The organism is Pseudomonas moraviensis (assembly GCF_900105805.1).
GTDB classification, from domain to species: Bacteria; Pseudomonadota; Gammaproteobacteria; order Pseudomonadales; family Pseudomonadaceae; genus Aquipseudomonas; species Aquipseudomonas moraviensis_A.
Genome location: NZ_LT629788.1, coordinates 1,418,169 through 1,475,839, shown reverse-complemented (window position 1 = coordinate 1,475,839; position 57,671 = coordinate 1,418,169). Strand labels below are relative to the sequence as shown.

Here is a 57,671-nt window from a genome sequence, read left to right as displayed (position 1 = left end):
CGCAAGGGGTTATGGCGATACGCAGTTCCTGTCCAAAGACACCCTGCGCAATGGGCAACCGGCGGCGCTGGCCAGTGACGTGATCGACTTCATGGACGCGTTGAAAATCAAACAGGCGGTGCTGGGTGGTTATGACTGGGGCGCGCGCTCGGCGGACATCGTCGCGGCATTGTGGCCTGAGCGCGTAAAGGCACTGGTGGCGGTCAGCGGCTATCTGATCGGCAACCAGGCCGCCGGCCAGAATCCATTGCCGCCCAAAGCCGAATTGCAGTGGTGGTACCAGTTCTACTTCGCCACCGAGCGCGGCCGCGCCGGCTATGCCAAGAACACCCACGACTTCGCCAAACTGATCTGGCAACTCGCCTCACCGCAGTGGAAGTTTGATGACGCGACTTTTGATCGCAGTGCCAAGGCGTTGCAGAATCCCGATCACGTCGAGATCACTGCGTTCAACTACCGCTGGCGTCTGGGCCTGGTACAGGGCGAAGAGAAATATGCCGCGCAGGAACAGAAACTTGCGACTGCACCGTCGATCAGCGTTCCGACGATTACTTTAGAGGGCGATGCCAACGGCGCACCGCACCCGGCACCGGAGGATTATGCCAAGCGCTTTACCGGGAAATATCAATTCCGGCTGATCGAGGGTGGGGTTGGGCATAATTTGCCGCAAGAGGCGCCGAAGGCGTTTGCGCAGGCTGTGATGGATGCGGATCGTCTCTGACAGACCCGACCTCAAAAGCCCCTCACCCTAGCCCTCTCCCGGAGGGAGAGGGAACTGATTGGGGGATGCTCAAGATTTACGCCGACCTGAAAGCGCTGTATTGAATCCATAATCGACATCCATCTTTCAGGACGATGTACAGCGCAAGATGACAGCCCCGCCCTCAAAAGCCCCTCACGCTAGCCCTCTCCCGGAGGGAGAGGGAACTGATTGGGGGATGCTCAAGATTTACGCCGACCTGAGAGCGCTGTATTGAATCCATAATCGACATCCATCTTTCAGGTCGATGTACAGCGCAAGATACCTCGGCTCCCTCTCCCTCTGGGAGAGGGCTGGGGTGAGGGTTTTTGGGGATTGCACCGGTCGATCTATTTAACCAGCCGCTTCTCCTTCGAAGGCCGATAACCAAGTACGAGCTGTAGCACTTGCTGAAATGGCTCGGTGAGACAAAACCGCAAGCCACCAGCACTTCCACCTGCGACAGTTCGGTGTGTTGCAGCAGGCGTCGTGCTTCGGTGATGCGCAGTTCCAGGTAATAGCGTTGCGGCGTGGTGCCCAGTTGTTCCTTGAACAAGCGCTCCAACTGACGCCGTGAGCGGCCGGCGTATACGGCCAGCTGTTCCAGTTCCAACGGTTCTTCGAGGTTGGCGTCCATCAGCTTGATCACTTCACGCAGCGGCGCGCTGACGCAGATGTTTTCATCGGGTTTGATGCGCCGGTAGCGCGACTCTTCGAAGGCGAGGATATCTTCAATGCCTTCGACCAACGCCTTGCCGTGCAAGCCCTTGATCCAGTCCAGCGCCATATGGAAGGCCCCGGACGGGCTCGACGCGGTGAGCCGATCACGATCGATCACGTAAGGCTCGCTGCTGACATGGGTGTTCTTGGCGATCTCAGTGAGTGCCGGGCGATGTTCCGGGTGAATCGCGCAGCGATAGCCGTCGAGCAAACCGGCGCGGCCGAGAAACCACGAGCCATTCCACAATCCGGCCAGGCTCACGCCCCGCTCCGCTGCGGCCTTGAGTAAACCGATGAATTCGTCGCTAGCGCGCAGTTCGGTGCGGTAGCCACCGCATATCACCAGCAGATCCAGCTCGTGAAGCGCAGCAGAATCCAGGCGCGCATCGGGGCGGATGACCAGGCCCAGATCGCTGATCACCTCGCCATCGCCAAGGCCGAAAGTGCGCGACGAGAAAAGCCCCGGGCGCAACAGGTTGGTGGTAACTACCGTGTCCAGCGCCTGGGTAAAGGCCGGAAGGGAAAAGTGTTCGAGCAACAGGAAACCGGTGCGGGTCACGCCGGTGGTATCGGTGTTCTGCTCATTCAGATAGCGAAGGTTCTTGCCCTTCATGCCACCGCTGAATTGACGTCGTTCAATCAAGGTCGGGTCCATCGGTCGTTGTTATGCGAGCGATAGTTGGCCGGTTCTGCGCAAGAGTCAATCATGGCTAGGGTTGAAGGACCATTACGCGGGTATGCAAGGCGCCGATCGCAATGCCGTCTATCGTTCCGAGAGTGACGTGCAATGGTCGCCCGGATGCTCTCGCTGCAGAAAGCCGCCGATTTCCGCTATAGCAAAACCAACGTCATACCCGGCACGAATCAATTCTGCGAACCTGAGCATCACTGAGGTCCCCGCATCCAGCGCCAACGCATTGACCATCAACTCACGTATGGGCGCGCACAGTTCGGCGTCGACACCGGTTGCGCACTCCTGCCCAGTGACATGGGTAATTCGTCTGCTCGCTGTGAAGCCGCTGGTGTATTCGTCAATGCCGAACAACTCTTCAAACAACATACCCAATGTACCTGCCGGTTGATGTTCCGGTCGGTTCCAGGATCTGAGCTCGAGCGACTCCCGTTTGGCCTTCTCCAAGTACCGCCTTATCTTTCCGGGAATCGTCGCTGCGGCTTTTACCCGATTGTAATATTGGTGGCTGGCCAGACTGGCAGCGTCTTTGACGACTTTCCACGCAACAAACCAGAGTTGAGTAACGCTGTAGGTGTGCAGGGCTGAGCGCAGGGTGCTTTTTATCTCGTCCCACTCTTGCTCGGCGAGTTCATGGCCGTACCGTTTGCAGTGGTCGCCAAAATATCTCATGACATCGGCAATGGCGTATTCCAGCCACAGATTGAAAATGCCGTCGACATCCGTATAGGTCCGTTCCGACAGAACTCGGATAACTTCGCCGCCGTCCACAGCAGTGGCGCCGGGCATCAGCACGTACGCCACCTGATCGCTCACTACCCACACGTCGTCCCCTTTCCAGTAATACGTTCCTGGCTTTGCCTTCGAGGGGTCCTCGAGAAGGACGCCCGCGTCCTTCAGAATCTTGAGAAAGTCGTCGAGATACCAAGGTGCCAGTCCTCGACAATCAGCCAGCGTAAAACCGGCCTGGGTCAGCCTTGGCGTGACCGCATTGTCCAGTGCTAGCAGTAACAGCGCCTGCGCGTCCGTGATCGCAGAATAATCCACAACCTGACAGGCTTGTTGGCGATGATATTCGGCAAGACGCGCCTCCAACTGTGCCGCTTTCGCTTTCTCAGCCTCCCTCGCCAAGGTATCCCGCTCATCCTGACAACGAGTGCAGAGCGTGGTCGAGCGTAATGCACTCTTCCAGACCTGGGAGCGGTTGCGGATTTCGACCCGTTCGTCGCATTCAGGACACGCCTGATTTTCATCGAACGCTCTGCAACGCTCACGTATGAAGGCCGCCATCGTGACGCCCTGAGGCAGTTGCAGCACCTCATTCAGTACATTCACTTTTTCAAGAAACTGCCCGGATTCATCCATCGCCCAGTAACGCTGGATCAACTCGATTTCTTTAGGGTCTTCGGTCAGTAGTTGTAGCCTGATTGTCATGCCAAGCGTCCTGTTGCATTCATGGTGAATTGATCTCGCCACCCGCCGATTTTGCGGATCGACTTCGTGCCTCAGCGTTGCGCAACACCGTTCGTGGTTCGATGCGCACGGCGCTCTTCCAACAACGTCCTGGGCAACACAAACCCTTCAAAACTGCGCTGGGTAATCGGGTTGTTGGCCTTCTGCGCGCCAATCCGATAACGCATCAACCCATCGGCGACTGAAAAAGTCAGGTCCACGCTGGTGTCGGTTCGGCCATTAAGGTGCCCGCGACTGAGCAACCGGAACAACGACCAACGCCCGCGATAGCTCAGGCTGGCGGTGTTGCCGGTGCTGTGCACCAGGGTCAGTTGGCTGCCATTGCTGTTGCCCAGGCTGTTGGGCCAGACCAGTCCGGTGCGTTGCGGCGCGCCGTGCTGGTAGGGGATCAACTGGCCGTCGACGCTGAGCATGCTGCTCAGGCGGGTGGCGCTCAGGGCCAGGGGTTCGATAGTGAGTTGTACGGCCAAGTGGCCGCGATGGTTGAAAAAGGTATCGCGGATACGCTCGGCTTTTTTCAGTTGTTCAAGCACGTCACTGCGCACAAGGTAGCCGCCGAGGCTGTCGGAATACAGGGCGTTGAGGTTGTCCTTGAGGAACACGTTCAGGTACTGATCGTGGAATTGCTGCAGTCGACCCTGTGGGCCGAAGAAGGCTTCGAAGTCTTCCAGCGAGGCGTCCTCGCCACTGGATTTGAACGGGTAGCGACCCGCCAGACGCTCGCGATAGAAGCTGTAGATTTCGCTGTCCCAGCGTTTTTCCAATTCGAGCAGGGCGGTGATGGTCAACATCTGAGAGCTCTGCGAAGCCAATTGGTTGACGTGTCGGTTCAGGGGCTCGGGCAGACCCGAAGCGATGCGTTGCAGGTTGCGAATCGGGTCAGGATCGGACCTGGAAAACCGGGTAAGCACCACCCCCAGCGCCGCCTTGCCGGGGCTCGGCTGGTCCTGCACACCTTTGACGTAGTCGTAGACGGCATTGATCGCCCGCAGGGTTTCTTCATAGTAGGACGGCTTATCCTGCTCGGCATTGAGCAGCCCGGACAGGCCCGCGAACGCGCGATGAATACCCAGCGCCTGAGTGCGCCCGGTCTCATCGCCAACGGGCAACGCCTCCTTGCCCGTGACCGGCGGGTAGATCAGGGTGTTGTCACGCACGGTTTCCAACAGGCGGCGCAGCGGCGCGGCCGGTCCGGTGACCTGCCCCAGCACCTCCAGGGTTTGGGCCAGATCGGTGAAGTCGGTCACAGCGAACTGGTTCAACGCGCGGCGCCAGCAGTCGACATAGTCGGCGCTGTACAAGGCCCGCAGTCGCTCAGTCAGCACCCGGCGGTCAGCCTCGGAATAATCCAGGCTGCGACGCTCGCCCAGTACCCATTGATCAATCAACGCCAGCTCGGTGACGTTCTGGCTGTTGGGTTCGAAATAATCACGAAAGCCCCGTGCGGTCAGCAGCGGCGGCAGTGCCAGGTTTTCGTCCAGTGCCGCGCCGCTGTCGCGTTCGTTCAGGGGGCGGTAGACCACGTCGAAGGCCGGGCCGATTTCATTGCGCAAATCCAGTTCGCCATGCAGGCGTTCCTGGGCCTGCTGGCGCAGGGCCATGTACACCCGCTGCGCCATCGGAAGTTTGCGCAGTTGCTGTTGGGTTTCTGCGATCAGTGCACGGTGTTCGGGCAGCTCGACATCGGCATAGGTCAGCGCGTAAGTCAGATGACGCATCAAAGCCGCCTGGCGTTGGCCCTGCCCCGGATAGGCCTGTTGCCATTGCTGGACCATCCATTGTGCAACGATCTCCGGACGGCGATTGTCGCGATCCTCAATCATGCGGTACACGCGCAGGGCGGCAAGTTGTCCGTCACTTCCCGGTTCGGCGCGGCGGATGACCTCAACGGCGCGTTCGGCAATCGCCGGCAGGAAACGCCGCGACAACAAACTCAGGTAGGCCTGATCGACCATCGGCCCGATGAGTTGCCCCTGGTACAAGCCCATGTCGGCCAATTTCGGCCAGGTGGCTCGATAGTCGCCATACACCGTGACCGCATCACGAATTTCATCCAGCGGCACCAGCAAGTTCAGCCCGGTCGGGTCAGCCTGGAGGTCGCTGGCCTTGGTGCTGAAGGCCTGGCTCTGGGCCAGGACTTGGTCGGCCTTGTCGCGGTTGATGCCGTAGTAGTACCACCAACCGCCCACCAGCAACGCGCTGGACATCCCGGCCAGTACTGAACCGCTGAGCAGCAGGCGGCGCTTGCGCCGTGCCACTTTGAAGTTGTCCCCGGCCAACCCCGCCTCCGGGTAGACCACCCGCTGTAACAGGTGCTGGGCAAAATACACCACCGAATGCCCCTGCGGCTTGGCCGAGCTGACCGGCGCGGGGAACCCGTAGGCCCGCGCAGAAGCCTCGACGAACAGGTTGGACACTATGCCGCGCTGGTACACCGACGACAGGTACACACCACGCACCAGGGCCGGCGTGGTGTAGCGATCACTGCCCAATACATCGCCGAGAAAGCGCAACAAAATCTCCCGTGAACCGCTGAGCTGACGCATCAGGCAGAACAGCCGCTCACGCACATCGGCTGGCCCGGGGTTACCCATGGCCAGCATAACCTTCATGTTCAGCGCATCGACGAAGCGGTCATAGGCGACCGTCAATTCACCCAGCCATGCATCAAAATCCTCGACGGACTCGAGACTGAAGGTAAATCCCTGTACCTCTTCCCGTGCCGATGCAGGGAGCTTGGCGAACAACTCTTCAAAGCCGTCGAGCAAATCGAACTTGCTCAGCACCACGTACAGCGGCAGGCGCGTGCCCAGCTCATGGCCCAGTTCGTTCAGGCGTGCACGCAGCAGATAGGCCAGGTTGCGGCGCTCGTTGGGCAGACGCTCGAACAGGCTGACCATGTCCACCAACAGCACCACGCCGTTGAGCGGACGGCGGCTGCGGCTGCGCGCCAGCCAGTCGATCAGATGGTGCCACAGGCGTTTCTCGGCGCCGGCAGGCAGCCCGATGGGTTGTTCGACTTGGGCAGCTACCACGGGTTCGGTGATCGCGTCAGTGTCCGCCGCCGCTTCTTCAGTGGGCGCAGCTGGAGCTGGCGTGGGCGGCGGTTGCCGCTCGGGCTGGCTGATGAACTCGCCGGGCGGGTCGATCAGTACCGCCTCATCGCCGATCCACCAGTCGATATCGAACGCCAGATCAGGATCTGCGGCCACTTGCGCTGCGCCACTGCGCGCGGTGCGGGTGAGGGCGAAACTCTGGCTGGAACGGCTGATAAAGCTGGACTTGCCGGCGTTCTCCTCCCCCAGTACCAGGTACCAGGGGATCTGGTGCAGGCTGCGGCCCTGATGGTTGTCCCGAACCCGCGCCAGGCTGTTTTCCAATGAGCGTTCCTGGGCTTGCAGGTACACCAGGCAAGGATCCTGCACCCGTTGTGCCTGTTGCTCCCGCTCCCGCTGCAACCGGCGTTGGCGACGGTGCACAAGCCCGGTCCACACCAACAGCGGCAGCGCCACCAGTACCACGCTGATTGCCAGGCGCAGCGACCAGGGCGCCAACGGCTGCTCGTCGCGCCAGGTCCAGGTCGGGCCCTGCCACCAGAGCCAGCCCAGCGCCACGACAATGATCAACATCCCGGCAGCAATAGTGATGAGTGCCCCATGGCGCTGGAGAGCGGAAAACCCACGCGCCAACGTGCCCAGCCTCTTGTTCATTAACTGTTCGCCCCTGAATTTTTCAAGATGAAATCATCTCCGCAGCATGTGCGAAAAATTATGTATGCCTTGGCGGATTTCATTCGTAAAGTTCCGGCGAACAGTAACAGCGCAAATAACTAACTTTCAATGCACGAAACGAAAGAAACAAAATTTTACATCTGATCGATGCAATTATCTTGACGAAGGATCTCCGCCAACCGAAATATCTAAAAATATTTACCTAGGCGCACTTTAATCAACTAAATCCAACTTCCTACAGAACTTTCTTACACAAAACCGCAACAACTTAAACCAACTAAAAAGGCTTGCGCCATGTCACTAAAAGATCGCTTCTCAGAAGAACTCCGCTATCTGCGCGAGTTGGGGCGCGAGTTCGCTGAAGACAATCCGCAGCTGGCGCCCTTCTTGGGTGAGCAGGCGTCGGATCCGGGGGCTGCGCAACTGCTGGAAGGGTTCGCGTTCCTGACCGCCAAGCTGGCCCTGAAGATCGAGGACGATCTGCCGCAGCTCACCCACCCGCTTCTGCAACAGGTCTACCCCAACTACCTGCGCCCGTTGCCCAGCCTGACGCTGGTACGGTTTGACCCGATGCTGCACGCCCTCAGCGGCCCGCAGGTGATCGCCAAAGGCACGCCGTTATTTTCGCAGCCGGTGGACGGTATCAGTTGCACCTTTCGCACCTGTACCGACGTAACCCTTTACCCCCTGCAGATCACCCACGCCAGCGTCTCCCATAGCGTGCAAAAGTCGATAGTGAGCATTCAGCTGAAGGCCCTGTCGGACCAGCCGTTGAGCGAGTTCATCGGCGATCGCCTGGACTTCCACCTCGGTGGCGGCGACATCAACGCGCTGACGCTCTACCAATGGCTGGCCCAATACCTGCACAAGATGGTGCTGTGCCTTGACGACAAACGCCTGGCCGTGCCCCCGGATGCGCTCGGCTTTGCCGGCTTCGAGCCCCACGACGCACTGCTGCCCGGCCTGGAGCAGCAGCTGGAGGGCTATCGCCTGCTCCAGGAGTACTTTTACTTCCCCCAGCGTTTTCACGGTTTCAGTATCAGCGGCCTGCGCCGCCTCTGGCCTCAGGCCACGGTAGGCCAGATTCGCCTGGAGCTGCATTTTTCCACCCCGCTGCCGGCCTCCGTCCACGTCAACCCCGACACGCTCTGCCTGTACTGCACCCCCGCCATCAACCTGTTCGAACACCCGGCCGAACCGATCCAGCTGAATGGCGAAGAACTGCACGAACCCGTGCAACCGCGCGGCCCGCACGCCCACGCCTATGAAATCTTCAGCATCGACGAGGTCAGCGCCCGACGTCGCAAACCGCAAACCCCGGCAGACAACTATCGCGTCGACTTTGCCCCGTATGAGTCGTTGCAGCATCAGGTGGAACCGGCCGGCGAGCGCACGGCGCGCTATTACAGCCACATCATTGAACCGGAGCTGCTCAAGGATCGCGCCAAACACAGCCTGCGCCTGATCCATGCCGATCAGCGCCCGTACCTGGGTGAGCGTGAAGTACTCAACATCCAACTGACCTGCAGCAATGGCGATCTGCCTCGGCAGTTGCAAGTTGGCGACCTCGACCGCACCACTCAGACCACGCCCTCGTTCGCCACCTACCGCAACCTCACCCGCCCCACTCGCGCCTACCCGCCGATGCTTGACGGCCAGGTGCAGTGGGCACTGATCTCCAACCTGGCCCTGAACAACCTGTCGCTATCATCGCCGGCGGCGCTCAAGGCGGTGTTGCAGGTGTACGACTTCATCGCAGCCCACGACCTGCCCCACCACCGCGCCACCCAACGCCGCCTGGAAGGTATTCGGCAGGTCAGCACCGCTCCGGTCGACTGGTGGATCCAGGGTGTGCCCGTGCGCGGCAGTTGCACCACCCTGACCATCGACCCCGCCGCCTTCAGCAACGCCGGCGACCTGCACCTGTTTGGCAGCGTGCTCTCGCATTTCATGGCGCTGTACGCCAGCACCAACGCGTTCCAGCAACTGGAAATCATCAACGCTGCCGACCATACCGCCTTCACCTGGCCCATGCGCACCGGCCAGCAACCGATCATTTAATCCGCCGAGATCTGTATGCCAACTCTGAACCCCACCACCACCTTTTCCAGCACCCACGGCGACGCCCTCGACGGCCGGCCCGACGGTGAGCTGTTCTGCAATCACGATCCACTGGAATTCCAGTTGCGCGGGCATAGCCTCAACCCGCTGGTCGACGTCGCCATGCCGCTGTTCGGGCTGGTGATGCGCCTGCGCAGGACCGACACCTACCCGTCGGTGGAACAGCTACAGGGACACCTCACCAACCAGATCAAGGCGATGCTGGAAGAACTGCGCCAGCACGGCTACAGCGAGGCCGAACTGCGGGTGTTCTCCTACGTGCTGTGCGTGTTTGTCGATGAGGCGGTGCTGGCCACGCCTTGGGGCACAGGGTCGGTGTGGCAGGCCAAGTCGCTGCTGAGCACCTTCCACCAGGAAACCTGGGGCGGTGAAACCTTCTTCACCCTGCTGACCCGCCTGCAGGAAACGCCGGAACAATACCGCGACGTGTTGCTGCTCATGTACCTGTGTCTATGCCTGGGCTTCAAGGGCCAGTACGCCGTGCAGACCCAGGGCGACCAAGCCTTGCAGCAGTTGATCAGCCGATTGCAGGGCGTAATCGGGACGCTGCACGATCCGGTGCCTGCGCAGTTGACCCGCCCGCTGGACAATGTTGCGCCGCGCCACTACCAGATGAATCGGCAATGGCCGTGGTGGACACCCTGGGCGGCGGCTCTTGTGATCTGCGTGGGAGCTTATGGGTTCTTTGCCATCCGATTGAACAGCATGACCCAGCAAGTAATGCAGTCACTGGAAGCCGTCTTGCTGCGTTGATGACTGTAGGATGTTTCATTGTTTTTTCGTAGTCCCTCCATGCAACTTGGTACCCGAAAAAAAGCATCCGTACGCACAACTAAGGAAACTTCCCACAGCACACACGGAAAGTGTGAAGGCGACAGGCAGAGAATGCCTCTTTAAAGTTCGAGGCCATTAAGACCTGCCACAGGGATTGCCCGCAGGAGTTGCCATGTCTCATCCGCGCGAAGTGCGCTTTACCTTCAGCTCGACTGCCGAGATCAACTTCGATGTAGTCTCGTTTGAACTCAACGAAGGACTGTGCGAACTGTATCGCCTGACCGTAGATCTGGTCAGCCTTTCGGACACTGCCGACTTCGCGCAACTGCTGGACCAACCCGCCACCCTGAGCATCTGGCAAGGCGAGCAACCGGTACGCCATGTGCACGGCCTGATCAGCTGCTTCGAGCAAGGCAAAACCGGCTTTCGCCGCACCTCCTACCGCGCCGTGATCGAACCGCAGCTGGCCCGCGCCACCCTGCAATCAGACTGGCGCATCTTCCAGCAGCGCAGCGTGCCGCAGATCCTCGAACAGTTGTGCACCGAACGCCGCTGGGGCGCCTGCAGCCAACACCTGACCGAGTCTCATCTGCCCCGCGAATACTGCGTGCAGGCCGGCGAACTGGATTGGGACTTCTACCAGCGCCTGGCCCGCGAAGAAGGCCTGCTATCCATCTTCCAGCACAGCGAGGGCGGGCATCAGCTGATCCAGGCCGACCATATCGCCAGCTTCGGTGTGATTGAGGGCGAACCGCTGGTATACGAGGCCAACCCCGGTGGCGACCAGGCCCAACCAGCGCTGCACAGCTTCACCTACCGCGAGCAGGTGCGCAGCGCCCAACAGACCCAGCGCGATTACACCTTCACCCACCCGAGCTACAACCTGGAACAGCACGAACAGGTGCACCAACTGGAGCACCAAAGCCCCGGCTACGAACGCTACGACTACCCCGGCCGCTACAAGCACGACGACGCTGGCAAGCCCTTCACCCTCACCCGTTTGCAAGGCCTGCGCGGTGATGCGCGCACCGCCGAAGTCACAGGCGACGATGCGCGCCTGGTGCCGGGGCTGGCGTTCGATCTGACCGGCCATTCCCGTGAAGACCTCAACATCGGCTGGCGCGCCGTTGCCATCAAACATGTCGGCCACCAGCACACCGCGATGGAAGAAGAAGCCGCCGGCAGCCAGGTGGGCACCCATTACAGCTTCACCGCCACGCTGATTCCCGACAACGTCGAATGGCAAGCACCGCCGCGCCCCAAGCCCTGCATCGAAGGCCCGCAGATCGCCACCGTGGTCGGCCCGCCCGGCGAAGAAATCTACTGCGACGAACACGGCCGCGTACGCCTGCAATTCCCCTGGGACCGCGAAGGCCAGGACGACGACCGCAGCTCCTGCTGGGTGCGCGTCACCCACAACTGGGCCGGCGCCGGCTGGGGCCACGTCGCCCTGCCCCGAGTCGGTCAAGAAGTACTGGTCGGCTTCGTGCAAGGGGATCCCGACCAGCCCCTGATCATCGGCCGCAGCTACCACGCCATCAACCGCGCACCGTACAAACTGCCGGAGTTCAAGGCCCTCAGCCCGATCCGCAGCAAAGAACTGCACGGTGAACGCCACAACGAACTGCGTCTTGACGACACCACCGGGCAAATCAGCGCCGCGCTGATGAGCGACCACCAAGCCAGTGCCCTCACTCTCGGCTATCTCACCCACCCACGACCCGGCGGCGGCGTGCCACGCGGCGAAGGCTTTGAACTGCGCACCGACGCCCACGGCGTACTGCGTGCAGGCGGCGGCCTATTACTCACCACCCAACTGCGCCCGCGCGCCGCCGAACACCACACCGACCTGCGGGAAACCGCCGAACAACTCGACACCGCCCGCCAACACCACGCCACCTTCGCCAGCGAAGCCCGCGACCACCTGGCCCAGGAAAGCGGCGACCAGGACGAAGTCGCCGACGCCCTCAAGGCCCAACACAGCGCCATCCGTGGCACCGGCGGCAACCCCAACGCCAACCACTACCCGGAACTTGCCGAACCCCATCTGGTGCTGCACAGCCCCGCCGGCATCGCCAGCAGCACCCCGCAATCGACCCACATCGCCAGCGGCGAACATCTCGCCCTGAGCAGCGGCGGCCACACCAGCCTGGCCATCGGCAAACGCCTGCTGGTCAGCGCCAGCCGGGGTGTGCGCACCTTTGTGCAGAGCCTGGGCTGGCGGTTGGTGGCGGCGTCCGGGGATATCGATATCCGGGCGCTGAAAGACAACATCAACGTGTTGGCCAAACTCAAGGTCACCGTGACGGCTGAGCGCATCACCCTGAGTGCCAAGGAAGAGATCGTGATTCAGGCGGCGGGGAGTAGCACTACCTACAACGCGGGTGGGATTACGCATGCCACCGGTGGGGTGTACACCGGGCATGCCGTGCAGTTTATCTATGAGGCTGCGAAGAGCACGGCGGCAGCGTTTCCGGAGGAGCCCAAGGTAGGTAAAGGGAATTTGGAGCTGCTCCAACAGTATGCGAACGGAGTCGCTTTCAAGGGGGGCGAGTATCAGGTTGAGGATGCGCTGGGCAAGGTGTTTAAAGGTTCATTGGGTGCGAAAGGATTTGCAGCGGTAGCCGGCGTCGCTCCAGGCCCGGCCAAAGTGCTGTTCAGCAAAGACCCCGTCGATGTCTGGACCGATCCCGGCTTTCCCGGTCCGCATGAGCAGATAGAAGCAGGCGCTACTGAAGCCTCAAAACCACTTCCGGCACAAATGCTAACCCTGCTGGACAAGGTGCTTAACGCCACCAAGCAAACACCAACAAGCCTTGCCACCGACCTGCTGAAAAAGACAGTGCCAATACCAAACGCTGCGGCCGCCCTTCCCTCCCGGTTACCTCAGTCACTCCTGAAAAACGCCGAGATGCTCGGATTGCCACGCAAGCTCTCGGAGAAAACACAATGACCGCAGCCACTGCGCGCCCGCCTCAATCAGCTACCGCACCGCTCAATACCACATCCAAAAATGACATTGATGCGGGGAAAGAAAAGCTCGACAAGTGGCTGCGCAAACTGACCAACGATGCCATTGGCTGGAATGCCGTACAAACCGCAGGCGCTGTGATTCCCGGTGTCGGCACCGTCTTCGCCGCCATTGATGCGATTGGTGACCTGCTCACCCTGATCGACGGTGATCAAAACGACTTCCTGACCTGGGTGAGCTTTGGCGTCAATGTCGTAGGCCTGATCTCCTTTCCGGGTGTCGGCCCGGCACGGCTGGCGGTGCGCACTACGCTTTCAACTGTCAGGCGCAATGGTCTACCCGCCATTTCGACGGCCATGCTCAGTGCATTGGAAAAGAACCTTAACGACAAAACTCGCGGGGCCCTGGAGGATTTTGCCAACGCCATCCAAGCGCGTCTCAGCGAACTACTCACCAAAATCGCTGCAGAAATCAGAAAAGCCTGCGCCGCCTTCGCCCGTATGCTCAGAAGTATTGCCAGCGAGCAAGGACAACAAGCGCTGGCCAAGAAAGCCAAGATCGGCTCTTTCTTCTTCGGCCCGGTGGTGGGCATTGCCGCCCAGTTCATGATCGACGACAGGCTGCTGTCCAAAGCCGTTTGCCAGAAGCTGCTCACCGTCGCCAATGCCGCCGACAGAATCGGTCTGGCGGTGGCGCAAAAAGTACAGGGGCTAGGAGACCCGAAAAAAATCGGCAGCATCGGCAACTTGATCATGGCCTTGGTCAGTGCATTGGCCGCCCGCAAGCGGCGCGGCACCCAAGCGGCCAATGCCTCCAATCACCAGAATAACCGGGCTCAAGCCACTCAAGGCCAAGGCCCACTGGTCAGTCAATCAACTCAGCGCAAATCCGCCCATGACCCAAATGGTTGTAAGAACTGCAGGCCTAGCATCCCAGTAGGGACTCGCCACAGCATCAGTTTCGCCACTGGCAGTGAAACACTGGAACATACCGACTTCTCCCTGCCCGGCCCCTTCCCAATCGAGTGGACGCGAACCTATCGCTCCAGCCTTGCTGCATTTGATCAGGGGAGCCTTGGCGCACGCTGGATCACGCCGTTCTCGATCCGCATTGACCAACATGAAGACGGTCTGAGCTACCACGGTCACGACGGACGTAGCCAGCGTTACCCTGATATCCAGCTCAGCAAGCACCACTACGACCCGATCGAAGGGACGCTGCTGATTCGCACCACGGCCAACACCTTGGTGGTCGTGCGCGGTCACGACAGCCAGGAGACATTTCAAAAGCAAGGTGATCGCTATCTGCTCAGCGGCATTACCCTGCGAGGTGGCGCACGCATCGCCCTGCACTATGAGCATCAACACGCAGGCCGAGCCGTGCTGTCAGACCTGCTCACCTATCAGAATGACACTCAGCACCAGCACATTCAGACCCGTCTCGACGAACACGGCCGTATCAATGCTCTGTGGTTGATGCACGAAGGCCAGCCTCACCGCCAACTCGCGGGTTATGACTACGACGAACATGGCGACCTGATTGCCGCCCGCGATGAACACACCGCGCAGTGGGACTACCAATATCAGCATCACCTGATCACCCGTTATACCGACCGCACCGGGCGCGGTATCAACCTGCAATGGCAAGGTGAAGGTGCCGACGCGAAGGCCATACACGAATGGGACGACGACGGCACCTACGACACCCGCTTGGAGTGGGATGAGAATATCCGCCTGACCTACGTCATCGACGCGCTGGGCCAGGAGACCTGGTACTACTACGACATCCTCGGCTACACCTACCGTGTCATCCATCCAGACGGCAATGAAGAATGGTTCTACCGCGACGATGCCAAGAACGTTGTCCGTCATATCCACACCGACGGCAGTACCGACAACTATGTCTACGATGACCGGAGCAACCTGCTTCAACACATCCGCCCCGACGGCAGCAGTGTTCATCACGCCTATGATGATCAGGATCAGCTCTTCAAGACCCGCGACGCTGAAGGCGGGCTGTGGAAGTACGACTACGATCAACGCGGCAACATCATCGAAACCATCGATCCGCTGGAGAACAAAACCCAGTACAGCTACAACAGCGATAACCTGCCCGTAGTCATCACTGATGCCAACGGCGGCAGCAAACAACTGGCCTACAACGCTGACGGCCAACTGATCCGCTACACCGACTGCTCGGGCAAGGTCAGCCAATGGGACTACGACGCCCTCGGCCAACTCAGCCGCTTCACCGACGCCGAAGGCAATGTCACCACCTACGAGTACCGCGCAGGGCAATTGGCGCGGCTCATCCACCCTGATAAAACCGAAGAACTCTTCGAGCGCGACGCCGAGGGCCGTTTGCTTAGCCACACAGACGCCCTGCGCCAACGCACCACTTGGCACTACAACGAAGCCGGGCTGATCCAGCAGCGCCAGGACGCCAACAGCACAACCCTCGATTACCGCTGGGACCGCCTCGGCCAACTGATCGAATTGCGCAACGAAAACAATAGCACCGCCAACTTCAAGTACGACCCGACCGGGCGCCTGATCAAGGAAACCGGCTTCGACCAGCAAACCACCCACTACCTCTACGACCACGGCAGCAACCAACCGACTCGCCGCGTTGATGGCGACCGGGTCAACGAGTTTGAGTACGACCCGATGGGCCGCCTGATCGTCCGTCATGCCGGGCACAAGGAAGGCCTGGAATGGCAGAGCGAAACCTTCGCCTATGACGGCAACGGCAATTTGCTGCTGGCCGAGAACGCCGCCTGCAAACTGCAATGGTTCTACGACCGTGCGGGCAACAACACCCGCGAGCACCAATACCTGCGCTACCTGCAGGAACCGCATGTAGCGGTTTGGAAGCATGAATACGATGCCCTCAACCAGCGTATCGCCACCACTCGCCCGGATGGGCATCGGGTCAGTTGGCTAACGTACGGCAGCGGCCACCTGCTGGCTTTGAAAGTCGACGATCAGGAGCTTCTCAGCTACCAACGTGACAACCTGCACCGCGAGATCAGCCGTGACCAAGGCAACGGTCTACAGCAACGCCAAGCCTGGACACCCAATGGTCAACTCCAGGAACAGGCACTGGGGAAACGCGGCGACTCTCAACGCCTGGTGGTGCGCAACTACCGGCAGGACGCCGCGGGCCAACTGACCCGCATCGACGACACCCGACGCGGCGCGCTCAGCTACCGCTACGATCCGCTCGGTCGCCTGCTTGCCGCCCAGACCATCAGCAGCGAAGAGACCTTCGCCTTTGACCCGGCCAGCAATCTGCTGGATCCGCAGGCACCGCGGCGTCCCAATCAATATGTCCCGAACAAACTGCTGGACAACCTGCTGCGTGACTACGTCGGCACCCACTACAGCTATGACGAGCGAGGCAACCTCAAGGAGCGCCTGCATAACGGCAAGAAATCCCACTTCACCTGGGATTTGTACGACCGTCTGATCGGCTACGCAGATGACCGACTCACCGTCAGCTTCGCCTACGACGCCTTGGGCCGGCGACTGTTCAAGCTGTCCAAAGCCAAGTACCACGACCGCCGTGAAGCCGGGCCAATGTGGAACAAGCTGGAACGCGCCAAGCTCGACGAACAGTATGGCTGTGGCTACACCATCTACGGTTGGGACGGTGACCTGCTGGCTTTTGAAAGCCGCAACAATGCCAAGAGCGAACGCTTGACCCACTACTTCTTTGAACCGGGCAGCTTTGTGCCGGTGGCTCAGGCGGTAGAGCAACGCAGCATCCAACTGCTGCCCGAACCGGTCTATGAGGGTGCTTACGACATCGACCGTGATCCGGTGTGGCAGCACAAACCTAAGCCTGTGACCTTCAGCGCGTTCGCCTGGTATCAGTGCGATCATCTTGGCACACCGATGGAGCTGACGGACGAACACGGCGATATCGCCTGGGCCGGAGTCTACAAGGCTTGGGGGTTGGCCAAGGAACAGCGCAGCGAGACTGCCAAACGTACCGACATCCGCAATCCGTTGCGCTTTCAGGGGCAGTACTTCGATGTGGAAACCGGGCTGCACTACAACCGCTATCGGTACTATGATCCGCAGGTCGGGCGATTTATTGGCAAGGATCCGATTGGGTTTGCGGGTGACTTGAATGTGTATGCCTATGCGCCAAATCCGGTGGAGTGGATCGATCCACTTGGCCTCGCCAAAAAGAAAGGCGGATCAGGCGGAACCCCAAAACAAGCTCAAAATAAAGTTAAAAGAGAGCAAGCGCCGCCTGAAATTGTACGAATTGACGGACCGGAACAGAGCGTACCCAACAGTCAGTGGCATGCACATTGCCCATGCGGGTCAGGCTACAATCTTGATGGGACAATTCATGACAAAGGAAAGGGCGATGTAACCTTCTCCAATAAAACAATCGACTGGCTAAATAATCACGGATGGGAAATACCGAAAAAATGAAACTTACTGACCTATACAAATCTATAATCAGTCAAGAACCATACAACGACATGGATGTATTCTTTGAAAGTCATGATAGTTTCGAGGAAATCCCACTCATATCAAGGTACAGCAGAGCAGATCTACTCTCAGAATCCTTAGGAAAAAGCAACACTACAGACTTTTTGATCGGCTTTTCAGTATTCCTTTTAAATACAATAAATACTATAGCGCGAGCAAGAAACATAACAGAAGACGAGCTATTCATCGCTATATCATTTACAGACTTTGGTGATGCTTGCGAAAATCGCCCCATCATTCCAAACATATTCATCTATCCAAATCAAAAAGAAGACAACAATTTTAAAGCACGCTTAAAACAGAACAATTCCAATGAAAGATCCATCGAATTTGCAAAAATTCAAGAGCACTTTTCAAGATGCAACTTGAAAAACAGCTTCATATTTTACGAAAGTAGATTTTTTGACCAAGCTTGCAATGAGGATATCGTAAGGATATATGCCATCCCCAAACAACTTCATGAAGTATAACGGTATAGCTATTGTGAAGATCGTATGAAAACCATCATCCGCCTCGGCGACACCACCGACCACGGCGGCGTTGTCACCGAATCCATCCCCCACACCAACCTCAACGGTAAACCGATGGCCGGCAAAGGCCACATGGTGATGTGCCCCTCATGCAAGGGGCCCTTCCCGATCGCCGAAGGCAGCAGCACCTATTCCGTCAATGGCATTCCCGTGGCGTTGGATGGCATGAAGACCACCTGCGGCGCCACCCTGATCGCCAGCGGCTCCCGCAGCTCCGTTCACCGCTGACCGACAACCCTGTTCTTTAACAACCAGACGACACCGGCATCGGCTTGATCGCACCAATGCCCCTGCCCGTGTCAAAACCCGCGACGCCGAAGGTGGCCTGTGGAAGTACGATTACGATTAACGCGGCAACATCATCGAAACCGTCGACACGCTGGAGAACACCACCCAGTACAGCTACAACAGTGACAACCTGCCCGTAGTCATCACCGACGCCAACGGCGGCGCCAAACAACTGGCCTATAACGCCGACGGCCAACTGATCCGCTACACCGACTGCTCGGGCAAGGTCAGCCAATGGGACTACGACGCCCTCGGCCAACTCAGCCGCTTCACCGACGCCGAAGGCAATGTCACCACCTACGAGTACCGCGCAGGGCAATTGGCGCGGCTCATCCACCCTGATAAAACCGAAGAACTCTTCGAGCGCGACGCCGAGGGCCGTTTGCTTAGCCACACAGACGCCCTGCGCCAACGCACCACTTGGCACTACAACGAAGCCGGGCTGATCCAGCAGCGCCAGGACGCCAACAGCACAACCCTCGATTACCGCTGGGACCGCCTCGGCCAACTGGTCGAACTGCGCAATGAAAACAACAGCACCGCCAGCTTCAAGTACGACCCGACCGGTCGCCTGATCAAGGAAACCGGCTTCGACCAGCAGACCACCCACTACCTCTACGACCACGGCAGCAACCAACCGACTCGCCGCCTTGATTGCGACCGGGAGCTACCTGGCCCCAGTTGAGTAGCTCATGCTGCCAACTTGATCGGCCTTGTCTACCGTGCGGGAAGCCTACCGCTGTGTAACATGATCACTGCGCACTCCCCGCTTTTCTTCCAACAACGTCCTGGGCAACACAAACCCTTCAAAACTGCGCTGGGTAATCGGGTTGTTGGCCTTCTGCGCGCCAATCCGATAACGCATCAACCCATCGGCGACTGAAAAAGTCAGGTCCACGCTGGTGTCGGTTCGGCCATTAAGGTGCCCGCGACTGAGCAACCGGAACAACGACCAACGCCCGCGATAGCTCAGGCTGGCGGTGTTGCCGGTGCTGTGCACCAGGGTCAGTTGGCTGCCATTGCTGTTGCCCAGGCTGTTGGGCCAGACCAGTCCGGTGCGTTGCGGCGCGCCGTGCTGGTAGGGGATCAACTGGCCGTCGACGCTGAGCATGCTGCTCAGGCGGGTGGCGCTCAGGGCCAGGGGTTCGATGGTCAGTTGTACGGCCAGGTGGCCGCGATGGTTGAAGAAGGTGTCGCGGATGCGCTCGGCTTTCTTCAGTTGCTCAAGCACGTCGCTGCGCACCAGATAGCCACCGAGGCTGTCGGAATACAGAGCATCGAGGTTGTCCTTGAGGAACACGTTCAGGTACTGATCGTGGAATTGCTGCAGTCGACCCTGTGGGCCGAAGAAGGCTTCGAAGTCTTCCAGCGAGGCGTCCTCGCCGCTGGCCTTGAACGGGTAACGGTTCGCCAGCCGCTCGCGGTAGAAGCTGTAAATCTCACTGCCCCAGCGTTTTTCCAGTTCGCGCAGGGCAGCAATGACCAATACCTGTGAGGTCTGGTCGGCGAGTTTTTTGACGTGCTGATTCAGCGGCTCGGGCAGGCCCACGGCGACGCGCTGCAGGTTGGCAATCGGGTCAGCACCGTCCAGGGAGAAGCGGTTGAGTACGGTTTTCAGCGCCGCCTTGCCGGGGTCGGGGTTGTCGTGCACGGTTTTGGCGTAGTCGTAGACGGCACTGACCGAGCGCAGGGTTTCTTCGTAATAGGACGGCTGCTCGCCTCGTGCGGTGATCAGCTCTGAAAGACTGGAGAATGCGCGCCGAATCCCTGCGGCCTGTTGTTGCCCCTCTGGCATCTTGTCCAGCTTGAGCGGCGCCTGCCCTTCAGCCAAGGGCACGGCCGGGTAGATCACGCTGTTGTCGCGCAAGGTTTCCAGCAAACGCCGCAATGGAGCGGCCGGGCCGGTGACTTGTTCCAGTACCGCCACGCCGTGACTGAGGTCATCGAAGTCGGTGACCGCGAACTGATTCAGCGCCCGCCGCCAACTGTCGATGTAGTCGGCACTGTAGAGAGCGCGGATGCGTTGGGTCAGCACTTTACGGTCTTCGTCGGAGTAGTCCAGGCGTTGGCGCTCGCCGAGCACCCACTGGTCGATCATCGCCAGTTCGATGATGCCTTCGGTGCCGGGCTCGAAATAGTCCTTGAAGCCCTTGGCGGTGAGCAGCGGCGGCAATTGCAGGCCGCTGCCCTCCTGATCAGAGTTGAGCGGGCGGTAGACGATATCGAACGCCGGGCCGACCTCGTTGCGCAGATCCAGCGGGCGATGCAAACGCTCCAGTGCATCCTGTTTCAGGCTCATGTAGACCCGTTCGGCCATGGGCAACTGGCGCAATTGCTGCTGCACCTGGGCAATGCGTTCGCGGTAGTGCGGCAGGTCGGCATCGGCGTATTTCAGCGCGTAGCCCAGGTGCCCCATCAGATCGGCCTGCAACTGGCCCTGGCCTGGATAGGCGCGCTGCCACTGCTTGGCAACCCACTCTTGGACAATGGCCGGTCGACGATTCTGCCGCTCTTCGAGCATGCGGTACACGCGCAAGGCCGCCAGTTGCTGATTGCTGCCGGCGGGCGCGGTGTCGATGGCGTCCAGTACACCGCTGGCAATCGCCGGCAGGAAGCGTTTGGACAGCAGATTGAGATAGGCCTCATCCACCGGCGGGCCGATTGCCCTGCCCTGATACAACCCCATATCCGACAGCAACGGCCAGGCCTCGCGGTAGTCGCCGTACACCAGCACCGCATCCCGAATCTGGTCCAGCGGCACCAACAGGTTACGGCCGGTGGTATCCACCTTGGCGTCGATATCCCGACCACTGAATTCCTGACTTTTGGCCAAGACGCTGGCCGCCTTGTCACGGTTGACGTTGAAGTACAACTGCCAGGTCCCGATGATCACCAGACACCCCAGTGACGCGACACTGAACCCGGCGATCAGCATCCGCCGTTTGCTACGGGCCACCTTGATGTTGTCGCCCGCCAGACCCGCTTCGGGGTAGATCACACGCTGGAACAGTTGCTGGGCAAAGTAGATCGCTGTACCACCGCCAGGTTTGACCTCGGGTGGCGGTGGTGGCAGCCGGTAGGCGTGCCCTGCCTCTTTGACGAAGGCATTACTCAGGGTTCCCTGCTGCAACACCGAAGAGAAATACAGCCCGCGAACCAGCGCCGGCGTAGTGAAGCGATCACTGCCGAGCATTTCACTGAGTAAGCCGAACAGAGCCGGGCGCAGTCCGGCCATCTGCCGCGCCAACGCCAGCAAACGATCACGTTCGATCAAGGTGCGCGATTCACCCATACCATCGAAAATCTGTTCGCTCAGACAGGCGACAAAGGTTTGATATTGGCGGGTCAGCTCAGCCAGCCAGACATCAAAATCATCCACAGCGTCCAGACTGAAAGTGAAACCCAAGAGGTCTTCACGCCCACTGCGCGACAAGCGGGCGAAGAACTCTTCGAACCCCTCCAGCAGGTCGAACTTGCTTAGCGTCACGTATACCGGCAAGCGCGTACCCAGCTGCCGCGTCAGCTCAAACAATCGGGTGCGCAGCAGGTTGGCGTGAGCCTTGCGTTGTTCGGGACGCTGCGCCAACAACACCTGCACATCGATCACCAGCACCACACCATTCAACGCTCGACGGCTGCGGTTGCGCGTCAGCCAGCCGAGCAGGTGCGACCAGAGGCGCGGGTGGGTGCCGGCGGGCAGTATCGGTTTGACCTTGCCGCGCTGCTCGCTGTTTTCAGCCGGTGAACCCGGGTGACTGAGGAACTCACCCGGCGGGTCGATCAAAACTGCTTCGTCGCCAATCCACCAATCCACCGGATAGGCCAGTTGCTCTTCCTGATGGGCCCTGACCCCAGCCTTGGTCACATGGGACAAGGCAAAGCTCTGGTTGGAGCGCGTGATCAGGCTGGTCTTGCCAGCATTTTCCTCACCCAGCACCAGGTACCACGGCAGCTGATACAGCGAACGGCGGCGCTCCATGTTGTTGAGCAAATTGCCCAGGCTACGGTCCAGTGCCCGCTCCTGCGCCTCGATATAAGGCAGGCAAGGATCGGCTTGCACCGCAGCCTCGTGTTGGCGCTCAACCTGCAAACGCTGATAACGATTACGCACCCGCCACGCCCAGATCAGCAGCGGCACCACCAGCACCATGACACTGGCCGAGACGCGCATCGCCAGTTCACCCAGCGGCTGACGCTCGCGCCAGGTCCACTGCGGGCCCAGCCACCAGATGGCGATCAACAAAAACACCACGCCCAGCAGCACCAATACCGGCACTGCCTGATTGAACTGACGCAGCACCGGCAGGCCCCAGCGTTTGAGGTAACCCCAGACCATCCCCATAAATCGCCCCTACTCCTTAACCGCTTTGATCAAATGACTGTCGTCGATGGGTTGCGCCACTTTCCGGTACAACTCCGGCTCCCACCCCTGCGCCGTGGTCTCGCGCATCAACCGCGCAATGTTGGCGTACAGGTCGTCCGCCAACCACGACAGCCCACGGGACGCCAGCAGGTCGGCGGCGATCACCGTGGCGTAGCTGCGCTGGCGTGGGGCATCTTGGGTGGCGTGCAGCTCCTGCAGGCGCAGCAGCACCACTTCCACGCCTTCGGTATTGAGCTGACTGGCCAATTCGTCGCGCAGGCCGGCGTATTCCTGTATCGGGGTGCCGGTGATTTGCGCCTGATCGGCGCCGCTGATCCACGCGTGGGTCTGCGCATCCAAGAACGGCGTGCCGTCGCTGAAGCACAACTCCAGCAGCGCCGGCAAACGGCAGACAAACCGCTCGCTGGTCTGGCGAATGGCGGCCGCCACTTCTTCCATCGCCAGCCGCGAGGCGACCTGAGCGGCCAGGTAACTGCCGCGCAGCCAGTACGGCGAGGCGCAGACACTTTTTTCGATACGCAGCAGCAGGTTCGGCTCAATGGCGTTGTGGTTCAGCGCGTCCTGGTAGCCGTCGACGATGTCCTTGGGCACAGCGGTCAATTCGGTGCGACGGTCGCGGGTGATGGGAGGCGCAGTACGCAAATGCGACCACAGGCCAAAGCGGCGCAGTTGGTAGCCGGTGGGGTCATAGGGGTCTTGCTGGTTGATCTGCTCGGCCATGTTCAACACGGCGCGGCGCTGTTCGCGCTCATTGCTCGGCGCTTGCGGTTTGGGGCTGGTGAAAAAGGCCGACTCCAGCACACTGCTGGAGGTGGCCGCACGGGCGGGCTCAGTGGCAACGACCGGCTCGCTGTATTTGTCCAGCTGGCGTTGCAACGTGTCCAGCGCTGCGGCGTCGAGCTTGGCGCTGTCGACGCACTGTTGCAGATTAGCCAGCGCCCGTTGTGCTGCGGCCTGCCAGGCCGGCTCAAAACTACTGCGCTCCAGGGTCGGCAACACCTGCCCCAGGTCGCTCAACAGACGCTGCACTTGCTTGCGTTTGTTGAGGTAGCCGGTGGGACCGGGCTTGGGGTGGGCACTGTCCCAATACAGTTCGACCATGCCGGCCAACAAACCCAGGGCATCGGCCCAGCGCGCCCATTGCCGGGTGCGCAGCCACACCACCTGCAGGTGCGCGACGACGCGCCAGTGCTTGCACTGGGACGCCAGGTACTGGCGGGACGCTTCGTCGATATACGGCCAGTCGATATCGCCTTCGCGCAGGCCGCCGAGCTTGACCATCTCCTGGTCGATGGCCTGGTAGGTTTCATCCTCCACATCGAAATGCCCGGCGGGCTGTTCGGGGTCGATGGGTGTCAGCAACAGCTTGACGGTCTCCGCCGGCACGTCGATCACCAGCGACATACCTGGCGCTCCTGTTCGATCAGCTCACCCAGCCCTTCAGCGTCGAAGAGCAGGCCGTGCAGCGGGGGATAGTCGCTTTCCAGCCGCAGTCGCTGGCCGCCGCCCATGTGGCGCAGTAACGAGATAGCTTGCAGGCCACGTCCGGCATCGACCACCAGGCCGGAATCATCCAGCACCTGCCATTGATAGGCGTCGGAAATCGGGCGGTCATCCTTGAACAGCTGGATGCGAATCTTGTTGGGTCTGGCCGGCTCATCCAGCACCAATTGCAGGCGCGAGATTTTCGATTCACAACTGATGGCCAGTAGAGGCCGAGGCGGCAACGCGCCCAATGCCGGGGCTGAGATCACCAGCCGCTGTTGCTGGTCGTTGTCCGGTTCGGGGAAGGACGACAACAGAAAACGCTGATCCTCGGGTGGACGCTTGGCCTCATTGCGTTGGACCAGATCGACAATCGGCAATACCCGGCCCACGTCGCGCGGCGAAGCAGGCGGATGATGAATCGGCGTGCCGGCGGCCAGATCAAAACATTCCAGGCGCTTCAAGGGCGAGACAATGGCAGGGCAATCCTGAGTCGCGGCCTGCGCCTCCAAAAGGGCCATAACCGACAGGCAAAGCCCCCATTTCCATCCCCGCCATCCGCTCTGCATCGACGCCTCCTCATAGGCTTGACTTGAATCCGCAACAGGCACTGCTCCAACTTTTTTTCAAACTAACGCAGCCCGACTGGAAGTCAGTTTAATTAACTTGTCGAGCCTCACCCGAGTTCAAATATTAGGCAAGTAGAAGAGCGACAAATCATTACCTCAACCCGCATTAAAAGAGGCGTCTCTCAGATTAATCCAAGGCGCTCGTAGGAAAAATCACAAAACAATAATTGGCATTTTTCCTACATACGAAAGCCACGAATCGCGTCCACATCGTCCTACATGACAAACCTTGCGACAGCTGTCTCTAATACGCCGACATTATGAAAAGGATTTTTCCTATGTCCAAAACTCATGGATCTGTCGCGCCAAAAGAACGCATCAACATCAAGTACGTCCCGGCCACAGGTGATCAGCAAGCTGAGGTGGAGTTACCTCTGAAGTTGTTGATCACTGGGGACTTCAAGGGTAAGGGCGAACTAACCGCCCTTGAAGACCGGCAATCCGTTCGAGTAGATAAGGACACCTTCAATGAAGTACTCACCAAAGCCGAAGTTGCGCTGGACATGGCGGTGCCGTCTGTTCTGAACAACGACCAGGACATCGACTTGAACATGCAACTCCGATTCAAAAACATCAACGACTTCGGTCCCGATGCCGTCGCCCGGCAAGTTCCTGAACTGAACAAGTTGCTGGAACTGCGTGAAGCCCTTGTTGCACTCAAAGGTCCTATGGGCAATGTCCCGGCCTTTCGCAAGCACCTGCAAAACCTGCTGACCGATGAAAACGCCCGTCTACGCCTGGCCAGTGAACTGAACCTGGTTCTGGACGCGCCCAACAACTGACTGGACCGCCCTTCTCAACGGAGTACTCCCCCATGCCCATGGAAAGCGCCGCCGCCCAAATTCTGGTGGCTGACGAACAGCCGTCGCTGCTTGATCAACTGCTGGCCAACACCACCATGCGCCCGTCTCAGGAAGGCTACGCGGTAGCTCGCCAAGGCGTGGCCGCGTTCATCAGCGAAATCCTGCAAAGCGGCGATCATCAGCAGCCGGTCAACAAGCACCGGGTCGACCAGATGATTGCCGAGATCGACCGCGCCGTCAGCAAACAGATGGACGTTATCCTGCATCAGCCGCAGTTCCAGCAATTGGAGTCGGCATGGCGTGGGTTGAAACTGCTGGTGGATCGCACGGATTTTCGCGAGAACATCAAGCTGGAAATGCTGCACGTCACCAAAGAGGAACTGCTGGACGACTTCGACAACGCCGGCGACATCACCCGCAGCGGCTTGTACAAGCACGTCTACACCGCCGGCTATGGCCAGTTCGGGGGTGAACCGGTGGGCGCCATCGTTGGCAACTACACCTTTGGCCCCAGCTCGCCAGACATCAAGTTGCTCAGCTATGTGGCCTCCATCGGCGCCATGTCCCATGCACCGTTTGTCTCGGCTGCGGGCCCCGAGCTATTCAACCTGGAAGGCTTCCAGGGTCTGCCCGACCTCAAGGAGGTCAGCGACATTTTCGAAGGCCCACGCCACACCAAATGGCGCAGCCTGCGAGAATCCGAAGACGCCCGCCACCTGGCCCTGACCCTGCCACGCTTTTTGCTGCGCACGCCCTATAGCACCGAAGACAATTCGGCCCGCAGCTTTGGCTATGACGAAACCGTCGACGGCAACCACGACAATTACCTGTGGGGCAACACCGCGTTCCTGATGGCTTCGCGCATCACCGACAGCTTCGCCCGCTACCGCTGGTGCCCGAACATCATCGGCCCGCAATCCGGCGGCGCGGTGGATGATTTACCGGTGCACCTGTACGAAGCCCTCGGCCAATTGCAGGCCAAGATTCCTACCGAAGTGCTGATCTCCGACCGCAAGGAATTCGAGCTGGCCGAAGCCGGGTTTATCCCGTTGACCATGCGCAAGGACAGCGACAACGCCGCGTTCTTCTCCGCCAACTCGGTACAGAAACCGAAGAACTTCCCCAAGACCCGCGAAGGCCAGGAAGCCCAGACCAACTACAAGCTCGGCACCCAATTGCCATACCTGTTTATCGTCAATCGCCTGGCCCACTACATCAAGGTGCTGCAGCGCGAGCAGATCGGCAGCTGGAAGGAACGCCAGGATCTGGAGCGCGAGCTGAATGACTGGCTCAAACAATACATCGCCGACCAGGAAAACCCTTCGTCCGATGTGCGCAGCCGTCGCCCCTTGCGCGCCGCAAAAGTCGTGGTGCAGGACGTGGAAGGCAATCCAGGCTGGTATCAGGTGTCGTTGGCCGTGCGCCCGCACTTCAAGTACATGGGCGCCAACTTCGAGATCTCACTGGTCGGTCGGCTGGACACCCAGTAAATGGGCGCCAGCCTGTTCGAACGCCTGGAACCCGACGCACCGCGCTACCGCCCTGGCAGCGTGGATGAACAGGCGCGCCAGCGTGTCGAGGCGATCAAACGCCACCTGGAACAGGTGCTCAACTCACGCCAGGGCTGCTCGCAAAGCAGCCCTGAACTGGGCCTGCGCGATTTCAACGGCGTCACCCAGGCCACCAGTGACCTGGTGGTGGCCATCAGCACCGATATCCGGCGTTCGGTGGAAGCTTTTGAACCGCGCATCAAGGTCACGGGCGTGCGCTTTCAGCCCGACCCGGACCTGCCGCTGGAGCTGAACTTTCGCCTCGATTGCCAGGTGCGGGTCAACCACAAGGAAGAACAGGTGCAGATCGAGGTGGCCATGCATGGCCGCGACGGCTACACCCGCGTGAGATGAGGATGCGATGGACTTGAAACAACGCTTTGCCGAGGAGCTGCGCTACTTGCGCGAACTCGGCCGCGAGTTTGCCGAGGACAACCCGCAACTGGCGCAATTTCTCGGTGATCAGGCCGGCGACCCGGACGTGGAGCGGCTGCTGGAAGGCTTCGCCTTCCTCACTGCCAAACTGGGGATGAAGATCGACGACGATTTGCCGGAGCTGACTCACCCGCTGTTGCAGATGCTCTGGCCCAACTACCTGCGGCCCCTGCCGAGCGCGACCATCATCCGTTTTACACCGTTGCCGGATGCGATCAGCCAGCGTCAGGTGATCCCCAAGGGCACGCCGTTGTTTGCCAGACCGGTGGATGACATCACCTGCCAGTTTCGCACCTGCAGCGACGTCAGCCTGTACCCATTGGCGTTGCAGGAAGTCAGCGATGCCCACAGTCGCGAGGCCTCGGTGGTGCGCATCGACCTCAAGGTGTTGACCGAGCAACCGCTGACCAGCATGGCCTGCGATCAGCTGGATTTTCATCTGGGCGGCGACAACGCCACGGCGCTGACGTTGTACCTGTGGCTCGCCCACTACCTGGACAGCGTCACGTTGCACATCGATACGCAAAGCTATCGCCTGCCAGCCAAGACTATCGGCTTTCCCGGTTTCACCCCCGAAGAGGGCCTGCTGCCCTACCCGCGCAATGTGTTCGATGGCTACCGGATCCTGCAGGAGTACTTCGTGTTCCCGCAGCGTTTTCACTTTTTCAGCCTGACCCAGCTGGCGCGCGTCTGGCCCGAGGTCAGCGCCACCAGCCTGCGCTTTGAATTTCAGTTCAGCCGGCCCATGCCGCCTGATATCCGTCTGCGCACCAGTGACCTGCACCTGTACTGCGCGCCGGCGGTCAACCTGTTCCGTCACGATGCTGATCCGATTGCGCTGGATGGACGCAGCATGGAACGGCGTATCAGCCCCAGCGGTAACCGCCCCGAAGCCTACGAGATTTTCAGCGTCGACAAGGTGGCCGGTTGGGATGCCGCCGACAAGGAGCGCAAGGGCGATCCGTTGCGGCGCTTCACCCCGTTCGAGTCGTTCCAGCACGAGATCGAACATGCGCGGGGCCGCACTGCGCTGTACTTCCGCACGCATATCGAAGAGTCCCACGGGCGTGAAGGCTTGCGTCATCGCATCGCTTTCGTGCGCGGCGATGAAAGCCTGTACATCGGCGAGCATGAAGCGGCATCCATCGAATTGACCTGCAGCAACCGCGATTTGCCACAGTTGCTGGGTGTGGGAGATGTATCGCTGTCCACCGAGGTGACGCCGTCGTTCGCCACTTACACCAACCTGATCGCACCGACCCGCAGCTACCGGCCAGTGCTGGATAGCAGCCTGCACTGGACGCTCATTTCCAACCTGTCGCTGAACTATCTGTCGTTGCTGTCAGCCGAGCCGCTCAAGGCAGTCATCCGCGCTTATGACTTCGCCGCCCTGCACGACCTGCAACAGGCCCGCGCCACGCGCAAACGCCTCAATGGCATCCACAACGCCGTGACCACGCCCATCGACTGGCTGATGAAAGGTCAGCCGGTGCGCGGCCTGCGAACCCGATTGCAACTGGACCAGAACGCCTTTCTCTGCGAAGGCGAGCTGTATCTGTTCGCCAGTGTGCTTTCACACTTTTTCGCCCTGTACGCGAGCATCAACTCCTTCCATCGCCTGGAAGTGATCAATACCACCAACAACGAGCGTTATGAATGGCCACTGTTGACCGGCAGACAACCCGTTATCTAGCCGATGTGCTGCTGGCCGACGCGCGAAACTACTCGTTTCATCGTCTGCTGGAGCATCTGCACGCCTTGCATGGCGACGATCTGGAAGCGCAGCCGCTGAGTTCGGCGGCGCGCCGTCGGGTTCGCCTGCAAAGCCATGCGGGACTGGGCTTTCCGGCTTCCGACGTGGTCGAGGCGGCGCGCGTTGAGGAGGATCGCGAAGAAGTGCGTTATCGCTTGCAGACCAGTTTCTTTGGCCTGCACGGTACCGACTCGCCACTGCCCGGTTATTACCTGGATCGCCTGGCCTATGAGCAGGCTCAGGAGCGCGGGATTCGTCCGGCGTTCATGGACTTTTTCAACCATCGCTTGCTGACCCTGCTGCACACCAGCTGGCGCAAGTACCGCTACTACATCCGTTTTCAGGCCGGGGGCAGCGACCGGTTTTCGCGATATGTATTTTCCCTGATCGGATTGAACGACAACGACCTGCGCGGTGCGACGCCGCTGCCGTGGGGCCGCCTGCTGAGCTTCGCCGGCTTGATCGCCAGTCGCAGCCGTTCACCTTCGATAGTGTCCGGGATCGTCGAGCACAGCTTTGATCTGCACGGCGTTTACATCCGTGAGTTCGAGGCGCGCTGGGTGAATTTGCCGCAGCGCCAGCGCCTGGTGTTGGGCAAGGCCAACGGTACCTTGGGCAGCGATTTTGTGGTGGGTGACCGCAGCAAAACCCGCGCTAGCAAGTTCACCCTAGTGATTCCCAACCTGACCCAAGCCCGTTTCCGGCAGTTTTTGCCCAGCGGCGAGCAGTTCGGGCGCTTGCGCCAATTGATGGATTTTCTGCTGCGCGATGCCACCGCGTACGACCTGGAACTGGGGCTGCGCGAAGAAGATGTACCGCCGTTCAACCTGCAACGCGCCAGCGGCACCCATCTGGGCTGGACCAGCTTTATCGAACGCCAGGAACACCGTCATCCCGCCGTGGTTCGCATTCGGGGGCGCGCATGAAGCTGACCCTGGTCATCAACAATCCTGCGCAGCTGCTGCACGGGTATTTGCCTCTTCACCGGTTTGGCCCACAGGGCGGCAGCATCGGCAGTGCCGCAGTGGACTGGTGCCTGGAAGATCGCCACAACAGCGTACAGCCCAACCACTGCGACATCCGCGTCATCGAGGGGCGCTTTTGTGTGATCGACCGCAGCGGCAGAACCTACGTCAACGGTCACGATCTGCCGCTTGAGCGCCATGTTGCGATAAGCCTCAACGACGGTGATCGATTGCAGATTGGTGCGTATCAGGTCGCGGTGCAGTTGGGTGAGCACGCCCCGGGGCAGCATTCGCTCGATGAGCTTCTCAGCGACCACCCCGAGGGCATGCACGTGTGGCACCGGCAAGACCTGCCGAGTCGGCCGCCGGGGGACCAGCGACCTGGCACTTGCCCTGAATTCGAACGCCTTTGCCGGCCGGTAGATTTGGCGGAGCAAGGTGATCCGCTGCGAGCGATGCATAAGGCGCCGCCACCCGAAGTGCTGGCGGAGACTGGCTCGCCTGCACACAAACGCAGCGTCAGCCTGTTGAGCAACCTGCGTTTGGGCACATTGTTGCTGGCCTGCCTGACCCTCGGTGGCTGCACCATGCTTGGCAAAATCGGTCAGGTGATCTGGACGCCGACGATTGCGGTTGGTGGTCCAGACGATCAGCCCAGCCGTTACTCCCTGAGTCTGTACGCCAGCGACAATGTCAATCCACGGCTGATCAGCACCGGTACGGCACCGGACGAGGACGCGAGCCATTCCCCTTACACCCTCAACGTGCAGGCCACCAGCCCGCAGGCGCTGACGGACAAAGTTCAAACCTTGCTCAATCACCTCTACGAAAGCGTACCGGCCCAGTCACCGCTGACCTCGGAACCTGAACCCGTGGTGTCAATGTCGCCTATCGACGACGCGCTGCTGGGTGACTACGACGACCAAGGCGTGCGCCTGACTACGCCTTGGGGCAACCCGGCGCTGCAACATGTCGCCACGCCGATCGCTTTCAAGGTCTTGCAGTTGACCGACGACTCGCTGCTGGTCAACGCCAGCCCACAAGCCATGGCCGACGACCTGAAAAAGACACTGGGCAGCACCTACATCCGCGCCGACGACTACCTGCTCAACCCCGGCCAATTCAAATTCATCGACCTGCGCGCACTGGATGAAGACACCCGCTTCATCGCAGTGATTGCCAACTACCACAGCACTGATGTCGGCCAGTGGAAGCAGCGACTGCGCGTCGAGCCCCAAGGTCGGCAATACGCGGTGCTGGTACAGCTGGACGCCGAGCAGGTCAACCTCAAGGCAGAAACCCGATGACGCTCTTTCCAGCCGCTATCGCCCAGAGTAATTACCGATGAGTTCACGTAACCCCGTCATCTGGCATGAGGGTCTTTTCGTCAAGCCCCAGCACTTCCAGCAACAGGCCCGCGCCGCTGAAGCCGCCGTGCACCAGCGCCTGCACAGTCTCAACGATGCGCTTTATGGCTTCAGCGAACTGACGCTCAACACCGAGTACTTGAGCTTCGGCAAGGTCGCGATTAACCAGGCGTGTGGAATCATGCCCGATGGCAGCGTCTTCGACATTCCCCACGACCTGGCACCGCCCTCCCCGCTGGAGATCGCTGACAGTAGCGCGGTCGGCCAGATTGTCTATCTGGCCCTGCCGCTGCGCTCCAACGGCGCTGTTGAAATACGCTGGCCCGATCAGTACGGCAACAGTCGCTATATCGCCCTGCGCGAGGAAATTCGCGACACCCACAGCCATGACGGCGATCAGGTCGGCATGGACCTGGCCGTACCCAACTTGCAACTGATGCTCGAACGCAGCGACCGCAGTGCCTTCACCGGCATTGCTATCGGCAGAATCAAAGACAAGCGGCCGGACGGCAGTCTGGTGATGGACGAACACTTCTATCCCACCAGCCTGTCACTGCAAGCCGTGCCGGCGTTGCACCGCTACCTGGGCGAAGTGGCCGGATTGATGCGTGAGCGCGCCAAAAACCTCGCCCTGCGCATCGGTTCGCCAGGACAGTCGGGCGTCGCGGATGTCACCGACTTCAACCTGCTGCAGACGCTCAACCGCTTGTTCCCGTTGTTCCAGCACCTGGCCCGCCAGCGTCAGGTCCACCCGGAGCGGCTGTACATCGCGCTGGCTCAGGCGTGCGGTGAACTGGTGACCTTCACCGATGAAGGCCACCTGCCCCAGGAGTATCCGGCCTATCAGCACGAAAACCTGCGCGAGTCGTTCCAGATACTCGAGCACACCTTGCGACGCGCCTTGGGCACGGTGCTGCAACCGCGCGCTGTGTCGTTGCCGATCATTGAGCAGCAGTACGGCGTGCGCAGCGCCGCCTTGAACGACAAACGCCTGCTGGAAAACGCCGAATTCATCCTCGCCGTGCGCGCCGAACTGCCAGCGGAAACCCTGCGTCAGCAACTGCCGCGGCAGATCAAGATCAGCTCCACCGAAGGCCTGGAGCAACTGGTCAGCCTGCAACTGCCGGGCATCCCACTGCGGCCGCTGCCGGTGGCGCCACGACACCTGCCCTTCCATGCCGGCTTCAGCTACTTCGAACTCGACCGCCATCACCCCGCCTGGCAAAGCCTGAGCAGCGGCAGCGGGTTCGGTTTCCATATTGCCGGCGAATTCCCGGAGCTGGAGTTGCAGTTCTGGGCGATCAGGAGTGAGAGAGATGAATAAGTCCGCAGCCGATACACGGCTCGATGAGGAAATGTCCGGCGCCATCCACAGCGACAGCGAAACCATTACTGTCAGGCGTCAGACGTGCTTGCCAGACCCGGAGTTCGACCTGCGCGGCCTGGCCTGGAACCCGCTGTGCGATGCTGCCATGCCGCTGATAGGCCTGGTCATCCGTCTACGCCGTCTGGACCAGCACGACGACGTACCTGAGTTGTACATGAGCGTCAGCAACCAGATCACCACGATCATGGAAGAAGTCCGTCAACTGGACTACGACGCCGGCATGCTCAAGGCCTACTCCTACAGCCTGTGCCTGTTGATTGACGAAGTGGTCATGCGCACCTCTTGGGGCAAGTCGTCCAGCTGGAGCGCACGCTCATTGCTCAGCCAGTTTCATGAAGAAACCTGGGGCGGCGAAAAAATCTTCACCGTCATGAACAACATGATCCCCGAAGCCGCCCGCTATCAGCATGTGCTGGAGTTCATGTACCTGTGCCTGATTGCCGGTCTGAAGGGCAAATACGGCGCCCACGCCAGGGGCGATGACGAAATACAGAAGATCATCAGCCAGCTGCACGGCCTGCTGCGCCCCCTGCGCGGCGAGACGCCCAAGCGCCTGACCGATCCGCTGAAAAACGTCGCGCCACGCAACTACCGGATCAAGCGGACGTGGCCGTTGTGGACGCCTTGGGCCATGGCCGCCGTCGTGCTGACGGTCGCCTACACGATCTACACGATCCGTCTGAATGCCATCACTGAGGAAGTGCTGGTGTCCCTGGAACGGATTCTCAACCTGTAACCGATTTTCAGCGTGCTCATCCCGAGCGCTGCGAAGCCATGGCCTCTTTGGCCAAAAACCACGACCTCAGAGTCGTTAAATCATCGCGACAAGGAGCATGTCATGCCAACACCCGCGTACATCACCATCCACGGCAAAAACCAGGGGCATATCACCAAGGGCGCTTTCACCGCGGACTCGGTGGGCAACGTTTATGTGGAAGGTCACGAGGACGAAATCCTGGCGCAGGAAATCGACCACCAGATCGCCGCGCCCACCGATCCGCAAAGCGGTCAACCCAGCGGCCAGCGAATGCACAAACCGCTGACCTTCACCAGCGCGCTGAACAAAGCCTCGCCGCTGCTTTACCAGGCTCTGGCCACCGGCGAAATGCTGCCAACCGTCGAGGTCAAGTGGTTCCGCACTTGCTCTGAAGGCAAACAGCAACACTTCTTCACCACCAAGCTCGAAGACGCCACGGTCGTCGAAATCCACACCGTATTGCCAAATGCACAAGACGCCGCAAACAAGAACTACACCCAACAGATCAAGACCAGCCTGTCGTACCGCAAGGTCAGCTGGAGTCATGTGGTAGCCGGCACCGAAGCCTCGGATGACTGGCGTAAACCGGCTGCGGCGGGTTAAACGCGCCCATTCCGCCGCTGCGGTTCGCGCAGCGGCAGAACCTTCGCTGATTCAACGTGATTAAGGAGGCTCCATGCCTGCCGTTGTCTTGGTCGGTCACGACCATGATTGCCCGTTGTGTGGCCCCACCACCGTCGACAGCGGTACGAGCAACATGAACGTCAACGGTCGCGCCGTTGCGCGTGTTGGCGACACTCTCGGATGCGGTGCCGTGATCACCAGCGGCTCGCCCTCGATGATCGTGGACGGGCAACCGGTAGCCCGCGTCGGCGACACCACCGACCACGACGGCGAACTGGAGAACGGTGAGCCCGGTTGGCTCATCGACTGATATTTTCACCTGCGACAGGGAGGCCCCATGCCCCGCCAAAGCGACCTGCGTTTCACCTTCACCCCCCTGCAAGGCGATCCCTTCGACGTGTGATCTGGCTTAATGATTCTGGACACCCCTAAAGGGCGGTAATCTACGCCCATAGACGAGGTGTGATTTGACCAGACGATATTTTTCGACAGATTTCAAACGGGATGCGGCTTGCCTGGTTTTGGATAAAGACTACTCGGTGAGTGAAGCCTGCGAAGCAATGGGCGTGGGCCCTACAGCTCTGCGTCGCTGGGTTGAGCAACTGCGTGCGGAGCGCAGCGGCAAGACGCCTGAGAAGTCCAAGGCCATGACCGTTGACCAACAACGCATCCAGGAACTGGAAGCAACAATTCGACGGATTGAGCGCGAGAAGGAAATTTTAAAAAAGGCTACAGCTCTCTTGATGTCGGATTCCCTCGATCGGTAAGGCTGGTCGAGGAGTTAAGCGAGCAATATTCAAGATCCGAGTTGTGCGTTGTATTTGGAATCAACCGCAGCAGTTATTACGAGCGTCTGAAACAGCGGGCGAAAGTAGATGACGGGCGCAATCGCCTAAAGATCAAAGCTGCTGAATTACATGAGCAAAGTCGCGGCTCAATGGGCGCGCGCAGCCTGTCAAAGGCCCTATGTAACGAAAAAGAGTCGGTGGGTCGTTACATGGCTCGTAGCCTGATGCGCGAGCTCGGGTTGAAGAGTCAGCAACGGCGCAGGCATCGATACAAACCCAGCGGTGCGGAGGCGCAATACGCCCCCAATCATTTGGAGCGTAAATTCAATGTCGAGGTCCCCAATCGAGTGTGGTGTGGCGACGTGACTTACATTTGGGCCGGTACTTACTGGGTTTATCTGGCTGCTGTACTTGATCTGCATGCCCGGCGTATCGTCGGCTGGGCGATGTCCAGAAGCCCGGATTCAGCTCTGACCTGTCGAGCGTTAAAGATGGCTTTCGAGTCGCGAGGACGCCCTGAAAACCTAATGTTCCATTCGGATCAGGGCTGTCATTACAGCAGTAAAGTATTTCGTGAAATGCTGGCGGACATGCGCATAAAACAAAGCATGAGTCGACGAGGAAACTGCTGGGATAACGCCCCGATGGAGCGTTTCTTTGGCAGTTTGAAATCTGAATGGATACCCAAGGCTGGCTACCGAAACGAAGATGAGGCTAGTACCGATGTGTTGCGCTACCTGACCCATTATTACAATCGGATCAGGCTGCACAGTCACAACGGATATCGGACTCCGGTAGCAATGGAAGCCTTGGCAGCATGAGAAATGACCTAAACCCTATAACCGTGTCCAGTATCGTTTGACCAGAACAGTGGTCTCGTTCACCCTCGAAGAAGGGCTGTCCCAGCCATTCCAGCTCACCCTGGAACTGGCCAGCCACAACGCCGCCATCGACTTCAATCGCGTGCTCGACCTGGCGGGGCTGTTCACCATCTGGCGCGGCGAAACCGCGGTGCGCTACGTCCATGGCCTGGTCAGCCTGTTCACCCAGGGCGACACCGGTTTTCGTCGCACCCGCTACAGCGCTGTGGTGGAGCCGACCTTGTCGCGTTTCGATCTACGCTCCAACTGGCGCATCTTCCAGGGCCAGACCGTGCCCGACATCATCAGCAGCGTGCTCGCCGAGCAGAAGCTGACCGACATCCGCCGCGAAATCTGCTTTGACCACCAACCCCGCGAATACTGCGTGCAGGCCGGCGAAACCGACCTCGACTTCATCGCCCGCCTCGCTGCCGAAGAAGGCCTGCTCTACACCTTCGAACACCGCGCCGACGGCCACACCCTGGTCCTCACCGACCGCGTCGGCGGCCTCGGCACCATCGGCACCCATAAAGACTGCCCGGTGCTCTACCAGCCAATGGCCGGCGGCGATTCCATCGAACCGGCCCTGACCCGCTTCCACTACACCGAACAAGTGCGCACCGCACGCCAGGTGCAGCGCGACTACACCTTCACCCACCCGCGCTACAACCAGCAGCACACCGCGGCCGGTGATCAGGACCTGAACAACCAGCACAAGGACTACGAACGCTACGACTATCCCGGGCGCTACAAGCGCGACATCGCCGGCAAGCCCTTTACCAAGACACGCCTGACCGCCCTGCGCAACGACGCCAAACTCGCGCATCTCAAAGGCGACGATGCACGCCTGCAACCGGGATTGGCGTTCGACCTCAACGATCACCCCCGTGAGGATTTCAACGACCGCTGGCGCACCATCGGCGTTCAGCATCAAGGCAGACAACACAGCAGCCTGGAGGAAGAAGCGTTCGGCAGCGACCATGGAACGTCTTATGAAATGAGCGCCAGCGCCATCCACTGGATGGCCGACTGGAAAGCCCCGCTTCGTGACAAACCCTGCATCGACGGCCCACAGATCGCCACCGTGGTCGGCCCGCCGGGCGAAGAGATCTTTTGCGATGAATGGGGCCGGGTCAAGGTGCAGTTCCCGTGGGACCGTTCGGATAAAAACAACGACCAGAGCTCATGCTGGATTCGTGTGGCGCAAGGCTGGGCCGGGGCGACCTGGGGCGCCATGGCGATACCGCGAGTCGGACAGGAACTGATCATCAGCTATCTCGACGGCGACCCGGATCAACCGATTGCCACCGGGCGTGCATATCGGCAAACCAACTTGCCCCCGTATGAACTGCCGAAACACAAAACCCGCATGACCATCAAAAGCCGCACTCATAAGGGGGCAGGTTTCAATGAGCTGCGGTTTGAAGATGAGCTGGGGCAGCAGGAGGTGTTTATTCATGCGGAGAGGGACAAGAACGTTCATGTCAAGCATGACAACACGACATTTGTGGGTAATGACCGTAGTGAGAAAGTCGGGCATGACGAGCGGATAGAGGTGGGCCACAACCGCGAGGAACAGGTCGGCAATGACGAACGGATAAGCATTCGTCAGGACCAATATCACAGTGTGGGTCGAGATCGAATGCAGAGCTTCGGACGTGACCACCGGATCATCATTGGCAAAGACAGGATCGAAACCATAGGCAACGATCGCCATGACACGATAGCAGTCAATCATCGTATGGATATCGGTGGGAATGCCGAACAGCTCGTACAGGGTTTTCAGAATGTTTCTGTAGGAAAAGGTATAGGTACCAAAACTACAGCCTACCAATTACAAACAAGCGACAGCCTCGTTCTACAAGGCCCGGGCGGGAGCATTACCCTGGATGCCAACGGCATCACCTTCAGCGCAATTGCCATCTATCTGAAGGGCCCGGTACAACAAATCGCTAATGGCACAGGACATTCTTTAGCTCTCAATGGTGTTCCTGCGAATGGTGAACCGATCTGTATAGGTTGCTGGCTCAAAGCTGCTCGTGAGCACAAAGCTCTCGTGAAGGTGGACGCATGATCCCTTACGAGCTTCTTACGGCTTTGACAAATGAACTCTACGGGCATGACGACTCCAGCCCCCGCTACCTTGTCGCCTTGATTGATATGGCGACATTGCCTGAGGAGACACAGCAAAAACTAATAGAGAACTTGGGAGATCTGCTGGTCCCACTTCTCCTCGCCCCCGGTCTGGAGAAACTCAAGCCTTTGGGGCCTCATCTGGCGGTGTCATACGAGGCCACACACAAGGGAAACAGCGCCTTACTAGACAGGCTTTCGCCTTATGGCAGCAATGAAATCGTTGCATGGATTACTAGTACTTTGAGCCCTGATGCCCTGGTTCAACATTTGACTCAGGCCACATTTGTCGACACCGAAAACGGTGAGCGTCACTTGCTTCGTTACTACGACAGCTTGGTCACGCCCAAACTGGTGCGTCATGCACCAAAACCGTGGAGAGACTGGTTGCTCGCCCCTATTGTCTCCTGGTGGCATCGGGGAGCCACCTCACAATACGAGCAATGGCACCGCGTTCGCGGACAAGCCCAGCCAAGCCCTGCGCAGCCCTCTCCGGAGTTAGTGATAAATACAGAGTTATGGCATGCGCTGGCAAGCGACCCTCTTCCTCATCGCCTACTAGACACGCTCGAAAAAACATCACCAGGCCTCTTCAGTACCCCATGCCATGGAGTACGCCTAGCGCTCATTGAGTCGCTGCTGAACAAAGCGAAAAGCTTGGGATTGATTGACCATCACAACCTGATCGACTTCGTAGTCCTCAACCTTCAAAACACCTCTGACCAACTGGAAAACAGCGCTAACTGGCATGTGGCGGTGCAGCTTAGCGCCAAAGGCAAAGGACGCCTGAGTCAGCTGTACCTCCAAGGAGATAAACGACCATGACGGACATAACCGATCTATTGAGCTTCATTTCCCGACAGACCAACAGCACTGAGGGCAACAGCCCTTGTGTCAGTTGTAAAAGAACCGTATCCGTAATACCCCTGCGCTATGCGGTGGTGGGAAAAAGCCAGGCAGAAGCGGCCCAGACGCCTGCCTCCATACCTGCGAGCTTTTCCAAAGTCGCGTTTCTCCCTTCGCTTACCGCCGCACGCTACGTCGTACGCGCTCTGCGCGATGGCTATCTCTACGTGTTCATTGACCGTACCGAAACGGGCTGGGTATGCGAGGGCGCCTATCAAACGTTTAGCAGCGGCCTTTGCAAAGCGTTATGGCCTTCCCCTCCCTCTGATGGCCTCGCCATTAGCAACGTTCCGGATTTTGGTGATCGGGTTATTCAGCTCAGCGAACCGGAGGACATCAATGAAGCTCGATTGCTGTTTACGCCAGATCCCTTGACACCCCGTATGCTCGCCCAAGTCCGTGAGCAAAAACGCCTACGGGACACGCTACGCAAGGTGGACGTCCGGCAACTGATCCAAAGCTGCAGCAATACCGAGCACATCATCGAAGCCCCAACCCTCGAAAGCACCGTGGCAGACATAGTCGCGAAGACGTCAGATTTGTTGAGCGCCAATCTGGCGAATCAGTTGTTTGCGCCGCCGACGGGTTTCGTACCCTTAATGGGTGTGGTAACGCGCCTTGAGGCAACAGCAACCCAAGCGCAGGGTTTTGCCGTGATTCTAGACGATCCGATCGGTATCACTCAGGAGCTGAATGCCTGGCGCAACCAGAGCGTTGAGTCTCTTGAAACGTTTATGTGCAAAACCGATGACGAGGGCATCGATAACAAACGAAAACACACGATCGGCTTTGCAATTAAAAACCTCAAGCTCACCCTGGCCGAACAAGCTGAACAACGCTACGTCAATCACGCTAACTCTCTCGGTGTGAGGTATACCGATCGGGAATATGCAAATAGCAACTTCCATATGGTCACCGCGTCAAGCGGGAGTTACCGCAGCTTTCGCAACCCGGCTGATCAAGAGCGCCACCAGCTGCAGGATATTCAGAAAGCCCGAAGAGACAGCTGGGAAAAGGACTATGCGTCTTCGGTAGATGAGGTTCGACTGCAAGCCTTCATGGCAGAGTTTCAAGCCGCCGCAAAACTGGCAGACGAGATCAAGGACAGGCGAGCGGAAGATCACCTGCTCTGGCTCCAAAGCTCAGCCTTGCAAGAGGCATATTCTTATTACGATAAACGGGACGCTGCCAATGGTTTGCTCTTTGAAGCACAAACGGGCGTATCCATTGCCGGTATGAACAGCACGGAAAAGGGCGACTCCCTAATCGAATCATGGAGCGACGCCGACAGCGTTACTCCAGGGAATTGGTTTTGGCGCGGACTTGCTCAAAACCAAACCGGGGCCATCGAGATAATCAACCTCATGCTCACCCAGCGCTCGCAACTGTCAACAATGGATAGCAGCCAGTTGCAAGGTCTGATAAAGCCCTTAGTGGATATTTTCGACAAATCCAATGCATTAGTCAGTGAAGCCGGTCGCAATACGTCTCGCACGCCTATCAAGGTCAGCGGAGCTGTTCTAATGATCAACACGTTCGGCACACGGATACTGCAGAGCGAAGCGGCTTCAATGTTGGACCGTCCAACGAACTACGCGTTGGCTCTGGTATTCAAGGCGCGGTTAGGAAAGCTGGGAGAACAACTGCATTTTGAAAGCAGAGGCACACCCCTCAGTCACGGGGTGAAAGCGAAAATAGGCTTGGCTGCCAGTAATAGTTTTGGCGACGCACTCGCCCCAGGATCAGCCGGCCCCATGCTGGAAGTTCGCTTGGGAACAACCCTGGCTATGCTGGAGGTCTGGAACTTGAAGCTGAAGGCAGAAAAAGCCAACAAGGGAACCCAAGAGTACTTGGAACTGACGGCTGCGATGCTTGCCGTGTCTGCCGCTTTGCTTGAATTGGGGGCAGTCGCAGTAGGGTTCGCCGAACGTAGTCATAACATCGCACTTCGTCAGGCCGGGCGGTTGATGAGTAGTGAGTTAAAGTTGATGGCCGGAATGTTGGCTGGTGGAGCAGCGATCGCCGGAGCGCTATTCGATATTAGTAGTGCTGATGAAGCTCAAAAACAGGGGGAATATTCCTTGGCAGGGGTATACGTTCTTCGCGCTACAGCTCAAGCCGGAGCCGCACTTTTCTCGACAGCCCTCGGATTGGCAGCGGCGGCACCCTACTTGGAAAAACTAATACACCAGCACGGAAAAAACCGCTTTCTGGTACTTATGCAAGGTAAGTCTCAACAGGCCGCACTGAAAATGGCGTTCATGTTGCGCTGGTGCATTCGAATCAACATCGTTATTTTTGCGGCATCTGTCGCGTTGGAAATGCTAGCTCCAAACCAACTTCAAAACTATCTCCGCCATAGTACCTTTCGAAAAAAACGGAGCGCCCTGAACAAAACACCAAAAACTGAAGAAGCAGAGCTCAATAACCTTAACAAGGCTGTAGAGGCAACTCTTTAATGTATTACTTTGAATGGCTCATATACGACGGCCGTGCAACGGTTGATTACAACACACTGGCAAGACAGGCTGATGCACAAAAACAAAAAAATGAAAAATTGCCACCCATTCGTATAGATCAAAAAGTTTCCACAAAAATCACAAGCAACGACTCGCTCTATTCTTACAGCTCAACATACATAGACATTCGCACTCCAAATGATGAGAAGCGAGGACTCATTACTTTAATGATCGGAGGATGTGGCGCAATATTATTTTGGCTGTTAGGCATGACACTCCATCATGCTATCAGAGACATTTTGGCAGGATATAAAGGTGACCAAATCCCTCTGATTGCGTTTGACTACATCTTACTGGGAGGCATTCCGCTCATACCCTTAACGGCTCTTTATTTCTACGTAAAATACGCATTTCGCTACTTGCGACTTGAGGTTTTCACCGCCCGTCGCCTTATCGTCCGTTTCAACCGCATCACCCGAAAAATCTATCTGCTTCGCCCCAATCATCTTGGAGGGATTGTGGCATTGGACTGGGACACCGCCGAGGTCTGCATTGATCCAAAAATGTCTGAGTTGAATGGCACCGGCGGGTTTGTCGTGCTGGGATGGGACAAGGAGAGTAATTCTGTCCGTGATGTCCATGGCAACCTCAAGGACGACTTCGAAATCACATTTGTGGGCAAACCAACTCGTAATGCATCTGAGTTGCTGGCGTTCTGGGAGTATATCCGACGCTATATGGAGGATGGCCCGGAGGCCGCACCCAAGCCCGAGAAGCTCATTGGTAAATTTCCTTGGCCTTGGCGGTCATTCATGACCGTATGGCGACTGGACAGCGACTTTGTAAAAGCCCCCAAATTGTGGATCTTCGTAGTCATCTACACATTTCTATTACCGTTGATAGTTGTTCACGCCTGTGCGCATTGGGTGTCGCTATTGCTGTGTTACGAGCCCAAGTTTCCTAGAAACATTGAAGAAGCAGGTAAATAAGCATGGTTATTTGCGCCTACACCGAACTGGAATTACCCCGATGATATTCACAGCTCCGATACTCGAGCCACCAGCGCCTGGCTGGAAACACGACTTGCCGGGGCCAAACGAATCGCCCTCCAACGAACCGTATCCACCCGTACTATCGAATCCGCCCAATCATGTTGACGATGTATATCTTGAGTTGCCAAGTGGGACCTTCCGAATTAGGGGTGTTGCCGTTTGGGGGGCTATGACTCTTTTTTGTTCTCTCTCATTCCTCCCTTCACTTGGATTACCCTCTTTATAACAACTGGAACTGTGCCTTCTTTTGCATTTAACTTCTTTGGCCTCATCGCGTTTATCGTGCCTCTATGGGTATGCGTATTCTTCTGGCGAATGGACGTAGACGCCCCCCGCGACGAACCCATCCGCTTCAACCGCGCCCGACGCAAAGTCTACGTCTACCGCTTCCATCACGACGGCCTCAGACCCTTCAGCCGCACCGCCTGGGGTGTGCGCGTCGACGTTTTTGACTGGGATGACCTGCGCGCCGAGGCCTGCAGCATCTACGGCCCCATGGGCAGTGGCGGTCTCATCGAAACCGTCACCCTCGCCGTGGTGAATCCTGGCACCCATCAGGTCATAGATCGCTTTCATTTCGCCCATGAAATTCAACAGGGCGAAATGTACTGGGCCATGGCCCAACTGTTCATGCAGCAAGGCCCGCAAGCCCTGCCCACCTTCCCCAGACCGCCGCGCGACTGGAACAACGAAGACGTGCGCTTCAACCTCGCCCGCCGCCTCGCTCCCAAAGTGCGGTGGCCTGCGGAATGTTCTGGTCAAACGATACTGGACACGGTTATAGGGTTTAGGTCATTTCTCATGCTGCCAAGGCTTCCATTGCTACCGGAGTCCGATATCCGTTGTGACTGTGCAGCCTGATCCGATTGTAATAATGGGTCAGGTAGCGCAACACATCGGTACTAGCCTCATCTTCGTTTCGGTAGCCAGCCTTGGGTATCCATTCAGATTTCAAACTGCCAAAGAAACGCTCCATCGGGGCGTTATCCCAGCAGTTTCCTCGTCGACTCATGCTTTGTTTTATGCGCATGTCCGCCAGCATTTCACGAAATACTTTACTGCTGTAATGACAGCCCTGATCCGAATGGAACATTAGGTTTTCAGGGCGTCCTCGCGACTCGAAAGCCATCTTTAACGCTCGACAGGTCAGAGCTGAATCCGGGCTTCTGGACATCGCCCAGCCGACGATACGCCGGGCATGCAGATCAAGTACAGCAGCCAGATAAACCCAGTAAGTACCGGCCCAAATGTAAGTCACGTCGCCACACCACACTCGATTGGGGATCTCGACATTGAATTTACGCTCCAAATGATTGGGGGCGTATTGCGCCTCCGCACCGCTGGGTTTGTAACGATGCCTGCGCCGTTGCTGACTCTTCAACCCGAGCTCGCGCATCAGGCTACGAGCCATGTAACGACCCACCGACTCTTTTTCGTTACATAGCGCCTTTGACAGGCTGCGCGCGCCCATTGAGCCGCGACTTTGCTCATGTAATTCAGCAGCTTTGATCTTTAGGCGATTGCGCCCGTCATCTACTTTCGCCCGCTGTTTCAGACGCTCGTAATAACTGCTGCGGTTGATTCCAAATACAACGCACAACTCGGATCTTGAATATTGCTCGCTTAACTCCTCGACCAGCCTTACCGATCGAGGGAATCCGACATCAAGAGAGCTGTAGCCTTTTTTAAAATTTCCTTCTCGCGCTCAATCCGTCGAATTGTTGCTTCCAGTTCCTGGATGCGTTGTTGGTCAACGGTCATGGCCTTGGACTTCTCAGGCGTCTTGCCGCTGCGCTCCGCACGCAGTTGCTCAACCCAGCGACGCAGAGCTGTAGGGCCCACGCCCATTGCTTCGCAGGCTTCACTCACCGAATAGTCTTTATCCAAAACCAGGCAAGCCGCATCCCGTTTGAAATCTGTCGAAAAATATCGTCTGGTCAAATCACACCTCGTCTATGGGCGTAGATTACCGCCCTTTAGGGGTGTCCAGAATCATTAAGCCAGATCAGAAATAGACCTGGAGTCACGCACCGCTCCCTGAATACGGACCCGCCGCGATAGGGCATATGCACCTTTGGCTACCTGCCGGCGCGTCTGCAAATTTAAAGCTGCAAGCAGCACTCACATAGAACCGGAACTGCTCATCATGCTATTTACAGCTCCTTTGCTCGACAAACCCGCGCTTGGCTGGAAACGCGATCTGCCAAAGCCGGATCAAACTCCTAGCAACCTCCCATATCCACCCGTAATGCCAAGTCCGCCGAATCATGCGGATGCCATTTACCTTGAACTGCACCGCTCGGCACTGAGAATACGGGGGCTAGGCGCCTGGTTGGCGATAGCTATTCTAGGTTTGTCCTTTCTCCTGCTTACAACTCCCCTAATCCTCCCTCCTGCACCATGGGAATCCGTTGATTGGGGCTTCATTCTAGTCTGCCTCGGTTTATCCATTGTCCTGTTTTGGTTCGGTATTCATGTCTGGCGAATGGACGTAGAAGCCCCCCGCGACGAACCCATCCGCTTCAACCGCCTGCGCCGCAAAGTCTACGTCTATCGCTTCCACCACGACGGGCTACGCCCATTCAGCCGAACTGCCTGGGGCGTGCGTGCCGAGGTTTACGACTGGGATGATCTGCGCGCCGAGGTGAGCAGCGTATATGGCCCCATGGGCACTGGCGGCCTGATCGAGTCGGTGAGCATCGCCGTGGTGAAACCCGGCACCTGTCAGGTGCTCGAGCGTTTCCATTTCGCCCACGGCACCATGCAAGGCGAAATGTACTGGGCCATGGCCCTATTGTTCATGCAGCAAGGCCCGCAAGCCCTGCCCACCTTCCCCAGACCACCGCGCGACTGGAACAACGAAGACGTGCGCTTCAATCTCGCCCGCCGGCTCGCCCCGAAAGTGCAATGGCCCGCCGACATTGACCTGCAATCGCGGACAGCTCCGTAATGGCGTTTTCGTTCCCCATGCTTACCCACGGGGAACGCAATCAAGGCTGCCGTTTGAAGGATTGGTGTATGAGCACCCACCCCAATGCCGCTTCAGATCACCGAAAACGCACCGGCACCGAGTCGTCCTTCCAGACGCCCACACAGCAGGTAGTGCTGGTAGCCACTGTTGAAAGCACCTTGGGACACCGCCACCCTTACATCGTCATTGAGTCGAAGATACTGGGCTTCATCGAAATTCTCGGCGCTGACTTCGCCGGCGCGCCCCAGTTGCTGGCTGTCCACCGCAAGCCCCTCGCTGGCAAGTCGTTCGAAGTCGAGAATGCGGTTTACCGCGTGCCGCTCCAGAACCCCCTGATTGGGGTATGTCGAGTAGATGTGCAGCCCTTTCGATGCGCAGCGGTCGCACATGTCGACGCAGTTTTTCTGCGTGGATTTGCGCCGTGTCAGTTCCTCGATCGGCATGTCGAGATATTTGCCAACCTGATATTCGGTCTGGTTGAAAATCGTGCAGCACAAGACTGTATTGCCGTTGCAGTCGATCACCAGCCAGTCATCTTTGAGTGTGCAAGCCTGCTTGGGGTAATGCTGCAGGACATTGATCAGATCATCGTAAGGCGGGAGCGCCAGACGTGTGAGTGTTTCGTGGTCAGTGGCTGAAACAGACGGATCGCGCTCGACAATCGCCAGCGCTTTCTCCAGCGGCATCATCACCGAATAACCAGTGGTGAACACAAAGCCGAGACGCTCACTGAACTCGCGCATCAGCGCCTCTTCTTCAATGTTGTCCAGGTAGCGGTGGTAATAAACATCTACTCGCGTCTTCAAGCCGAGGCGTTGCTTGATTTCATGCAGCGCAATCATGTTCTGCTTTACGACTTCGATATCACCGCCGACGTGGCCCTTTTGGTAAGTTTCCTGATGAAAGCCTGATAACGAAATCCGGAAATAACCTGGCTCGGCCAACAGCGCCTTTTCCATATTCTTCGCCAGGTTGAGGTTGGTGCTGATACCGCTCATCATGCCGGCGGCGTTGATGATCTCGATAAACTCGCCGATCTTCGGATGCACCAAAGGCTCGGTCCAGTTGTAGAGGAAGATCGTACGAACGCCCTCGGTTTTAGCCTTTTCAACGATCTGCCTGAACATGTCCAGCTGCATGGATTTCTTGAAATTGAGATTTTCCGAGTTGCCCATCGGGCACGAAGGGCAACTCAGATTGCAGGCGCCAACAATATCGATATACATGTTCATTGCAGGTGAAGCTCCTTGAAGGGAACGCCATGCATCTCATCATTGCATGGGTTTCGGTCGCCGCTTGTGTTGGTATTTTGACGGCTGTGCGACACCCGCAAGCAATAACTGCACCATCGGCACGCTACGCCATCAACTGCACCACCCAGTCGATAAAGACGCGCAACTTCACGCTCACATGCCGACTCGGCGGATAGGCCAGATAAAGCGGCATCGACTCAAGCTGCCAATCCGCAAACAACTGCACCAACTCGCCCCGTGCCACATGCGCATCAGACATATACGTCGGCAGCCACAGCACACCCATGCCGGCCAGCCCCGCCGCCAGATAGGCATTGCCATCATCCACCGCAAGCACATGCCGGCCCTTGATCTGCAGGCGCTCGGTGCCGTTGTGCAAGGTGTACGGAAGAGGTTTACCGGTGCGAGCCCAAAGAAACGCGACCACCCGATGATGGGAGTCTTCCAGTTCGCGCGGATGGTCGGGCGTACCTTCGCGGGCCAGATAAGCCGGTGCGGCAAACACGCCCAATGGCAGATCGGCGATCTTGCGCGCCATCAACGATTGATCGAGCAACTCACCACCGCGCACTACGCAATCGACGTTCTCATCGATGATGTCGACGATGCGGTCGCTGACGCCCATGTCGATCTGGATGTCCGGGTAGCGCGCGTGAAAATCCGGCAAGGCCGGCACCAGGATCAGCCGTGCGAACGGGCTCGGCACGTCGATGCGCAAGCGCCCGCGTGGCCGTGCGGCGGCGCCGGGCAGGCTGGTTTCGGCGTCGTCCATGTCGGCGAGCAGCTTGATCACCCGTTCGTAATACGCCGCACCATCTGCGGTGACGTTGACCTTGCGCGTGGTGCGGTTGAGCAGCTTGACCCGTAGCCGCGCCTCCAGTTGCTGCACCAGTTGCGTCACCGTGGTCTTGCTCATGTGCAGGGTTTCGGCAGCTTTGGTGAAACTGCCCGCCTCGACCACCCGGGCGAAGGCCTGCATCGCATCGAATCGGTCCATCCGCGCCCCTCGATTGTTTGGAATTTGCAAACAGTGAACGCCAAGCTTGCGCGTTTATCGCGGCTCTGCAAATACCTAAAGTCAGCCCATCACCCACTGATGGAGTCAGCACCATGTCCAAGCGCGATGTAGTTTTCCCACCCGCCCGCCACGCCCTGTACGAGCGTCACCGTTACTCGCCGGCGATTCGCTCCAACGGTTTCCTGTTTGTCTCAGGACAAGTCGGCAGTCGCGAGGACGGTTCGCCCGAAGCGGATCTGCGCGATCAGGTGCGCACGGCTTTCAACAACCTCAACGCGATCCTCGCTGCGGCCGGTTGCAGCTTCGATGATGCGGTGGATATCACCGTGTTCATGGTCGACCCGCACTCGACGTTCGAAACCATCTGGAGCGTGGTGCCGGAGTTCTGGGGCGAAGCGCCGTTTCCGACGGTGACGGCTGTCGGCGTGACCTGGCTCGCGGGTTTCGATTTCGAGATCAAGGTGATTGCCAAACTGCCGGAAGCGGCTTGACCGGTACAGCACACAAACAGACACAACGCGCCGGCAGGGAGGCTGGCCAATCTCCTCGCGAATGCGTATAACCTCGCCGTTTCGTCTACCCTGACGTGGCGCGCCGCTCTGTAGCGGCAGCCCTTCGAATGTTGACGCTTACGAAACGGAGAATTCTATGTTCAAGCGTACCCTCGCCCTCACCGCCGGCCTGGCCCTGTCCTTTTCTGCCCTGATGACGCAAGCCGCTGATGTCCTGCGCGTCAGCGCGATTCCCGACGAAGCGCCGACCGAACTGCTGCGCAAGTTCGAACCGCTGGGCGCCTATCTTGAACAGCAGTTGGGCATGAAGGTGCAGTTCGTCCCGGTCGCCGACTACCCGGCGGTGGTTGAAGCCCTGGCCACCGATCGCCTCGACATGGCCTGGCTCGGCGGTTTCACGTTCGTGCAGGCCCGCTTGAAGACCGACGCCACCACCCCAGTGATCCCGCTGGTGCAGCGTGAACAGGATGCGCAGTTCACCAGCAAATTCATCACCGCCGACCCGAACGTAAAAAGCCTCGCCGACCTCAAGGGCAAGACCTTCGCCTTCGGTTCGGTGTCGTCCACCTCGGGCAGCCTGATGCCGCGTTACTTCATGTTGAAGAACGACGGCATCAAACCTGAAGCCTATTTCAGTCGTGTCGCCTACTCCGGCGCGCATGACGCCACCGTTGCCTGGGTGCAGGCCGGCAAGGTCGATGCCGGTGTGTTGAACGCCAGCGTCTGGCAGAAACTGGTCGATGCCGGCAAGGTCGACACCACCAAGGTCAAGGTCTTCGCCACCACCCCGACCTACTTCGATTACAACTGGACCGTGCGCGGCACCCTCGACAAGGCGCTGGCAGCGAAGATCAAGAAAGCCTTCCTCGATCTGGACCCGGCCAATCCTGAGCAGAAGAAGATCCTTGATCTGCAAGCCGCCAGTCGCTTCATCGACACCAAGCCCGAGAACTACAAGGGCATCGAGGAAGCCGCCCGCGCCGCCGAACTGCTGAAATGACCCTACGCCTCACCAAGGGCGGCCTGCGCCATGCCAATGGCGTCGATGCCCTTCGCAACATCGACGTGCAGATTGGTGTCGGCGAACAGGTCGCGATCATCGGCCCGTCCGGCGCCGGCAAATCGAGCCTGCTCAATCTGTTGGCGACGGCGCTAAAGCCCAGCAGTGGCGACATCGAAGTGCTCGGCGAACGCGCCTGGCACTTGTCGGCGCGCCAGCGTCAGCGCCTGCGTGCGCGCATCGGCCTGGTGCATCAGGCGCCGCCGATTCCACCACGTCAGCGGGTGATCACGGCGGTGCTGGCCGGCAAGCTTGGCCAGTGGAGTCTGGGCAAAAGTCTGCTGAACCTGCTGCATCCGCTGGATGTCGCAGGCGCCCGCGCGGCGTTGGCGCGGCTGGATCTGGGCGACAAACTGTTCGCCCATTGCCAGCAGTTGTCCGGCGGGCAGTTGCAGCGCGTCGGCATTGCGCGAGTGCTGTATCAGGCGCCCGAAATATTGCTTGCCGACGAACCGGTGTCAGCGATGGACCCGGTGCTCGCCGGCCACACGTTGTCGATCCTGTCGCGCCACGCCCGTGAGCACAACGTCACGCTGGTGGCGAGCCTGCACGCGGTGGATCTGGCATTGGCGCACTTTCCACGGATCATCGGCTTGCGCGACGGGCAGATTCTGTTCGATTGCCCTTCTGATCAGGTCAGCCGCGACAAGCTCGATGCGCTGTACGCCAATGAACAACTGCAATCGCCAGCACCGGCGGTTGCGCCTTTGATTGTGCAGATTCCGCGATGCTGAAAGCTGACTCACGGGACCCGGCGGCGTGGCCGCGATTGTTGCTGACGCTACTGGCGCTGGCCCTGTTGTGGCCGGGCATTCAGCTCAGTGAGCTGGACCTGGGCGTGTTGTTTCAGGCCGATAGTCAGAACGAAATGGGCCGTTTCGTTTCGGCGTTCTGGCCGCCGGCGCACGATCAAGCGTTCCTGCAATTACTTTTCAAAGCGACCCTGCAAACCCTGGCAATTGCCACGGCGGGCATGGCTTTGGCGTTGCTGCTGGCGGTGCCGGCGAGCCTGATCGCCAGCCGCGCGCTGTCACTCTCGGCGGCGTCACGCGGTGGCGTGCCGAGCCTGCCCGGCCGCGTGCTGCGCTGGCCAATTCGTGGTTTGCTGATTTTCTTGCGCAGCGTGCCGGAAATCGTCTGGGCGCTGTTGTTCGTCCGTGCCGTCGGCCTTGGCCCGGCGGCGGGCGTGCTGGCCATCGCCATCACCTACAGCGGTATGCTCGGCAAGGTTTACGCGGAGATTTTCGAATCCACCGACCAGCGCCCGGCGCACGCGTTGTTGCAGGCCGGCAGCGGGCGATTGGCGGCGTTTGCTTACGGCACGTTGCCGAATGTCGCTGCCGAATTGCTCTCGTACACGGTGTATCGCTGGGAGTGCGCGATCCGTGCGTCAGTGGTGATGGGCTTTGTCGGTGCCGGTGGATTGGGGCAGCAGATCGACCTGTCGATTCGCATGTTTGCCGGCGGTGAAGTCGCCAGCATGTTGCTGACGTTCTTGCTGTTGGTGCTGTGCGCCGACCAACTCAGCCGCTTGCTGCGCTGGAGGCTGACATGAGGCGCGTGATCAATCTGCTGCTGATCGTCGCCATCGCGCTCTCGGTATTCGCATCTTTCGCTTATCTGGAACTGGACCTCGCCGAACTGGGCAGTGCCAACAGCCTCAAGCAGATGGGCAGTTATGTGCAGCGCTTTCTCAGCCCCGACTTAAGTGCCGGCTACCTGAAAGCCATCGCCCACGGTTCGCTGGAAACACTGGCCATGTCGGCCCTCGGCACCCTGCTTGCGGCACTGTTCGGCATCGTCCTGGCGCTGCCCGCCGCCGGGCGTTTTGGCTGGCCACTGCAAAGCGCGGCGCGTCTGCTGCTCAACGGTTTGCGCGCTATTCCAGAGCTGGTCTGGGCGGCGCTGATGGTGCTTGCCGCCGGTCTTGGACCGAACGCCGGCACTCTCGCCCTCGCCTTGCACACCACCGGCGTACTCGGCCGGCTATTCGCCGAAGCGCTGGAAAACACTCCACCGCAACCGGCCGAGGCGATTCGCTTGCAGGGCGGCAATCCGATTCTGGCGTTCTGCTACGGCACCCTGCCCAACCTCGCTCCGCAACTGCTCGCCTACTGCCTGTATCGCTGGGAAAACAACATCCGCATGGCCAGCGTGCTGGGTTTCGTCGGCGCTGGCGGCCTGGGCCAGATGCTCTATGTCAGCCTGAGCCTGTTCCAGGAAGCGCAGGCCAGTACGGTGATTCTGGCGATGCTGCTGCTGGTGTTTCTGGTCGACTGGCTGAGTGCCTGGAGCCGCCAGCGTTGGGTCAAAGCGTAGGCCCAGTGGATATTCGCCAAAAGCTGATTATGCTTCAGGAAACCTTGCAGCCCTGCGAGGCGGTCAGACTGTGCAAGCTTCACGCTAGAGCAACGGCGGCAGATGCCAACGGGCCAGAGTGCGACAGGCAGTAACGGGGGACTCCGGCCTACAACAATAAGCACGACGGAGAACACCCATGGCCACAATCGACACAGCATCCACCGGCACACCGCCCCGCAGCGGCGGCATCACCAGGGAGGAGCGCAAGGTCATCTTCGCTTCCTCGCTGGGCACGGTTTTCGAGTGGTACGACTTTTACCTCTACGGCTCACTGGCAGCGATCATCGCCAAGCACTTCTTCGCTGGCGTCAACGAAACCACTGCATTCATCTTTGCCCTGCTGGCGTTCGCCGCCGGGTTCGCGGTGCGGCCGTTCGGCGCCATCGTCTTCGGGCGACTCGGCGACATGATCGGGCGCAAGCACACATTCTTGATCACCATCGTGATCATGGGCGTGTCGACGGCAATCGTCGGCCTGCTGCCCGGCTATGCGACCATCGGCGTCGCCGCACCGGTGATTCTGATCACCCTGCGCTTGCTGCAAGGTCTGGCGCTGGGTGGTGAATACGGCGGCGCGGCGACCTACGTGGCCGAACACGCCCCACGTAATCGGCGCGGTTTTTTTACTTCGTGGATTCAAACCACCGCCACCCTCGGTCTGTTCATGTCGCTGCTGGTGATCCTCGCCTGCCGCACGGCGCTGGGCACCGAAGCGTTCGAGGCGTGGGGCTGGCGGATTCCGTTTCTGCTGTCGATCATCCTGCTGGCCGTGTCGGTGTACATCCGCCTGCAACTGAGCGAGTCGCCGGTCTTCCAGAAAATGAAGGACGAAGGCAAGGCCTCGAAAGCGCCGCTGACTGAATCCTTTGCGCGCTGGGACAACCTCAAAGTGGTGATCATGTCGCTGCTTGGCGGTACCGCCGGGCAAGCGGTGGTCTGGTATACCGGGCAGTTCTATGCGCTGTTCTTCTTGCTGCAAACCCTGAAGATCGACGCGCAGACCGCCAACCTGCTGATCGCCGGTTCGCTGTTGATCGGCACACCGTTCTTCGTGATCTTCGGCAGCCTGTCCGATCGCATCGGGCGCAAGCCGATCATCATGGCCGGATGCCTACTGGCGGCACTGACCTACTTTCCGATCTTTCATGCGCTGACCCAGTACGGCAACCCGGACGTGTTCGTCGCCCAGGAGAAAAATCCGGTCAAGGTGATCGCCAACCCTGATCAGTGTTCGTTCCAGTTCGATCCGGTCGGCAAGGCCAAATTCACCAGTTCCTGCGACCTGGCGAAAACCCTGCTGGCGAAACGCGCGATCCCGTACGAGAACGTCGCCGCCGAACCGAACACCGTCGCGCAGGTGCGCATCGGTGACCGCGTCGTCGAGAGCTTCGAAGGCAGCGCCCTCCCCGCCGCCGACTTCAAGGCCCGCAACGACGCCTTCACCGCCAACCTCGCCGCGGCGCTGAAAGACGCCGGTTACCCGGAAAAAGCCGACCCGGCGAAAATCAACTACCCGATGATGCTCCTCCTGCTGACCGTGCTGGTGATCTACGTGACCATGGTGTATGGCCCGATCGCCGCGTGGCTGGTCGAACTGTTCCCGACGCGCATCCGCTACACCTCGATGTCGCTGCCCTACCACATCGGCAACGGCTGGTTCGGTGGCTTCCTGCCGACCGTGGCGTTCGCCATGGTCGCGGCCACCGGCGATATCTACTACGGGCTGTGGTACCCGATCGTGATTGCAGTCGCGACGGCGATACTCGGCACGTTCTTCCTCCCGGAAACCAAGGACCGAGACATTCTCAAGGACTGAAAATCGCCGCTGTGCCCTCTCCTGCGGGAGAGGGCCGTGGCCCTGAAAAAATTCGAACGTCTGGCGCCGCGCTGTCTCCAATGTGAACACCCACAGGAGGCCAGCGCCATGAACCCCAACGACGACAAAACCCCCAACGCCCCGCCCACCGATGCCAGCGGCAAACCGGTGAACGTGGTCGAACGCGACCTGCAGGACCGCGACGGCAAAACCGAAGGCGTGGACAAGGTCATCACGCCTTCCTCCACTCGGGTCAAAGAACAGGAGGCCGAAGAATTGCAGCGTAAGGTCGACGAGATCGAGCGCAAGGTGGCGGACGGCAACTGAGTGCAGCGTGGCTGTGGCCGCTGCTTTGAGCGGCGGCTGTCAGTCCAATGACCGAAAGCTGATTTCCTACAGAATCGAACTACACCCCTGATCGACTTCACGTGCATCACAAGCGAAGCGTCTGACAGATTTGAATCGTCTGTTTGGAGATGATGAGTCCCTCGTCCTGCCAGTGACGACAACGAGCCACATCCCCTTAGACTGCTTCACATTGATCATGGAGGTCATGATGAGCGCTGAACTTTCACCTATCGTTTCAGACTTCGAAACCGAAGAAGAGGCTGCGGATTACGACCTTTGGTTTCGTGCGCAGGTCCAGGAAGCACTTGATGATCCGCATCCGGGCGTTCCCCATGCGGAAGCCATGGTGATGCTCGACCAGATGATTGAAAAAAACCGCAGGAAGCGCCGCGCTGCAGGTTAAATGGAGCTACAAGGCTATTCGTCAACTGGCTGACATCTTTGAGTACATCGACCAATACAATTCCGGTGCATCGGTTTCATTCCGACGCAAAGCGGGAGCCGCAGCGCAAAACTTTCTTCCATCCCCTACGGCTACCAATCCGGTCGGGTGCCTGGCACTCGCGAAATGGTGATCCATCCTAACTATCTTCTGGTTTATCGGGTGAACGGGGGTATCCAAATTCTGAGGGTACTTCACGCTCGACAAAAATATCCCCGAACCCATTCACTCTAAAAAAGGCGGCCAACCGGCCGCCCTCGGGGTAGGAGCCGAGAATCGAGCCGCCGAAGACAACATGAGGACATGGGTTGGCGCCGAGCCATATTTGGAAGCTGTCAGCCCGATCGCCAAAAACTGATTTCCTACAGAATCGAACTACACCCCTGATCGACTTCACGTGCATCACAAGCGAAGCGTCTGACAGATTTGCATCGTCTGTTTGGAGATGATGAGTCCCTCGTCCCGCCAGTGACGACAACGAGCCCACATCCCCTTAGACTGCTTCACATTGATCATGGAGGTCATGATGAGCGCTGAACTTTCACTTATCGTTTCAGACTTCGAAACCGAAGAAGCGGCTGCGAGCTATGACCGTTGGTATCGGGCCAAGGTACAAGCCGCACTTGATGATCCACGCCCGCCTGTTCCCCACGACGAGGCAATGGTGCTGCTAGGCCAGATGCTGGAAGAGAGGCGCAAGAATCGACGCGCTGCCGGTTAACTGGAGCAAACCGGCTCTTGGAGATCTGGCTGACATCATCGAATACGTTGAACAACGCAACACTGTCGCTTCAGTTGCACTGCACCAAAAGCTCAGCGCGGCAGCGCGAAGGCTTTCCTGGATTCCGCATGGTTTCCGCTCCGGCCGAATACCGGGCACTCGCGAAATGGTCATTAACTCGAATTATTTACTGGTCTATCGGGTGACAGACCAGATCAATATTCTGACCGTATTGCACGCCCGTAAAAAATATCCATAACCACTCATAAAAAAAGGCGGCCAACCGGCCGCCCAAACGTACTACACGAGAGTCCTTTTACAACGTCAGCTGCCCACGCTCCTCCTCGGTCAGCTGCTGCTTCGCCTGTTCATCCAGCGCCCCGGCGCCGAGTACCTGCACCGGGCTGTCCGGGTTGTAGCCCGTCGTCGGCGCTCGGCTGGCACCATCGCGCGTTGGTGCCAGTTGCTCATTGCCGAAGCTGAGCACCTGCACAGTGAACACCGAGGCCTGGTTCTGCCGCGCCGCTGCCTGTTGCTGACGGGCGACGTCTTCCGCAGCCTGGGTCGCCGAGGTAGCCGCCGAACTGGCCGAGGTAATTGCGCCGGTGTTGACCGCCGACACCACTGGCACGCCGGTCGCTTTGCCTTGCACGGAAATGTTCGCGGCGTTGACCACCGTCAGCGCGGCAATGTTGACGTTGCCGGAGACGCGAATCCCCGCCTCGCCGGCATCGATGGTGCCCAGTGGCGCGATCAGGTCGATGTTGCCCGGTGCCACCTCGGCGATCGGGTTGAGCGTGGCGATACCGGCGCCAGTGCTCGGCACCGACGGCGACAGCGTGACGTTGCCCCAGGTGTCGTACACACGTTTTGGCGGTGTGTAGACCACGGTGGTTTTCGAGCCGCGACCGGCGTTGATGTCGCCCTCGGCGGACCAGCCGAGAATCGAGCCGCCGAAGGTGGTCATGATCCGGCTCTGACCGAGCAGAATGCTGCCCTGCGAGTACAACTGAATGTCGCCCGAGCCCTGGGTGATGATCCCCGCTGTCGACGGCGGCGCCGCGCCTTCGATGCCAAACACCTGGCCACCGCCCGGCGTGAGCATCTGGATATCGCCGCCAAACAGCGTCTTGACCCCGGCGCCGCCGTACAGGGTGATATCGCCGTCGTAGCGGATTGGATTACCGGCCACATCGGTGGTCGGGAACAGCGCCGCAATGGCGTTGCGACCGCGCAGGTAACTGCCGGTGCGCGGGCCATCGGCATCGGTGTATTCCAGGCCACCGGCGCGCAGTTCGGCGAAGTACACCTGACGGGCGAAGATCGCCTGCTCGGTACTCGGCAGTGTGGCGTAGAAGGCTCGCGCCTGCTCATCGCTACCCTTGAAGCCATAACCCAGGCTCAGCCAGCTCTGCAGTTCTTCGACGTAGGTCTTGACCACTTCGCCCGGTTGCGCGCTGAGGGCCACAGCGGAGTCCGCGACGTTTTGCGGGTTCAGGTACCGCGCGATGAAGCGTGAATACTCCGGCCCCTGCACGCCCGCGCCTGCTTGCAGCACAACACTGGCGCCCGGTCGGTTATCGCCTGCGGCAATCGGCCCGAGGCTGGTCACACTGGCGCGGTCCTCCATGAGAATGTTGCGCCCGGCATTGATGTCCAGCAGGCCGGGACCGGCGATGTCAAAGCTGCTGTAGAGAATGTCGCGCCCCGCTGAGACCCGTGACACATCCCGGGGATCGTTATGGATGAACAGATTACCGGTAGACGTCGCCGCATTGGCGCCGCTGCCAATGTCATCGGCCACGGTCGATGGCTGGCCGAGGAAAGTGCCGGAGGCGACAATGTCGCGCCCTGCCAGCATCCACACCGGGCCGGCGGCTTCGTACCAGGTCTGGTTCGACGGTGAAAAGCTCAGCGTCTCGCCACTGCGAACACCCACCAGATCACCACTCAACGCATAGAAACGCGCCGGCGCCTGCACTGCGCTGGCGGAGGAATACGTGTCTGCACCGAAGGCAAACAGCGGGTAACGCAGATTTTTATTGGCCTGCGTGCCATCGCTGCTGTAGTTGCTCACAAGTGGCCTGCCGGAGGTACTGCTGGCAAAACCGTTGAAGGCTGGAGCAAACGGTGTAGCAATGGCCGACAAGTTCGCCCCGGACTGATTGATGGCATAGCCGCCGGCATAGATCGAGTCACCGGCCAGCAGCTCCAGCTGCCCTCGGTTGGACGGCGCCAACAGCAGCGAATATGCGAGCAACGGATAGGCGCTCGCCTGATTGTAGG

General features: G+C 59.1%; 46 protein-coding genes and 1 pseudogene (2 of these 47 cut by a window edge). 36 read left to right on the top strand and 11 right to left on the bottom strand.

Features of this window, described 5'->3' with window-relative positions; all coding sequences use genetic code 11:
* Positions 1-721, top strand: the 3' portion of a protein-coding gene (locus tag BLU71_RS06975; RefSeq protein ID WP_083352657.1) for an alpha/beta fold hydrolase. 314 nt of this gene lie to the left of the window's left edge; 721 of the gene's 1,035 nt are visible here — the last part of the coding sequence; its start codon lies beyond the left edge, outside the window; the stop codon is at positions 719-721.
* A gap of 368 nt (positions 722-1,089) precedes the next feature.
* Here the strand turns inward: BLU71_RS06975 and BLU71_RS06970 are convergent.
* From BLU71_RS06970 to tssM (BLU71_RS06960), 3 genes and pseudogenes are all read right to left on the bottom strand, one after another.
* Positions 1,090-2,114 (bottom strand): annotated as a pseudogene (locus BLU71_RS06970) (GlxA family transcriptional regulator).
* Between the two features lie 108 nt (positions 2,115-2,222).
* Positions 2,223-3,584 (bottom strand): hypothetical protein, encoded by a 1,362-nt coding sequence (locus BLU71_RS06965; protein WP_083352656.1) that lies wholly within the window; start codon positions 3,582-3,584, stop codon positions 2,223-2,225.
* 71 nt (positions 3,585-3,655) lie between these two features.
* On the bottom strand, positions 3,656-7,333 hold the full coding sequence (tssM, locus tag BLU71_RS06960; protein ID WP_083352655.1) for a type VI secretion system membrane subunit TssM: 3,678 nt from the start codon (positions 7,331-7,333) through the stop codon (positions 3,656-3,658).
* A gap of 315 nt (positions 7,334-7,648) precedes the next feature.
* Between tssM (BLU71_RS06960) and tssF (BLU71_RS06955) the strand changes: the two genes are divergently transcribed.
* The 6 genes from tssF (BLU71_RS06955) to BLU71_RS06930 all read left to right on the top strand — a co-directional run bounded on the left by tssF (BLU71_RS06955) (position 7,649) and on the right by BLU71_RS06930 (position 18,486).
* Complete coding sequence (gene tssF, locus BLU71_RS06955) at positions 7,649-9,415, top strand: type VI secretion system baseplate subunit TssF (protein WP_083352654.1); 1,767 nt, start codon at positions 7,649-7,651, stop codon at positions 9,413-9,415.
* Positions 9,416-9,430: 15 nt separating this feature from the next.
* Positions 9,431-10,228 (top strand): type IVB secretion system protein IcmH/DotU, encoded by a 798-nt coding sequence (icmH, locus tag BLU71_RS06950; RefSeq protein WP_083352653.1) that lies wholly within the window; start codon positions 9,431-9,433, stop codon positions 10,226-10,228.
* 193 nt (positions 10,229-10,421) lie between these two features.
* Positions 10,422-13,202 carry a type VI secretion system Vgr family protein gene (locus BLU71_RS06945; protein ID WP_083352652.1) on the top strand — a complete coding sequence of 927 codons (2,781 nt, stop codon included), beginning with the start codon at positions 10,422-10,424 and terminating at the stop codon, positions 13,200-13,202.
* Positions 13,199-17,668, top strand: coding sequence for an RHS repeat-associated core domain-containing protein (locus BLU71_RS06940; protein ID WP_083352651.1), 4,470 nt, complete (start codon positions 13,199-13,201; stop codon positions 17,666-17,668). Before BLU71_RS06945 ends, BLU71_RS06940 begins: the two co-directional genes overlap by 4 nt.
* Positions 17,665-18,198 carry an Imm15 family immunity protein gene (locus tag BLU71_RS06935; protein ID WP_162276423.1) on the top strand — a complete coding sequence of 178 codons (534 nt, stop codon included), beginning with the start codon at positions 17,665-17,667 and terminating at the stop codon, positions 18,196-18,198. Before BLU71_RS06940 ends, BLU71_RS06935 begins: the two co-directional genes overlap by 4 nt.
* A 24-nt stretch (positions 18,199-18,222) precedes the next feature.
* Positions 18,223-18,486: a PAAR domain-containing protein gene (locus BLU71_RS06930; RefSeq protein WP_083352649.1), complete on the top strand. Its 264-nt coding sequence runs from the start codon at positions 18,223-18,225 to the stop codon at positions 18,484-18,486.
* Positions 18,487-18,502: 16 nt separating this feature from the next.
* Here the strand turns inward: BLU71_RS06930 and BLU71_RS28105 are convergent, their stop codons facing one another.
* Positions 18,503-18,940, bottom strand: coding sequence for a hypothetical protein (locus tag BLU71_RS28105; RefSeq protein ID WP_419866579.1), 438 nt, complete (start codon positions 18,938-18,940; stop codon positions 18,503-18,505).
* Between BLU71_RS28105 and BLU71_RS27980 the strand changes: the two genes are divergently transcribed.
* The gene (locus BLU71_RS27980; protein WP_331717128.1) at positions 18,929-19,231 is read left to right on the top strand and encodes a hypothetical protein; all 303 of its coding nucleotides are present in this window, start codon (positions 18,929-18,931) and stop codon (positions 19,229-19,231) included. The two genes, BLU71_RS28105 and BLU71_RS27980, sit on opposite strands and share 12 nt — an antisense overlap.
* A 48-nt stretch (positions 19,232-19,279) precedes the next feature.
* On the opposite strand, the gene tssM (BLU71_RS06915) is transcribed toward BLU71_RS27980, so the two are convergent.
* Genes tssM (BLU71_RS06915) through vasI form a run of 3 tightly spaced genes read right to left on the bottom strand, consistent with a single transcriptional unit; the run spans position 19,280 to position 24,984 of the window.
* On the bottom strand, positions 19,280-22,888 hold the full coding sequence (gene tssM, locus BLU71_RS06915; RefSeq protein ID WP_083352646.1) for a type VI secretion system membrane subunit TssM: 3,609 nt from the start codon (positions 22,886-22,888) through the stop codon (positions 19,280-19,282).
* Positions 22,889-22,897: 9 nt separating this feature from the next.
* Positions 22,898-24,334: a type VI secretion system protein TssA gene (tssA, locus tag BLU71_RS06910; RefSeq protein WP_083352645.1), complete on the bottom strand. Its 1,437-nt coding sequence runs from the start codon at positions 24,332-24,334 to the stop codon at positions 22,898-22,900.
* Positions 24,322-24,984 carry a type VI secretion system-associated protein VasI gene (vasI, locus tag BLU71_RS06905; RefSeq protein ID WP_231982484.1) on the bottom strand — a complete coding sequence of 221 codons (663 nt, stop codon included), beginning with the start codon at positions 24,982-24,984 and terminating at the stop codon, positions 24,322-24,324. Before vasI ends, tssA begins: the two co-directional genes overlap by 13 nt.
* A gap of 338 nt (positions 24,985-25,322) precedes the next feature.
* On the opposite strand from vasI, the gene tssB reads away from it, so the two are divergent.
* The 16 genes from tssB to BLU71_RS27695 all read left to right on the top strand — a co-directional run bounded on the left by tssB (position 25,323) and on the right by BLU71_RS27695 (position 43,744).
* Complete coding sequence (tssB, locus tag BLU71_RS06900; protein WP_083352643.1) at positions 25,323-25,826, top strand: type VI secretion system contractile sheath small subunit; 504 nt, start codon at positions 25,323-25,325, stop codon at positions 25,824-25,826.
* 38 nt (positions 25,827-25,864) lie between these two features.
* A complete protein-coding gene (tssC, locus tag BLU71_RS06895) occupies positions 25,865-27,337 on the top strand; it encodes a type VI secretion system contractile sheath large subunit (RefSeq protein WP_083354309.1) in 1,473 nt (490 codons plus the stop codon).
* Complete coding sequence (gene tssE / locus BLU71_RS06890; protein WP_083352642.1) at positions 27,338-27,751, top strand: type VI secretion system baseplate subunit TssE; 414 nt, start codon at positions 27,338-27,340, stop codon at positions 27,749-27,751.
* 7 nt (positions 27,752-27,758) lie between these two features.
* Positions 27,759-29,525, top strand: a complete 1,767-nt coding sequence (gene tssF / locus BLU71_RS06885) for a type VI secretion system baseplate subunit TssF (protein ID WP_083352641.1) — start codon at positions 27,759-27,761, stop codon at positions 29,523-29,525.
* On the top strand, positions 29,489-30,511 hold the full coding sequence (gene tssG / locus BLU71_RS06880; RefSeq protein ID WP_083352640.1) for a type VI secretion system baseplate subunit TssG: 1,023 nt from the start codon (positions 29,489-29,491) through the stop codon (positions 30,509-30,511). Before tssF (BLU71_RS06885) ends, tssG begins: the two co-directional genes overlap by 37 nt.
* Positions 30,508-31,857, top strand: a complete 1,350-nt coding sequence (tssJ, locus tag BLU71_RS06875) for a type VI secretion system lipoprotein TssJ (protein WP_083352639.1) — start codon at positions 30,508-30,510, stop codon at positions 31,855-31,857. The genes tssG and tssJ overlap by 4 nt, the downstream gene beginning before the upstream one ends.
* 37 nt (positions 31,858-31,894) lie before the next feature.
* Positions 31,895-33,241 carry a type VI secretion system baseplate subunit TssK gene (gene tssK / locus BLU71_RS06870; protein ID WP_083352638.1) on the top strand — a complete coding sequence of 449 codons (1,347 nt, stop codon included), beginning with the start codon at positions 31,895-31,897 and terminating at the stop codon, positions 33,239-33,241.
* Positions 33,242-33,272: 31 nt separating this feature from the next.
* Positions 33,273-34,040 (top strand): type IVB secretion system protein IcmH/DotU, encoded by a 768-nt coding sequence (gene icmH / locus BLU71_RS06865; protein WP_419198352.1) that lies wholly within the window; start codon positions 33,273-33,275, stop codon positions 34,038-34,040.
* Between the two features lie 102 nt (positions 34,041-34,142).
* Positions 34,143-34,664, top strand: coding sequence for an Hcp family type VI secretion system effector (locus tag BLU71_RS06860; RefSeq protein WP_083352636.1), 522 nt, complete (start codon positions 34,143-34,145; stop codon positions 34,662-34,664).
* A 73-nt stretch (positions 34,665-34,737) separates the two neighbouring features.
* On the top strand, positions 34,738-34,995 hold the full coding sequence (locus BLU71_RS06855) for a PAAR domain-containing protein (protein WP_083352635.1): 258 nt from the start codon (positions 34,738-34,740) through the stop codon (positions 34,993-34,995).
* Positions 34,996-35,152: 157 nt separating this feature from the next.
* Positions 35,153-36,294, top strand: a protein-coding gene (locus tag BLU71_RS06850; protein ID WP_371919907.1) for an IS3 family transposase whose coding sequence is annotated in 2 segments (ribosomal slippage) — positions 35,153-35,414 and positions 35,414-36,294 — 1,143 coding nt in all. Because the reading frame shifts where the segments join, the coding sequence is not laid out codon by codon here.
* Between the two features lie 49 nt (positions 36,295-36,343).
* Positions 36,344-38,407, top strand: coding sequence for a type VI secretion system Vgr family protein (locus BLU71_RS06845; RefSeq protein ID WP_231982481.1), 2,064 nt, complete (start codon positions 36,344-36,346; stop codon positions 38,405-38,407).
* Positions 38,404-39,291, top strand: coding sequence for a DUF4123 domain-containing protein (locus BLU71_RS06840; RefSeq protein WP_083352633.1), 888 nt, complete (start codon positions 38,404-38,406; stop codon positions 39,289-39,291). The genes BLU71_RS06845 and BLU71_RS06840 overlap by 4 nt, the downstream gene beginning before the upstream one ends.
* A complete protein-coding gene (locus BLU71_RS06835; RefSeq protein WP_083352632.1) occupies positions 39,288-41,831 on the top strand; it encodes a T6SS effector BTH_I2691 family protein in 2,544 nt (847 codons plus the stop codon). The genes BLU71_RS06840 and BLU71_RS06835 overlap by 4 nt, the downstream gene beginning before the upstream one ends.
* Positions 41,831-42,820, top strand: a complete 990-nt coding sequence (locus BLU71_RS06830; RefSeq protein ID WP_083352631.1) for a DUF6708 domain-containing protein — start codon at positions 41,831-41,833, stop codon at positions 42,818-42,820. Before BLU71_RS06835 ends, BLU71_RS06830 begins: the two co-directional genes overlap by 1 nt.
* A gap of 243 nt (positions 42,821-43,063) precedes the next feature.
* Positions 43,064-43,744: a DUF6708 domain-containing protein gene (locus tag BLU71_RS27695; RefSeq protein WP_231982476.1), complete on the top strand. Its 681-nt coding sequence runs from the start codon at positions 43,064-43,066 to the stop codon at positions 43,742-43,744.
* Here BLU71_RS27695 and BLU71_RS06820 read toward each other — a convergent pair.
* Positions 43,683-44,824, bottom strand: a protein-coding gene (locus BLU71_RS06820) for an IS3 family transposase (protein ID WP_408980746.1) whose coding sequence is annotated in 2 segments (ribosomal slippage) — positions 43,683-44,563 and positions 44,563-44,824 — 1,143 coding nt in all. Because the reading frame shifts where the segments join, the coding sequence is not laid out codon by codon here. The genes BLU71_RS27695 and BLU71_RS06820 overlap by 62 nt on opposite strands.
* A gap of 205 nt (positions 44,825-45,029) precedes the next feature.
* On the opposite strand from BLU71_RS06820, the gene BLU71_RS27975 reads away from it, so the two are divergent.
* Positions 45,030-45,833 carry a DUF6708 domain-containing protein gene (locus BLU71_RS27975; RefSeq protein ID WP_331717127.1) on the top strand — a complete coding sequence of 268 codons (804 nt, stop codon included), beginning with the start codon at positions 45,030-45,032 and terminating at the stop codon, positions 45,831-45,833.
* Between the two features lie 92 nt (positions 45,834-45,925).
* Here BLU71_RS27975 and BLU71_RS06810 read toward each other — a convergent pair whose 3' ends face one another.
* Both BLU71_RS06810 and BLU71_RS06805 read right to left on the bottom strand, forming a co-directional pair.
* A complete protein-coding gene (locus BLU71_RS06810; RefSeq protein WP_083352629.1) occupies positions 45,926-47,086 on the bottom strand; it encodes a radical SAM/SPASM domain-containing protein in 1,161 nt (386 codons plus the stop codon).
* A 124-nt stretch (positions 47,087-47,210) separates the two neighbouring features.
* Positions 47,211-48,104: a LysR family transcriptional regulator gene (locus BLU71_RS06805; RefSeq protein WP_083352628.1), complete on the bottom strand. Its 894-nt coding sequence runs from the start codon at positions 48,102-48,104 to the stop codon at positions 47,211-47,213.
* Between the two features lie 113 nt (positions 48,105-48,217).
* Between BLU71_RS06805 and BLU71_RS06800 the strand changes: the two genes are divergently transcribed.
* From BLU71_RS06800 to BLU71_RS06750, 11 genes are all read left to right on the top strand, one after another.
* Entirely contained in the window at positions 48,218-48,616 is a 399-nt protein-coding gene (locus tag BLU71_RS06800) for a RidA family protein (RefSeq protein WP_042606828.1), read from the top strand.
* Between the two features lie 157 nt (positions 48,617-48,773).
* Positions 48,774-49,637, top strand: a complete 864-nt coding sequence (locus BLU71_RS06795) for a putative selenate ABC transporter substrate-binding protein (protein ID WP_064362788.1) — start codon at positions 48,774-48,776, stop codon at positions 49,635-49,637.
* Complete coding sequence (locus tag BLU71_RS06790) at positions 49,634-50,431, top strand: phosphonate ABC transporter ATP-binding protein (RefSeq protein WP_065616235.1); 798 nt, start codon at positions 49,634-49,636, stop codon at positions 50,429-50,431. Before BLU71_RS06795 ends, BLU71_RS06790 begins: the two co-directional genes overlap by 4 nt.
* Positions 50,425-51,252, top strand: a complete 828-nt coding sequence (locus BLU71_RS06785) for a PhnE/PtxC family ABC transporter permease (protein ID WP_083352627.1) — start codon at positions 50,425-50,427, stop codon at positions 51,250-51,252. The genes BLU71_RS06790 and BLU71_RS06785 overlap by 7 nt, the downstream gene beginning before the upstream one ends.
* The gene (gene phnE / locus BLU71_RS06780) at positions 51,249-52,016 is read left to right on the top strand and encodes a phosphonate ABC transporter, permease protein PhnE (RefSeq protein WP_083352626.1); all 768 of its coding nucleotides are present in this window, start codon (positions 51,249-51,251) and stop codon (positions 52,014-52,016) included. The genes BLU71_RS06785 and phnE overlap by 4 nt, the downstream gene beginning before the upstream one ends.
* A 178-nt stretch (positions 52,017-52,194) precedes the next feature.
* The gene (locus tag BLU71_RS06775) at positions 52,195-53,874 is read left to right on the top strand and encodes an MFS transporter (protein ID WP_083352625.1); all 1,680 of its coding nucleotides are present in this window, start codon (positions 52,195-52,197) and stop codon (positions 53,872-53,874) included.
* Positions 53,875-53,982: 108 nt separating this feature from the next.
* Complete coding sequence (locus BLU71_RS06770) at positions 53,983-54,201, top strand: hypothetical protein (protein WP_042606898.1); 219 nt, start codon at positions 53,983-53,985, stop codon at positions 54,199-54,201.
* Positions 54,202-54,430: 229 nt separating this feature from the next.
* Complete coding sequence (locus tag BLU71_RS06765) at positions 54,431-54,625, top strand: stability determinant (protein WP_083352624.1); 195 nt, start codon at positions 54,431-54,433, stop codon at positions 54,623-54,625.
* A gap of 165 nt (positions 54,626-54,790) precedes the next feature.
* Complete coding sequence (locus BLU71_RS28100; RefSeq protein ID WP_083352623.1) at positions 54,791-54,898, top strand: type II toxin-antitoxin system RelE/ParE family toxin; 108 nt, start codon at positions 54,791-54,793, stop codon at positions 54,896-54,898.
* Between the two features lie 292 nt (positions 54,899-55,190).
* Positions 55,191-55,385, top strand: coding sequence for a stability determinant (locus BLU71_RS06755; protein WP_083352622.1), 195 nt, complete (start codon positions 55,191-55,193; stop codon positions 55,383-55,385).
* The gene (locus BLU71_RS06750) at positions 55,366-55,644 is read left to right on the top strand and encodes a type II toxin-antitoxin system RelE/ParE family toxin (RefSeq protein WP_331717131.1); all 279 of its coding nucleotides are present in this window, start codon (positions 55,366-55,368) and stop codon (positions 55,642-55,644) included. The genes BLU71_RS06755 and BLU71_RS06750 overlap by 20 nt, the downstream gene beginning before the upstream one ends.
* A gap of 57 nt (positions 55,645-55,701) precedes the next feature.
* Here BLU71_RS06750 and BLU71_RS06745 read toward each other — a convergent pair whose 3' ends face one another.
* Positions 55,702-57,671, bottom strand: the final stretch of a protein-coding gene (locus BLU71_RS06745) for a filamentous haemagglutinin family protein (protein ID WP_083352620.1). Its footprint extends 10,516 nt past the window's final position; 1,970 of the gene's 12,486 nt are visible here — the last part of the coding sequence; its start codon lies beyond the right edge, outside the window; the stop codon is at positions 55,702-55,704.

Coding starts and splice junctions, on each gene's coding strand:
- BLU71_RS06965 (WP_083352656.1), bottom strand. CDS start 3,584: ATGACAATCAGGCTACAACTACTGACCGAAGACCCTAAAGAAATCGAG.
- tssM (WP_083352655.1), bottom strand. CDS start 7,333: ATGAACAAGAGGCTGGGCACGTTGGCGCGTGGGTTTTCCGCTCTCCAG.
- tssF (WP_083352654.1), top strand. CDS start 7,649: ATGTCACTAAAAGATCGCTTCTCAGAAGAACTCCGCTATCTGCGCGAG.
- icmH (WP_083352653.1), top strand. CDS start 9,431: ATGCCAACTCTGAACCCCACCACCACCTTTTCCAGCACCCACGGCGAC.
- BLU71_RS06945 (WP_083352652.1), top strand. CDS start 10,422: ATGTCTCATCCGCGCGAAGTGCGCTTTACCTTCAGCTCGACTGCCGAG.
- BLU71_RS06940 (WP_083352651.1), top strand. CDS start 13,199: ATGACCGCAGCCACTGCGCGCCCGCCTCAATCAGCTACCGCACCGCTC.
- BLU71_RS06935 (WP_162276423.1), top strand. CDS start 17,665: ATGAAACTTACTGACCTATACAAATCTATAATCAGTCAAGAACCATAC.
- BLU71_RS06930 (WP_083352649.1), top strand. CDS start 18,223: ATGAAAACCATCATCCGCCTCGGCGACACCACCGACCACGGCGGCGTT.
- tssM (WP_083352646.1), bottom strand. CDS start 22,888: ATGGGGATGGTCTGGGGTTACCTCAAACGCTGGGGCCTGCCGGTGCTG.
- tssA (WP_083352645.1), bottom strand. CDS start 24,334: ATGTCGCTGGTGATCGACGTGCCGGCGGAGACCGTCAAGCTGTTGCTG.
- vasI (WP_231982484.1), bottom strand. CDS start 24,984: ATGCAGAGCGGATGGCGGGGATGGAAATGGGGGCTTTGCCTGTCGGTT.
- tssB (WP_083352643.1), top strand. CDS start 25,323: ATGTCCAAAACTCATGGATCTGTCGCGCCAAAAGAACGCATCAACATC.
- tssC (WP_083354309.1), top strand. CDS start 25,865: ATGGAAAGCGCCGCCGCCCAAATTCTGGTGGCTGACGAACAGCCGTCG.
- tssE (WP_083352642.1), top strand. CDS start 27,338: ATGGGCGCCAGCCTGTTCGAACGCCTGGAACCCGACGCACCGCGCTAC.
- tssF (WP_083352641.1), top strand. CDS start 27,759: ATGGACTTGAAACAACGCTTTGCCGAGGAGCTGCGCTACTTGCGCGAA.
- tssG (WP_083352640.1), top strand. CDS start 29,489: ATGGCCACTGTTGACCGGCAGACAACCCGTTATCTAGCCGATGTGCTG.
- tssJ (WP_083352639.1), top strand. CDS start 30,508: ATGAAGCTGACCCTGGTCATCAACAATCCTGCGCAGCTGCTGCACGGG.
- tssK (WP_083352638.1), top strand. CDS start 31,895: ATGAGTTCACGTAACCCCGTCATCTGGCATGAGGGTCTTTTCGTCAAG.
- icmH (WP_419198352.1), top strand. CDS start 33,273: ATGTCCGGCGCCATCCACAGCGACAGCGAAACCATTACTGTCAGGCGT.
- BLU71_RS06860 (WP_083352636.1), top strand. CDS start 34,143: ATGCCAACACCCGCGTACATCACCATCCACGGCAAAAACCAGGGGCAT.
- BLU71_RS06855 (WP_083352635.1), top strand. CDS start 34,738: ATGCCTGCCGTTGTCTTGGTCGGTCACGACCATGATTGCCCGTTGTGT.
- BLU71_RS06840 (WP_083352633.1), top strand. CDS start 38,404: ATGATCCCTTACGAGCTTCTTACGGCTTTGACAAATGAACTCTACGGG.
- BLU71_RS06835 (WP_083352632.1), top strand. CDS start 39,288: ATGACGGACATAACCGATCTATTGAGCTTCATTTCCCGACAGACCAAC.
- BLU71_RS06830 (WP_083352631.1), top strand. CDS start 41,831: ATGTATTACTTTGAATGGCTCATATACGACGGCCGTGCAACGGTTGAT.
- BLU71_RS27975 (WP_331717127.1), top strand. CDS start 45,030: ATGCTATTTACAGCTCCTTTGCTCGACAAACCCGCGCTTGGCTGGAAA.
- BLU71_RS06810 (WP_083352629.1), bottom strand. CDS start 47,086: ATGAACATGTATATCGATATTGTTGGCGCCTGCAATCTGAGTTGCCCT.
- BLU71_RS06805 (WP_083352628.1), bottom strand. CDS start 48,104: ATGGACCGATTCGATGCGATGCAGGCCTTCGCCCGGGTGGTCGAGGCG.
- BLU71_RS06800 (WP_042606828.1), top strand. CDS start 48,218: ATGTCCAAGCGCGATGTAGTTTTCCCACCCGCCCGCCACGCCCTGTAC.
- BLU71_RS06795 (WP_064362788.1), top strand. CDS start 48,774: ATGTTCAAGCGTACCCTCGCCCTCACCGCCGGCCTGGCCCTGTCCTTT.
- BLU71_RS06790 (WP_065616235.1), top strand. CDS start 49,634: ATGACCCTACGCCTCACCAAGGGCGGCCTGCGCCATGCCAATGGCGTC.
- BLU71_RS06785 (WP_083352627.1), top strand. CDS start 50,425: ATGCTGAAAGCTGACTCACGGGACCCGGCGGCGTGGCCGCGATTGTTG.
- phnE (WP_083352626.1), top strand. CDS start 51,249: ATGAGGCGCGTGATCAATCTGCTGCTGATCGTCGCCATCGCGCTCTCG.
- BLU71_RS06775 (WP_083352625.1), top strand. CDS start 52,195: ATGGCCACAATCGACACAGCATCCACCGGCACACCGCCCCGCAGCGGC.
- BLU71_RS06770 (WP_042606898.1), top strand. CDS start 53,983: ATGAACCCCAACGACGACAAAACCCCCAACGCCCCGCCCACCGATGCC.
- BLU71_RS06765 (WP_083352624.1), top strand. CDS start 54,431: ATGAGCGCTGAACTTTCACCTATCGTTTCAGACTTCGAAACCGAAGAA.
- BLU71_RS28100 (WP_083352623.1), top strand. CDS start 54,791: ATGGTGATCCATCCTAACTATCTTCTGGTTTATCGGGTGAACGGGGGT.
- BLU71_RS06755 (WP_083352622.1), top strand. CDS start 55,191: ATGAGCGCTGAACTTTCACTTATCGTTTCAGACTTCGAAACCGAAGAA.